The organism is Brevundimonas sp. GW821-FHT10A07, assembly GCF_059415785.1.
This window is the reverse complement of sequence record NZ_JBWKNX010000004.1, coordinates 168,701-213,362: the sequence shown is the minus strand read 5'-3', so window position 1 is coordinate 213,362 and position 44,662 is coordinate 168,701. Positions and strand designations below refer to the sequence as shown.

The following is a 44,662-nucleotide window of genomic DNA, read 5'->3' as shown; positions in this document are numbered from 1 at the left end:
ACACATGGCCGCTCCGACCAGGCTCAGCAGAACGTCAGATCAACCCTTGCCAACGGGGAGCCGTCCACACATGGCGCATAATGGACGCCCCTAGCGTCAGCCTTCGTTATGGCCCCTGTCTGGGGGTCAAGGGGTCGCAGGTTCGAATCCTGTCGCTCCGACCATCTAAATCTCTGATTTAGCTATGATCTTTTGAAGGGGTCGCTCTAAGGGCGACCCCTTTGTCCGTTCTGGGGTCCAAATGGGGTCCAATGTCGAGCTGAGGCGATTCTTCATGTTCGAGCCGGTGCAGATCGTTTCGCTACAGGTCGAGATACCTCCTTTTTCCCATCGTGCTCGATAAGGCTGAGGCGTTTGCGCTGACCCTCCAGAATCGCGCGCTTAGGGCGCTCATCTTCCGAGTTTGATCTCGCCCTCTAAAAAGCCGGAGACACAGCCTCTCGATTATGTTTTCGGTATCCAGCTGCCGAGTCGACGCGGTGTGCTGGACACGTGACATGGCGCCCAGAGCATCGACTTCCGTGCCGCTGCGACCTTCACACCTCTTGTAGCGAGGGGGAAAGGACGCGAGCTTTGCGGGGAACGCTGTTATGTGGTGGCCATGCCTCTCTACTTCCTGATGAACGTCCTGGCGCTTGGACTCGTGCCGGGGCAGAATTCCGTAGCCGCCGACTGCGCACGACCTGTTGACGGGTTCGAGGAGGCGATATGTTCGGAGCCGATGCTTGCTCGCCTCGAGCAAGATATGGCGGAGCGGTACGCCGCAGCTCGTGAGCCATTATCCCCTGCTGCTCGAGGATGGCTTCAGGCGGATCAGGCGCTGTTCTTCGAAGCCAGGAAGGGGTGGCGAGAAGCCCGCCACGTTCTGCGCGCCGAACCTCTTGGCCCAGGTTATTGGACGCGTCGACGTATCGCCCTTCTCGAACAGGTTCACCCGGCCCGTGACGCGGCGTTCAGCGGTTTCTGGCAAAATGTGTCCGGGGTTGTCGTCGTCTCGGACAACCTGGATGGAAGTTTCACCGTTGAAGTCGAGGCCAGCCAACCCGTCGGTCGACACTGGCAGTGCTCTCTCGATTTCACCGCACGGGTGGAAAGGGGTGTGCTGGAGACCGTTCTGGATGAGGAAGAGACGGGTCCCGAGCGTTGGCGCATCCGTGCCGTCGTCACCGATGGGGTCCTGAAGTTGACCGAAAGCCCCGTTGCGGGCCGAGGCGGCGAGCGGCCTCCGTACTGCGGGGCTGGGGGCCACATCGACGGGATTTACTTCAGGACTGGGGATTGAAACGCTGAACGCGCTGCCCATCGGAAAGGCTTTGCTTCATCCGACTTTTGCTCACCAGCCATGGACGTACGTGCGACGAGCGTGCGCCCGGTACACCGGTCGCGGCATCAGGGTCCGGCGCTTTGAAGGGCCGATATCAGTTGCCGAAAACGCGGCGAAGGAAACGCGACTGATGAGCGCACTGGCCCTAGATGTACGGGTAAGATCCGCTGTGGGTTGACCTAAGGTCAACGCCCCTGTCGAGGGGGACAGACGAAGGTCGTGTCCCACAGCGAATGTCATCCCTACTGCCCGTCATAGAGGCAGATTTATTTGGGGAGGATACACCATGCGAAAAGTTTCGCTTTCGGCGCTTTTCTGCGCGTCCACGGCCTTGATCGGCGTCAATAGCGCGATGGCGCAAACTCAGACGCAGACGGTGCAGGAAGAGCCTGTGGCCGTCGCTGTCGACGACATCGTCGTGACGGCTCAGCGTCGATCACAGAGTGTGGTCGATGTCCCGATGTCGATCACAGCCGTCTCGGGTGAGGAACTCGCCACCTTGGGCGTCACAGACGTCTCTGATCTTGTGAAGATTACGCCGGGTCTGAGCGCGGTCGAAAGCGGTGCGGCTGTCCCTGTCTATTCGCTGCGTGGCGTCGGCTTCTTCGATACCTCGATCGGCGCGCGCCCGACGGTGTCTGTCTACGTCGATGAAGTGCCGCTGCCCTTCTCCATCATGTCGTCGGGCGCATCGTTCGATCTGCAGCGTGTCGAGGTACTCAAGGGGCCGCAGGGGACGTTGTACGGTCAGAACTCGACGGGTGGGGCGATCAACTACATCGCCAACAAACCGACCGACTATTTCACGGGAGGGGCGACATTCGACTACTCGTCTTTCGAACGGATACAGGTCGACGGCTTCGTGTCCGGACCGCTCAATGATCAGGTTAGCATGCGCCTCGCCGTTCGCGCTGACAACAGCGGGCCCTGGCAAGAGAGTTACACTCGTAACGACGAGCACGGCGAACGGCACTTCCTGCAAGGCCGTTTCATCGCGGAGTGGACGCCTTCGGACCGGTTCGATCTGTCGCTGGCTTTGAGTGGCTTCAAGGACGAATCCGATGTTCAGGCGTCGCAACTGATCCAGGTGTTGGCACAAAGGCCTGTTTCAGCGGGGCAAGTCCCGCTCGTGATGAACTATCCGTTGGCGCCGGAGAATGCTCGGGCTGCAGATTGGAACGACAATGGGTTCCCGCTGCGCCGTGACAACAGCTTCTATCAAGCGGCTGTTCGCGCGAACTGGAACATCAACGACGCTCTCAGCTTGGTGTCGCTCACGTCCTATTCGGACTTCCAGCTGCACCAGCGTGTCGACCTCGACGGTACGGCCGTAAACGCCGTGTTCTCGGAAAATCGTGGTAGCGCTGAGTCGTTTAACCAGGAGCTCCGTCTGATCGGAGATTTTGGCCGGACGAACTTCGTCGTCGGCGCCAGCTACTCGAAGGACGAGACTGATCAGGTCGATGACTACAACATCCCCTACACCACGGGCACCTACAGCATTCCGACGGGCCTGTTTAACCACTTCCTTCTAGACTCGAAGCAGGAGTTCGAGACTACAGCGCTGTTCGGCAACATCGACTACAATCTGACCGACACGCTGACGGCCACTGCCGGTGCGCGTTATACTGAGACGGACCTTTCCTATGCGGCTTGTAGCCGGACAGGAAATGCGACGACGGCGGCGACCCTGACGGCCTTTTACAATCTGCTGCGCGGACCAGGCCGGCCGCTGCCTGCGCCCTTGGCGGTCGGTCAATGCCTGACTGTCGATTCAACCCTGACGCCTGGTCTGGTCCAGGGCGAGCTTAACGAAGACAGCCTGTCATGGCGTGCGGGGCTGGACTGGAAGCCGGCCCCTCGCACACTGGTCTACGCGAACATAAGTCAGGGCTATAAGGGCGGAAGCGGTCCTGTGCTTCCTGCCCTGGCGGCCAACCAGCTTTCGCCGGTGGTGCAGGAATCGGTCCTCGCTTACGAAGTCGGTTTCCGGGCTCCGATTGTCGGCGACACCCTCGACGTCAGCGGCGCTGTGTTCTTCTACGACTACCAAGACAAGCAGTTGAAGAGCCGCACTCTGGTCGAGCCGGCCGTTCTCGGTGCGCTCGAGGCGACGGTGAATGTGCCAGAGTCCGAAATCTACGGCGCGGAATTGCAGTTCAACGCTCGTCCATTCGACGGTTTGACGCTTTCGGTTGCAGGCACCTACATCGAATCCGAAGTAACGAGTCCTTTCAATGGCTACACGATTACCGGAACGCTGGCTGACTTCCAGGGCGAAGCCTTCCCGTATACGCCCAAATATCAGGTCGTCGCCGACGCCAAATATAGCTGGTCGGTTTCGGAACGCCTTGATGCCTTCGTCTCTGCGAACGTGAATTACCGTAGCAGCACGACGTCTGGCTTTGGGCAGATTCCGATCCTCGACATCGACGCCTACACGCTTGTCGACCTCCAAGGCGGTGTCAGCGCTCCGGACGGCGACTGGCAGGTCACCGCCTATGTTCGAAATCTGACGGACGAGTACTACTGGACCAATGTCGCGCGCCTGAACGATACGGTTCGCCGCTTTACGGGCATGCCCCGGACTGTCGGCATTCGTCTTTCGAAGACCTTCTGAGTTCCTCCCTCGGCGCCTCGCCCTCTCTTCGCTCCCTTGAGGGGTGGAGGGAGGGCCCTTTCTTTTAGGGTTCTTGCGATGACGACCTATCCCACCATCAAGGCCATGTTTGAGGCAGCCGTGCAGAGGCGCCCGGACGGGGTCTTCATTCGATACTTCGACGCAGGCCTTACCTATTCGGAAGTCGACCGCTTAAGCGACGCCTTTGCGGCTGGGTTGCAGGCCCATGGTTTTGCCCATGGAGATCGGCTGTGCGCCCAGATGCAGAGCGTACCGCAAGCCATCATCGCAATGGTCGCTGTGTGGAAGCTCGGCGGCGTGTTCGTGCCGATGAACCCGATGTACAAGGCGCGGGAGTCCGGTCTGATCTTGCGCGACGCTGAACCGAAAGTGTTCCTGGCTGAACCGCAGTTGCTGGTCGAAGTTTACTCGCAGCTCGACGAGGACGTACCGCGACCAGGTCTAGTTTTGTCTGCCCTCGCTTCGGAGTATGCGCACGTCGACCCACGAGTCGCCCCGACCGCAGCGCTTGAAGCGCCGTACGGCGACATGGCCGACTTCATCAGAACATATGACGGCCGGAAACCTGTGCCTGTGGAAGTGCTTCCCGATGATCTCGGCAGCTTGATCTATACGTCCGGCACGACGGGACTGCCGAAAGGAGCGATGGGGACTCAACGCGGCCTCGCGTTGGGCGGGGAACTCGCGCGAGTCTCGCACGATCTGGACGAATATGCCGCGGTGCTGACGCTGGCGCCTCTGTTCCATGTTTCTGGTGTCGTAATGAGCGTGGCCTTGGCCATGCATGCGGCGGCGACCGTCATCATCACCTACAGGTTCAATCCCGACGTCATCGTCGAGACGATCCGGGATCACACCCCCCAGGTGTCGGCCGGATCGATAACAGCGTTCATCGCGATCATGAATGCGCCAGACGCCACGCCGGAAACCATCGCAAAGCTCCGGACGCCGATGAGCGGAGGTGCGCCTGTACCTGCACCCGTCGCCGACGCCTACAAAGCCCGTTACGGCGTGGCGCTCCGAACGGGATATGGTCTGACCGAAACCACGGGTGCGGCCTTTATGGAACCGTTGAGCGAGCCGCGACGCGTGGACCCCGCAACGGGCTCCCTTTCGGTAGGAAAGGTCTTGCCGACGTTCGAGGTCGACATTGTCGACGATGAAGGACGTCTGCTGCCGGCAGGGCAGCCGGGAGAAGTCGTATTTCGAGGTCCGGCCGTGTCGCCGGGCTACTGGCGTAAGCCGGAAGAGACTGCAGAGGCCATGCGCTCAGACGGATTCTATAGCGGAGATGTGGGCTTCTTCGACCAGGACGGATGGCTCTATCTGATCGACCGGAAGAAGGACGTTATCATCGCTGGCGGCTACAAGGTCTGGCCTCGGGAAGTCGAGGACGTGATCTACGCTCACCCATCGGTTCGCGAGGTCGCCGTGATCGGCGCAGCGGACGCCTACCGTGGTGAAACCGTCAAGGCGGTCCTCAGCCTCAAGCCGAATTGCACCATCACGATCGACGAGATCTTGACGCATTGCCGGGATCGATTGGCCGCCTACAAGGTGCCCCGAGTGATCGATGTCATCGCCGATCTGCCTAAGAATCCGGGCGGCAAGATTCTCCGTCGCGCCCTTCGCGACTAATACCCGGTACGAGGGTGCAAGAAGGCCCGCCTGGCGGTTGCCGGACGGGCCTTCGTGGTTGGAACGCGCGTCGAGACGGCGTCCCCTGATCACGGATCAGGGAAGACGATCGCCACAAGGGAAGCGGTGAGGGCGGGGCGGGGCTGGCCCTCGATCTCCAGCTTGGAGTCGAAGACGATCCGGAAGCCCTGCGCTTTCACGGCCTCAACGATGGACACCTGCTGCACCAGGCGCAGGCGGGCCCCTTCCTCGACGGGCTGGGGATAACGCAGGCGGTCGAGGCCGTAGTTGACCACCCGATCTATGTTCTCGAAGCGCAGGAGTGTCTCCTGCAGCGCCGGGAGTAGGGAGAGGGTGAGAAATCCGTGGGCGATCGTCTTGCCGCCTGGCCGTTCTCGGGCTGCGCGGACAGGATCGACATGGATCCACTGGTGGTCACCTGTGAGAGCGGCGAAGCCGTCGATCATCTCCTGGTTGACCTGCATCCAGATCGAGGGGCCGAGGTGTGCGCCCGCCAAGTCGATCACGCCTTGGCGTCCATTGACGATCCTCATGGGCGTTTCTCAACCTGGCGAGCCAGTAGGACGGCAGCCACACCGCCGATCAGGGCGAAGGGTGAAAGAGCGGGCATGAGCGTGGCTGTCGTCGCGCCAAGACCGAGCAAGGCTCCCGCGAGCAGAGGGCCGCCGATCGCCCCGCCACGCCCCACCGCAGTCGCCGCGCCGACGCCGCTGCCCCGGATGCTGATCGGATAGAGGTCGGCTGCGAGGCCGTAAAGAAGCACTGTGGCGCTCAGGATGAACATGCCGGCAAGGCCGGAAACGAAGACCAGGGTCCAGAACGAGTGACCAGGCGCTCCAAAAGCGAGCAGGCTGACAACGGTGCCGAGGCTGACGGCGCCGACGGCCACCCACCGGCCGGCCCCTCCGACGAAGCGGGCGATGCCGATATTGCCCACCACAGCCGAGGCCATGAAGACCCCCATGGCGACAGAGGCCTGCCAGCGTTCCAGCCCCAGGTCGCGCAGGAGGATCGGCAGCCATGCGAACATCGTGTAGGTCAGCACCTGATTGGCGAGTAGACCAAGCCACAGCAAGCCGGTGAGAACCGCCAGGCCGTCTTGAAACATTCCGCGACGAGGGGATCGCGGCGGGACAGCGGCGTCTGGGGCGGCTGTTTCGGTTTCGGGGTGGACGCGGATGCCCTTGATGAGGAAAGGCGCCAGGAGAATGGGAGCAAGACCGCCTAAGACGAAGATCGCGCGCCAGTCAGCTCCCCATGCGGTTGCAACGAAGAGGCTGGCGATGATGCCGCCGAGTGGAGAGCCGCTGAGCATGACGCTGACGCGCGCCATCCGGCCGGCGGGTGGGCCTGACTCGGCCGCCAGAGCGATGAACATGGGCATGGCGGCGCCGAGTCCCACCCCGGTAAGGGTTCTATAGAGCAGCAATATCTCGAAGCTTCCTGCCGTGGCGGTTGCTAGCGAGAAGACGCCCATGCAGATCATCGCGGCGACCAGAACGTACTGGCGCGGCACCCGATCCGACGCGCGACCGGCGGCGAGGGCGCCGACGATGAACGCCGCCATATTGGCGCTGGCGGTTACGGCGATCTGGTCGGTGGAAAGCCCTAAGACGTTTCGGACCTCCGGCGCGGCCAATCCGAAGGCGATGATGTCTATGCCCTCGACGACCGCAGCCAGGAAGCAAAGGAGCAGACTGGTATTGAAACGGGCGGACATAGCGGCTCCTTGAATGTTCGGGACCATGCAGGCGGCGGGCGATACTCGCAGGCCGCCGATGCGTGGAAGCCAGGGCTAGCGGCCTTGGAACTGCGGAGGGCGCTTTTCCATGAAGGCCGCCAGGCCCTCCTTGAAGTCCTCGCTCGCAGCGGCTTGCCGCTGGGTGACGACTTCAAGGTCCAGGGCCTCTTCCAAGGAAGATGCGGTGGCGGCCCAGGCGAGCTGACGGATTTTGCCGAGGGCGAATGAAGCGCCCTGGGCCATCTCGGCCGCGAGAGCATCAACGGCGGCGTCAACTTCGTCGTCCGGCACCACCCGTGTCACGAGACCCCACTCCAGCGCCTTGGTCGCCAGTAGTTTATCGGCCAACAACATCATCTCGAGGGCCCGGACGCGGCCGACCGCCTGCGTCAGGATGAACGGAGCGCCACCGTCTGGCGCGAGGCCGATCCGTCGAAAGGCCTGAAGAAAATAGGCGCTCTCGCCGGCGACGATGAGATCTCCGCAGCAGGCGATCGCCGCACCAACACCGACTGCTGCGCCCTTGATCTTGGTGATCAGTGGAACAGGCAGGTTTCGGATCGCCCGTATCAGGGGATTGTAGTGTCGCTCCAGCATGACGCCGCCATCGGAGCGGGCGTCGGGATCGGCCAACACATCCGCCAGATTAGCCCCGGAGCTGAAATGCTTGCCCGCCCCGGAAAGAACGACGACTCGAACGTCAGGTTCAAGGGCTTCCAGGTGATCGCGAAGGTCATCGACCAACGCGGGCGTCAAGGCGTTCAGGCGGTCCGGGTCTGATATCGTCAGACGCAGAATTCCGCCGGCGAGTTCCTTTTCGATCGAGCCGGTCATTGTCCGTTCTCCCATCAAGCCGCTGATTGCAGGGGGGCGCCGGAAGCCTTTTCCAGCGTCTTGGAGAAGTCGGCCGGCGGATCGAATCGAGGGCCATAGATCTCAGCCAGAGCGGCGGCCCTGCCGAGGAAGGCGTCGATCCCATAGGACTTGATGAACTGATAGACGCCCCCGGTATGAACCGGGAAACCGAAGGCGAGGATGGAGCCGACGTTACCGTCGCGAACGTGGCTCAGAACGCCTTCGTCCAGACACCGAGCGGCTTCGATCACCATTCGGAACAGAAGGCGATCGCGGATGTCGTCCAGCGGTAGCTCGGTGTCCCCTCCGAAATGTTCCCTGAGACCCGGCCACAACTGTTTGGGGCCGTCTTGAGGATAGTCGTAGAAGCCTGCTCCGGCCGCGCGACCGGGGCGTCCGAGCGACGACATGAACTCGCAAAGCTCTCCGCAGACTTCGTAGGTGGAGGCGTAGGAGTCTCCCAGCTCGGCATCGAGCGCCTGGTTCGTCTTGAAGGACCGCAGGAGCATGTCCATCATCACCTCGTCCTGGACCGAGAGAGGTCCGACGGGCATGCCGATCTGGCGGGCGAGGTTTTCGATTACGACGGGATCGACGCCGTCCTTGAGCAGCCGATCCCCCTCATCGGTAAAGACACTGAAGACCCGTGAGGTGAAGAACCCGCGGCTGTCGTTGACGATGATCGGCGTCTTGCGGATTTGCTGGACGAAATCGAAGGCTGCGGCGAGCGTTTCTGAGCTGGTCTTCTTGCCCGTGATGATCTCGACGATGTGCATCTTGTCCACGGGCGAGAAGAAATGCAGACCAATGAAGCGGTCCGGACGAGCCGACGCGTCGGCCAGCATCGAAATCGGCAGGGTCGATGTGTTCGTGGCGACGATGGCGTCGGGCTTCAAGACCGCCTCCGCCTCGCGAACGATCGACTGTTTCAGTTCGACGTCTTCGAACACCGCTTCGACGATCAGGTCGCAATCCGCCAGAAGCGACATGTCGTCGGTCGGTGTAATGCGCGCCAGCACTTGTTCGCGGCTCTCCACCGTGCGTTTGCCGCGACCGACTTCCTTGTCCAGCACGGTCGCTGAATAGGACTTGCCCTTCTCGGCGGCCTCGATGGAAATGTCCTTCAGCACGACCTCGATACCGGCGGTTGCGGCCGAATAGGCGATGCCGCGTCCCATCATGCCGGCGCCGAGAACCCCGACCTTGCCAATCTTGCGCTTGATTGCGCCGCCGGGCCGACTTGCGCCCGCGGTGATTTCGTTCATCTGCAGGAACATGGTGCGGATCAAATTGTCCGATGCAGACGTCATGAGGAGGTCCGCAAAGCCGCGACTTTCGATCTCGCAGGCGGCATCGAAGCCGACCTGGGTGCTTTCGGCTGCGACGCCTAGAATCTTTTCCGCCGCCGGCAGGAGGCCACGGGTCTTCTTGAAGATCATGCTCGGGAACATGGCGATGGCGCCGGCGTTCGCGGGAGCGAACATATCGCCGCCGGGGAGGGTGAACCCCTTCTTCTCCCAAGCTTGACTGGGCGAGGGATTGGCCGCGATCCAGGCCTCGGCGCGGGCGATGAGATCCTCGCGGTTCTCGACGAGATCGTCGATCAGGCCCTGCTCTTTCGCCTGGGTCGGCGAGAGGCGACGACCTTCGGTGAGCAAGGGCAGCGCCGTCATGAGACCGAGCATGCGTACAGAGCGTACCACGCCGCCGCCTGCAGGCAGGATTCCCAAGCCTACTTCCGGGAATCCGAACTGGCTCTTGCCGTCATTGATCGCGATACGGTGATGGGCGGCGAGAGCCAGTTCCAGGCCGCCGCCGAGAGCGCTGCCGTTGAGCGCCGCGACGACAGGACGACCAAAGGCTTCGAGGCGCTTCAGCTGGGATTTGAGGGCTTCCACGAAAGCGAAGCCGGCTTCGGCGCCCTGTTCGCGCAGTTGCAGAATCTTGGCGACGTCTCCCCCCGCAACGAAGGTGGACTTGGCCGAGGTCAGAATGATGCCGGAAAGCTCGTCCTTGCGGGATTCAAGGTCGGCCAGGACCTCGTCCAGCATGGACGAGAAGGCGTCGTTCATTACGTTTACGGATCCACCCTCCATGTCGATGGTGACGAGGGCGATGCCGTTGGGGCGGATTTCGAGGGTCGCGTTTTTCATGTGGCGCCTCCTCAGACGCGTTCGATGAGGGTGGCGACGCCCATGCCGCCGCCGATGCAAAGGACACAGACGCCGCGCTTGAGGCCGCGCCGTTCGAGTTCGTCGAGAACCGTACCGACCAACATGCCGCCGGTGGCGCCGATGGGATGGCCGAGCGCGATCGCCCCGCCGTTCACATTGATCTTCTCTTCAGGAACCTTGAGCTCGTCCCGGAAGCGCAGAACCACGGACGCGAAGGCTTCATTGACCTCGAAGAGATCGATATCGTCGATGGTCAGGCCTGTGCGGTTCAGCAGTTTGGTCACGGCCGGCGCGGGCCCCGTCAGCATGATCGTCGGTTCGGTGCTGACGGTCGCCATCGAAACGATGCGGCCGCGAGGGGTGAGGCCCAGAGTCTTCGCGACGCTTTCCGAGCCGATCAAGACGGCGCTTGCGCCATCGACCACGCCTGACGAGTTGCCTGCCGTATGGACGTGATCAATGGTTGCGACCTGAGGGTATTTGGCCAGGCAGACGGCATCCATCCCCATTTCCCCCATCTTGGCGAAGGACGGTTTCAGGCTGGACAGCCCCTCGATGGTGGTGCCGGGTTTGATGAACTCGTCCTCGCCGAGAATGATCTGGCCAGCGCTGTCGCGGACGGGCACCACGCTCTTTGCGAAATAGCCGTTGGCTCGCGCTGCGGCGGCCTTTTTCTGGGACGATAGGGCGAAGGCGTCGACATCGTCCCGGCTGTATCCGCCGAGTGTAGCGATGAGGTCAGCCGAGACGCCCTGCGATACGAACCCGACCTTGCCCATGAGCTCGCTGTCGAAGAACAAGGCTCCGCCGCTGGCGCCCATGGGTATCCTCGACATGGATTCCACGCCGCCTGCGACCATCAGCTCTTCCATGCCGCTCATCACGCGAGTGGCTGCAATATTCACCGCTTCGAGGCCGGAACCGCAGAAGCGGTCGACCTGGGTCCCGGCGACGCCGTCGTCCCATCCCGCGAGAAGCGCGGCGGCCTTGCCGATCGCGCCGCCCTGTTCACCGATCGCCTGGCCGCAACCCAACACCACATCCGCGACCCGAGCGGTGTCGAGATCGTGTCGCTTCTGGAGTTCCGACAACAGATCTGCCGCCAGACGGACAGGTTTGACCTGGTGTAGGGAACCGTCAGCCTTGCCCTTTCCTCGCGGAGTTCGGACGGCGTCGAAGATGAAGGCGGCGTGCGGCATTCTGGGTTTCCCGAGATGAGGCGAGGAGGTCACGTCCACGGAGCCATAGAAGGAGCGATCCGAAACGGCTGTCCCCGCCAGCGGAACGTCAGGCGGTGAGGATGATCTTTCCGACCGCTCTGCGCTCAGAGAGATCGGCGATCGCTTCAGGCGCGCGGCTGAGGGGCAACGTGCGGCTTACGGTCGGCTTGAGAAGGCCGCGACGGTACATGTCCATCAGCTCCGAGACGTTCTCTGCGCTTTCATCCGGGGCCACGTTCATGAAGGTCCCGGCGATCACGCCGACGACCGAGGCGCCCTTGAGAAGGGGCAAATTCAGAGGCAGGCGGGGAATGCCTCCGCCTGCGAACCCGATGATCAGATAGCGGCCTTCCCAGGCGATGGTTCGGAAAGCAGGCTCGGCATAGTCGCCGCCGACAGGGTCGTAGATCACGTCAGGGCATTTACCGCCCGTCGCATCCAGGATTTGCGACTTGAGGGTCTCCGGCGAGCCGTATTGAAGCAGCCCGTGCGCGCCTCTCGATTTACAAATCTCGAGCTTATCCGGGGTCGAAGCGCATGCGATTACGGTGGCCCCCATCGCCACCCCGAGCTCAACCGCGGCCAGCCCCACGCCGCCTGCGGCGCCCAGCACGAGGAGGGTCTCCCCCGGCTGGAGCCGGCCTCTTTGCTTCAGGGCGTGATAGGCCGTGGCGTAGGCGAGAAGAAATCCTGCGGCGTCGGTGTCCGGCATGTCGTCTGGGATAGGAAAGACGCTAGCCTGGTCCACTGCGACCTCTTCGGCGAACGCGCCGAACGGTGCGGAAAATAAAACCCGCTGACCCACGGCAAGACGATCAACGCCGTCGCCCAGGCCCGACACGACCCCAGCGCCCTCGCAACCGGGGGAGAAGGGCAGGGGAGGCTGGTGTTGGTATCGCCCTGTGATCACCAGGGCGTCTGGAAAGTTCACTGCAGCCGCGCTCACCCGTATCCGCACCTGCCCGGTTTGAGGTTGCGGGGCCGGGACGTCGGTCCATTGCAGGGCTGAAGGATCGCCATGGGCGACGCAAAGAACGGCCTTCATCTTGGAACTCCCTTTGAAAGGGACTGTGAAGGTGCGGGATGCGCACGGCGCGCCCCTGCCGGGGGGACAGTGCGGGGATTGCGGTTCGCTGTGGTCGGCGTGTGCGACGGTTGGACCTATTTACTAACCAAGCGCTTGGTATATTGTCGGGACCAATGGGAGCGACGCAGAGCGGTCCCGACCGGTGAAAACACCGGCGCAAAAACAAGCCATGGGAGGCGAACATGCAGATTACAGAGGTCGATGGGCCGATATTCGGCCGCTCAAAGGCGCACCATGGTCTCGGCGCCGTGGTCGAAAGGATCGGCACCCACGGATTTGACCAAGCCTTCATGCACTATGCCGCTTCGCTCTGCGACGCAGAGCATTTCGCACTCTACGCCATCGGTGACGAAGACTGCAGAGTCGTCGGAAGCGGGGGGCCGACAGGCTGTGGCCAGGCCGAAGGTACGGCCAAGCGCCAAGCTTGCGTCTATTCGTCCGGACAGTTCTGGCGTGTGGATCCGGCGTTGACGCCGCTGTGGAACACGGAACCGGACTGCCGACCTATCCTGGCCTATATGGATATCGCAGAAATTCAGCATGCAGAGATGCGCCAGCGGGTCTACGGCTCCCATGGCGTGCGTGAACGCATGGTCTTGTCGGCGCGCGGCCCGCGCCAGACCGTCGTCATCAGTTTCATCAACACCTATCGGCGCGGGCCGTTCGGCATTGATCACCTGCGCGCCGTCGAGCGCATGGCCGACAACATGGTTGCGATGGCGATCAAACATGTCGACATGCGTCAGGCGGCCGATGCAGCAAGCTCAGCCCTTACGTCCTTGAATGTCATCGAAGGGTGCCTGGCCCTGAGTTCGCCACGCCTGGCCAGACGCGAAGCCGAAGTGTGCGCGCGGATTCTTTACGGCATGACGTCGCTGGGTATCGCCTTGGATCTCGGAATCGGCGAGGAGAGCGCCATGACCTATCGCAAGCGGGCCTACAACCGTTTGAATATCGGCAGCCAGCGTGAACTGCTGCTGTGGTATCTCGATCAATGGGCGAGCCAGAGGGCCGCAGGCATCTCCGCACTCCACTGAAATCAGACAGACGTGAACACCAATGATATCGCGCCTCTCCCGCACGGAGAGGGTGCTGCCCCTGTCCAGGCCAGACGGCGAGGTCGCAAAAGCAGACGGGCGGTGATCATCGAGCAAGCCGCCCAGAGTTTCTACGAACTCGGGTTCGATAGAACCACTGTGCGCGACATCGCGGCGGCAGCGGGAATGACGTCGGGCAGTATCTTCTATCACTTTCCTACAAAGGAAGACCTGCTGGCCTGGGTCATACGTGAAGGGTTGACGCTCGGTCACGAGACCGCTGAACGGGCCTTATCCGGGGCGACCACGCCCGTGCAGCGTTATCACGCTCTTTTCGTGGGCCATCTCAAGGCGCTCCATGATGACCGCCATATCCATAAGGTCTCGGTACAGGAATGGTCGCGGCTCGGGGATGAAGCTCGTGTTCATCTCAAGCAGATGAACGATCGTTATCGAGAGCGATGGTTAAATGTCCTCACGGATCTGAGCCTCCAGGGGGTGTTGAAGGCTGAGCCTGAGATGGTGCGCCGTACTCTCATCGCTTCCCTGAACTGGACGCTACACTACAAGATCGAGGATCTCGTCGACCTGCCTCGCCTGGCGATCAGAATGGCCGCCGCCGGCCTGAACCTGTCCTTGTCGGAATTCGAGATCTGTCTGCAGGAAGAACAAGCGTCGCCCTAGACCGAGGAGTTCGGTATTAGAGCGTTGTCGCATAGTCCTTGCGGAGCTCGGTCTTCATGACCTTCCCCACACCGCTGAGCGGGAAGGGCGTGGAGCGGAAGCTCACGCTCTTGGGGCATTTGTAGCCGCCCAGCCTTGCTCGACACCAGTCGATCAGGTCCGATTCCTCGACGACCGCACCCGGCCGCAAGCGAACCACGGCGTGGACGGCCTCGCCCCAGAGCGGATGAGGAACGCCTATAACCGCGCATCCTTCGACTTCCTGATGGTCTCCGATGACATTCTCGACTTCGCTCGAGAAGACGTTTTCTCCCCCCGATACGATCATGTCCTTCAAACGATCCACCACATAGAGAAACCCTTCCTCGTCGAAGCGACCGACATCTCCCGTTCGCACCCAACCGTCGCGGAAGAGGGCTGCGGTGAGATCCGGTTGACGCCAATACCCCATGGAGACCGCTTGGCCCCTAACCAGGATTTCGCCTGCGTCTCCGACAGGGAGTGGGCGTCCTTCTTCGTCGGCCACGACAATGTCGTAATGGGAGTGGGGGCGGCCGACAGAGGCCAGCCGGCCGGCCAGGGGGCCGTCGACGACATGTCGGTCGGGCAAGAGCGCGCTGACGGAACCGCAGGTTTCGGTTTGACCGAAGAATTGAATGAATCTGGTTTCGGGCATGGCCTCAATGGCGGTCCGCAAAAGGGCTTCACTGATCGGCGCCGCTCCGTACCCGAAGGCGCGCACGCCTCTCAACAGACGGCGCGCCTCGGTCGACGCTTCCAGCATCATTGCGATCGACGTCGGCGCGCCGCAGAGGGTATTGACCCCTAGGTCACGGATCGCACCGAAGGTCGGGCCTACGCCGCTGGTCGGTTCGAACACGCTGACGCCGCCGGCCAGGATCATGCCCAGGAACTGGGCGAGGCCGGCGACATGAAAGACCGGCATAGCGTGTAAGTAGACGGCGTCCGGTCCGTATCCCAGGCCGTCGGCCATGACACGGGCCTCAATCTCAAGGGATCGCCCCGACTGCATCACTCCCTTGGGGCGGCCCGTGGTGCCCCCCGTATAGATGAGCGCAGCCAGTGCTTCCGGATCATAGGGTGCGGCCTCGATGGGGGCGTGCGCCTCCATCGAGGCCCAGCCTAGGCTGTCGGGATCGACGCGATCGCCGATCTCGATCCGGACGCAGTTGGCGAACGACGCCGCAGCCGTCCTGCCAACAGCGGAATGCGCGTCATCGCTGGCGATCGCCCCTACGGCGGCGTCTTCGACGATTTCGACGAGCTCGGCGGGCGACAGGCGCGTGTTCAAGGGGGCGACGACGAGGCCTGCCCATGACGCGGCGATGGTGAAGATCGCCTGTCTGGCGGAAGCATCGGCCAGAATGGCCACCCGATCTCCAGGTTTGAGGCCGGAAGCTCTAAGTCCCGCCGCGATGCGGGCGGCTTGGGTGGTGAGCTCCGTCCAGGTGATCTCGCCTAGGCGGGTTTTCACCGCTGTCGCGTTCGGCCATCGTCCGGCGGCCTCGATCGCGAGTTTGGCGTAAGCCATGGCGTTCCCCTCGTCGAATATGGTTTTTCCTAAAGAAAACCGTATTCGCCCTGGACGCCCGTCCCCGCGACGGGGACTACGGCGCCGGCGGTCCGGCGACGATCCTCCACGCGGAGGTCCAAGCAATGATCGATTTCTATTTCGACGCCACGCCAAATGCCTGGAAGGTCTCCATCATGCTGGAGGAGTGCGGCCTGGCCTATCGGCTTGTCCGGGTGGATCTCCAGGCGGGCGAGCAGTTCACGGCGGCGTTCTCGGCGATCAGCCCGAACGCGCGCATCCCCGTCATCATCGATTCTGAAGTCGCGCCGGACTTCAGCCTCTCGGAAAGCGGCGCTATCCTTCTGCATCTGGCCGAACGATCCGGCCGCCTTCTTCCCATGGCTACCGCTGACAGATTGTCCGCGATCCAGTGGTTGATGTGGCAGATGTCCGGCCTGGGCCCCACCTTGGGGCAGAACGGGCATTTCCTCCTGTATGCGCCCGAACGCATCGACTATGCCGTCGGGCGTTTCGGCACGGAAACGCGACGCCTCTATGGGGTGATGGATCGACGGCTGGAGGCGACCGGAGCCTATCTGGCGGGCTCCGACTATTCGATCGCCGACATCGCCTGTTTCCCTTGGATCATGACCCACAAGAAGCAGGGCGTGTCGCTGTCGGCCTATCCCAATGTGGCGCGCTGGTTCGCAGATCTGCGTGCGCGGCCCGCCGTTCAGAAGGGGCTTGCGGCGGCCGGAGGACCTGGAAGCGGCCCGCAGACCGGGGCGATGACCGATGCATAGGGACGACGATCAAGCCGAGTTGGAGCTGTTTTTCGACTGCGCCAGCCCCTGGTCCTATATCGGCCTTGTCATGGCGCGCGTCTTGGCGAACCGTAGCGGCGCGCGGCTGAGACTGCGTCCGGTGGTCGTCGGCGGCGTGTTCCGGATCGCGAACCCGAACTATGCGGAGCGTCGGGCGACGACGCCTCCCGCCAAGTCGGCCTATCTGATCAAGGATCTGGCGGACTGGTCAGCCTTCGCAGGACTTCGCCTTGTCTTTCCGCCCCCGGTCTTTCCCGTGAACAGCGTCATGGCGATGCGAGCCTGTTTGGCGGCTGACACGCTTGGTTTCGGCGAAACCGTCGCCCTCTCTCTGTTCAAGGCCTATTTCGACGACGGGGTGGATCTCGGCGACGCCACTGCACTGGCAGCTGTGTTGAGTTCCCACGATGAGGGCGGTCGGCTTTCGGCCCTCTCGATACGACCCGACACCAAGGCGCGCCTGATCGCTAATGCCGATGAGCTTGCAGCTCGTGGGGGCTTCGGCGTCCCCACGAGCTTTATCGGTCAAGACATGTATTTTGGAGCCGATCGTCTGTGGCTGGCCGAGGCGGCCTTGCGCCGCAAGTCTATTCCCGCCGAGCCGCACGGCTGATCAGCTCGGGGCGGCCAGATCTTTCAGCGGCGTCGACGCATCCGCCAGTCGGGCGACGTCAAGCAACGCGCCACTCTCGAGGAGCTTGCGACCCTGCACATAGTCCTTGACGGCATTGACGCAGTCCAGGGCGATGACACGGCCTTCGCGTAGATACACGACCGAGAACGCTTCGGTGTCGGGATTTCCGCGTACGACCTCCCGATCGTACCCGCCGAACAGTCCGACCGTCTGAAGGCGAAGGTCGAACTGGTTGGACCAGAACCAGGGCGTCGCCTCGTGGGGGCGCGGCGCCCCCATGATCGAGGCGACGACGGTCGCCGCCAGATCGTTGGCGTTGGGCACGGATTCCAGGCGAACGCGCGCGCCGTTCGCAAAGCGAGAGACGTGGGAGGCGCAGTCGCCCGCCGCATAGACATGGGGCAGGGACGTCGCGCCGAAGGCGTCGATGCAGATCCCGTTTTCGATGGTCGCGCCAGCTTCGGCGAGCACCTCGACTTCCGGGGTGACGCCGATGCCGACGATGACGATGTCGACCGGAAAAAGGATCCCGCCGGCTCGCACGGCCCGGACGCGCCCCTCGGAGCCCTCGAGGGCCTCGATCGTCGTCTCCGTCACCACCTTGACCCCGCGTCGCTCGTGCGCGGCCTTGAAAAACCGTGAGATGGTCGGACCTGCCACGCGCGCCAGCGGCCGCTCGGAGGCTTCGAAGACGGTCACCTCCAGCCCGAATTTTCGGAGCCCAGCGGCGGCTTCCAGGCCGATATAGCCGCCCCCGATCACGGCCGCCCGACTTGCGGTCGGCAGGTCGGCCAACAGCCGGTCGACGTCGGACCGACTGCGGACATAATGGACGCCGGAGAGATCACCGCCCTCGCAGGTGAGTCTGCGCGTGCGCGCGCCCGCCGCCCAGACCAGGTCGCCGTAGTCGATAGACGAACCGTCATCGAGCTGTACGGACCGGGCCCCCACATCGATGCCCGTGACCGTCCGCCCCAAGCGCAAGGCGACCTCACGCTCGCCCCAGAAGGCGTCTGGCCGGATCAACAGCCTGTCGAAGGTCTTCTCGCCGAGGAAATAGTCCTTACTGAGCGGCGGACGCTCGTAAGGCGGCTCGTCTTCGGCGCCGATGAGAGCGATCGATCCCTCGAACTTCTGCTGACGCAGGGCGATGGCGGTCTGGGCCCCGGCATGACCGGCTCCGACGATGACCACATCATAAGCGGAAGAAGACGCCATTTCAGGCCTCCGGCGCGATGGTGACGTGAAGGCCGCTCATCGACGGTTCGCAGTGGATTTGGCACGAAAGGCGCGAGCGGGAGTCGCGAGCGTCGGCGGCGTCGAGCAAATCGTCCTCATCCGGCGACAGCGGTTCCAGGGCGGCTGCCGCGTCGCCTTCCACATAGACGTGGCAGGTCGCGCAGGCGCACCCACCGCCACAAAGGGCTTCGATCTCGTCGAAGCCGGCGTTCCGCAGCGTCTCCATCAGGGAAAGACCTTCGGCGACTTCGATGTCGCGGGTCTCGCCTTCGCGATTGGTGACAGTCAGGCTGATCATGTAGCGGTCTCCGGCGCGCCGAGACCGATGAAGTCCGGCGCGCGTCTTTCCATCTGCGCCGCGAGTCCCTCGCGGAACTCCGGGTGCAGAAGGCAGGCTGTCTGGTCCTCGACCTCGACGACGAGGTCGCCGTCGAGGTCGAGATCACCGAAGGCGCCTAGTCGGGCGCGGATGCGCCTGGACGCCTCGCGAGGCAAGGCGGCATAGGTCTGGGCGCGCTGCACCGCCGTTTTCGCAACGGCCTCGTCATCGACGACCTCATCAGCCAGGCCGATGTCCACCGCCGTCGGTCCATCAATGGAGGCCCCGGACAGAATGATCCGGCGCGCCCTGCTCAGGCCTACCCGCATGGGCAGGCTGCGCAACAGGCCCCAGTCGGGCACCAGGCCGAGCTTGATGAAGGGAAAGAGAATGCGACTCGAACGGCCCACGACGATGTAGTCGCCCAGAAGGGCGAGACCGACGCTGGCTCCGGCCGCCACGCCCTCCACCGCCGAGACGATGGGGGCGGGCGAGCCGGCGAACAGGCGACAGAGCGTATGGCCGTGGTTCAGCCGGTCTCGCGCCTGAACCTCGGTCAGGCCGGCCATACTGGGAAGGTCGCCCCCCGCCGAAAACACGCCGCCCATGCCGCCGAAGACAACGGCGCGATGGCGGGGGTCGCCGAAGGCTCCATCGGCTGCAGACATCAGGGCTTGGCGGGTCGCCTGATCGATCGCGTTGCGCTTTTCAGGCCGGTTCAGTCGCAGCCGAACGACACCCGCAGCGGGGTGATCCAACAGGACCAGGTCGGGATCGCTGTCAGCCGTCATAGCCGCCGACGATGGAAATCGAACACACGTTCTGTGACGGTTGACCGCCGAGGTTATGGGTCAAGCCGAATTTGGGGTTGCCCAGCTGTCGCTCGCCCGCGCGTCCCTTGAGCTGAAGATACATCTCGTAGAGCATGCGGATACCGCTGGCTCCGATGGGGTGGCCGAAGCACTTCAGGCCGCCGTCGATCTGACAGGGGACCTTTCCGTCAGCGTCGTAGAAGCCGTCGAGCACATCGCGGATGGCGCCGCCTTCCGGCGAGATGAACAAGTCTTCCGTCGTGACGAGTTCGGTGATCGAGAAGCAATCGTGCACTTCCATCATGCCGATCTCTTCGCGCGGCGTCCGGATTCCGGCCTCCTCATAGGCGCGGCGAGCGGCGATCCGGGCGGTATGCACATAGCTGCCGTCCCAGGCGTTGGAATGCATCTCCCAGCCATTCGACACGGCCACCTGAAGAGCCTTGAAAGTCACCAGGTCGGTCTTGCCCAGAGCCTTTGCGATCTCGGGCGTCGTCACCAGAGCCGCTGCTGCGCCGTCCGACACGCCGCAACAGTCGAACAGGCCCAGAGGCTCGGCGATGATCGGTGCGTTGAGAACCTGTTCCTCGGTGATCGGCTTGCGGAGGTGCGCCTTGGGATTGAGCGCGCCGTTGGCGTGGCTTTTCACCGAAACATGGGCGATGGCGCGCTTCAGGTCATGACGGTCGATCCCGTGCTTGGCTTGATAGGCGCTCGCGAGCTGGGCGAAATTAGCCGGCGCGACCGCGTTCGGATACCATTGAGGGATCAGGGTGCCCACGGAGGGAAGCGGAAGGCCGCCGTAGCCGGTGTCTTTCAACTTTTCGACTCCAAGAGCCAGGGCGATGTCGCACGCTCCGGACGCGACGGCGTAGACGGCGTTGCGGACCGCTTCGGAGCCGCCGGCGCAGAAATTTTCCACGCGCGTGACGCCGATGAAGGGCAGGCGAAGGGCGATGCCCATCGGCGTGCCGCCTCGCCCGACGCCGACATCGTCCATGTGGGTGGAAAACCAGGCCGCATCGATCTGGTCGGGACCGATACCCGCGTCAGCGAGCGCCTCCGTGTAAGCTTCGACCATGAGATCTTCGGGGCTGGCGTCCCACCGCTCGCCGAAGCGGCTGCAGCCCATGCCCAGAATGGCGACCTTGTCCTTAATTCCGCTGGCCATCAGTTTGTCCTCTCGGCAGCGCGTACCGGCGTCGCCTTCCAGAAATAGCGGGTGAAACGGCGGGTTTGGTCCCGGTCCTTGACCCGGAAGACCATCTCCATGGGGGTGCCCGCCTCGACGTCTCCGGGCGCGACATCGGTGAACTCCATCAGAATCCGACCACCGCCCGCAAAGTCGATCTGACCGTAGTGATGCGGCGGGGACGGATAGTAGGAGAGGTATTCGGCCGACCAGCTCAGGATATGCGCCGGACGATCCGCGAGCGGATAGGGAACCTGCGTGTCAAGCGCGGCGCCCTGCGGGTCGTAGCTCAGCCGGGACGGCGGAAAATGCACGCTGCCGGTCTGCGTGCAACGGCCGCCGACCAGGCCCATGATGGCCCGCCGATGCCGATGCAGGGTGGTTAGAGCGGTCTTCTTGTCCTGCTCGCCACGCATGCCCTTCTCGAGCTCCAGTTGTCCGCGATAGGCGAGCATGCGCGTGTAATTGTTCTCCGTGACCCCGCGCTCGAGCCACCCGGCCAGACCGCGCTGCGGGGTCCACTCGGCCAGCCTGTCGGTGGTGCGCCAGACCACGGCCTCCGCGCCGTTTCCGAACTCCAGCATCAGAATGACGGCGCCCGGACGGGCGGTCGGCAACAGGCCGGTCAGGAGCAGCAGTCCGTGTCCCACGCCTGTGTCGCCGAGGCGGTCCGCGAGGTCGTCGACGACCGCCTCGGGTTTGATCTCGAGCTGGCGCGCCACTTGTGCGGACATGCCCTTGAGGCTCGTGGGAAAGATGAAGTGATCGACCTCGGCGCCCGACAGCCCGGCCTTGCGCAGCGCTTCCGCCGCAGCCTTGGGCGCAATCTTGGACACGCCTTCGTCGCGGATCCAGCGCTCTTCCCAGACATAGTCGATGTCCTCGCCCGATTGCCGGAAGCGGTCGACGAAATCGACGGTCAGGGTCGAGGACGACAGCCGTTCCGCCAGCACGTTCTCGGAGCCGAGAAGCAGGGCGGCGGCCCCGTCTCCAAACTCCAGTTCGGACGCGCTCGCGGCGCGGGAAATCCTGAGATCCGACGCCGCGACCAGCACGGGCGCCTCGCCCTGGCGGACACGGTCGAGCGTGAGGTTGACGGCGGACAGACCCGCACGCCGGCTGCCTGCGACATCCAGGGCGGACACCGTCTCGTCCAGGTCGAGTGCGGCGGCGACGACGCCGGCGTTCAGTCGATCGGCGAACGGCAGGGTGGTGGACGCCAGCACCACGCCGCTAAGCGCACGGCTCTCATGCGAGGGAGGAAGGCAATCACGTGCGGCGGCCACCGCCATGGTGATCGTGTCCTCGTCCCAGTTGGCGAGGGACCGCTCGCCCTTCGCCTTGCCCTTGAGGCCCGGCGCGAACCACGCATTGGCTTGGTGAACGGCCTGGCGGCTCATCCGCAGCCGCGGCACATAGGCGCCGAATCCGACGATGCCTGATGTCATGCTCTCACTTCCTTGATGCGGCCCAGTCGGGGGGACAGGAACCTGCCGATTTCGGCCACGGCCTCTCGGGCCTCCGTCAGGTCTTCCGGAAACTGCTGGAAGACGTGGATCATTTCCGCCCAGACCTGCAGGCGGGCCTCCACGCCGGCGGAACGCGCCGCTGCCACGAGGTTGCGGGAATCGTCCAGCACCGTTTCCCTGTCTCCGACTTGAACCAGGATCGGCGGCAAGCCCGAGAGCTCCGCGTTCAGGGGGGAGGCCATCGGTTGCGCGGGATCGGCGCCCGCCAGATAGCGCCCCGCCATGGCCAGGATCATGCCGCGTTGATGGATGGGATCCGCTGCGGACCGGCTGACGTAGCTTTCCCCCTTGGCCTCCAGATCCGTCCAGGGCGAGAGCAGTACGACGGCGGCTGGCAGACGTTCGCCGGCGCCACGCAAGGCCAGGGTCGCGGCCAGGGCGAGATTGCCGCCTGCGGAATCCCCGACGAACGCGACCTTGTTCAGATCGACACCGCGCGCGGTCAGGGCGCGACAGGCGGCCAGAGCATCGTCGAGAGCGGCGGGAAAGACATGTTCGGGGGCCCGGCGATAGCCCAGACACAGGCCTGTCGCTCCTGTCGCGGCGGATATGCGGGCGATAAGGTCTGCATGGGATCGGGGCGAGCCGACGAGATAGCCGCCACCATGGAAATAGACGAACAGACGATCCGGGTCGGCGTCGCCGGCTGTGATCCTGACGGCGTCCACGCCGTCGAGCCGCTCGGCTTCGAGGCGCGCGTCGTCCGGCTGGCGCCCGAACAGATTGTCCCAGTCCTGGCGCATCGCCTCAGGCGGCGTATCCCGGCGCCACCCACCGTAGACGGCCAGCACCCGCGCGATCACCCGGTCGATCGGCGTCAACATCTCATACCTCCGGAAACCCCCAGGGTCTCGGCGGTGATGAAGCCCGCGGACTCGCTGGCCAGGAAGCCGACAGCGGCGGCGACTTCGGACGGATCCCCCAATCGTCGCAGAAGAGTGGCGTCTTCCATGGCTTTCAGCAGACGACCCCCGCCTGCATCGACCGCCTTTTCGAGCAACGGCGTACGAACCGGTCCAGGAGCGACGACATTGGCGGTAATGCCGAAGCGGGCGTTCTCGCGCGCCAGGGACTTGGTGAAGGCGATCACCCCTCCCTTGGCCGCCGCGTAGACCGCGCCCCCTTTGGAGCCCATACGGCCCGCCTCCGAGGCGACATTGATGATCCGACCGAAGCCGGCCGCCTGCATGGCTGGCAGAACGGCGTGAGTACAGGCCAGCACGGAAATGAGGTTCACGGCCAGAAGGTCCGACCAGACCGCTGGCGTGGTCTCCGTGAAGAAGGCGTGCTGGTCGCGGCCGGCGTTGTTGACCAGGATATCGAAATCGCCCAGGCGGCCGAGCGCCGTGGCGACGGCGGCGGGGTCGGACACGTCGAGCTCGACCGCGCGGGCGGCGCTGGCTTCCACCTCGGGCGACAGACCTGTCAGGTGCAGATCGGCATAGGTCACTGTGGCCCCACGACGGAGCAGTTCGAGGACGATGGCGGCTCCGATGCCGCGTCCGCCGCCGGTCACGAACGCATGACGCCCGGCCAGCGAGTCCGGAGACACGTCGATCCTCATTGGCCGACGAACTGCGGTTGGCGCTTTTCTATCACCGCGGCCAGCCCTTCCTTGGCGTCGGCGGTACGGGCCAGTTCGGCGACGGTGCGCGCTTCCTCGGGCAGTGCGGCTTCGAAACCGAGGCCCAGGCCGTTCCAGAGCAGTCGTTTGGTGGCGGCCAGGGCTTTGGGCGCGCCTCGGGAGAGCTCCCGGGCGAGATCCTCGATGTCCTGGTCCAGACGGTCGTCTTCCGAGACTGAGGTCACCAGCCCCATGTCCAGGGCCTGTGGTGCGGTGATGACCGGGTTGCGCAGAAGAATATTGGTCGCCTGCCGAAAGCCGACCAGCCGTTGCAACAGAACGGAGCTGCCGGCGTCGGGAGCCATGCCGACCCGGGTGGCCCCGGCAAGGAACTTGGCCGATGCACCTGCGAGGACGAAGTCGGAAGCGCAGACAAGGCCGAGACCGCCGCCGCCGGCGGCGAAACCCTGAACGCCGGTGACGACGGGCGCCTCGAGGCGCGCCAGGGCTCCGCTGACGACCTGAAGATAGGCCGTCGCTTCCCGCAGATAATCGGGCAGGGCGTCGCCACGGCTTGCGAAATCCTTCACATCGCCGCCGGCGCAGAAGTGAGGTCCCGCGCCACGAAGAACCAGCACCCTGAGATCGGCGCGTCCATGGCAGACCATCAGGGCTTCGTGGAAGGCCTTGAGAAGTTCCACGCTCAGGCCGTTGGCGGCGGCGGGGCGATTCAGCGTGAGACGGGCGATGCCGTCCGACAACGAGAGAAGTACAGGTCCGTCGGTGATCACGACACGGTCCTTGAAAGTAAGGAAAGAGGGGCGCGCGACCTAGATCAGGAAGGCGAGCGTGAAGAGCGCCTGCTCATTGTTGGTCAGGAAGACGTTCTTGCGCTCCATGCGCAGCTCGTCACCGTCGCGGCGCAGCCAGTACTCGTTGCGGACCGACCAAAGCGTGTCGGCGCGCAGCGTGGATTCGAACACGAGAGCGTTCGAGAAGACTTGAATCCGCTTCGAGTAGGCCTCGCCGATCTCGATGTTCGACACCACGCGACGCACCCGGGAGCGAGGCGCCTGGGCATGTCGCTTGCCGGTATGCAGCTGGCGGATACGCAGGGCGATGCGGGAGCGGTTGTCGTAGATGATCGACATCTCCTTTTCCGGATCGATGGCGTCGCCATTGGCTGGCACCCAGTAGACGCCGTCGTCCGTCCAGAGGGCTTCCCACTCGTCGTACTGATGTTCGTCCTGGAGGCGAGCCTCTCGGTAGATGAAGGCCGTGACCTCGGTCAGCAACTCCTGTCGCGCGCTCACGCTCCGGCCTCCATCACGGTCAGGTAGTGGCGCCAGATTCCCCGCGAGGGCACCTCGTCCGTCGAGTGGCCGACCGTATAGCCATCTTCATCCAGGCGTTCGCGTTGCGAGCCTCGTCCGAGGAAGAGCCAAGGCGGCGTCAGCTGTTCCGCGCCGCGTTGGTTGCGCTCGTACATCTCGGTGTCGTCGGCCAGGAGAAGGCCCGCCGGGCCAACGGATCCCATGGTCTGTTGCCGCATGCGCCGGTTCAGATCGGGTGCGCCCTTGAACTGGAGTGCGGTGACATGCTGGACCGTTTCGTTCACCGACAGGGGCTGGATGACGAAAATCTGGATTTCCGCAATGAAGAGGTTCGGGAAGATCATCACGTGGGGCGTGCCGTCGATCATGATCTCGCGCGCCTTGTCGGCGCCGTAGGCGGCCTGCATGCTGGCGACATAGTCGGGCAATCGCTCGGCCGTCGTGCCGAACCAGCGCATGGGAACGTCCGCCTTGCGGAATTCGGGCCGCAGATCGACTTCGCTGTGACCGCCGCCGAAATCACGAGTGAGGGCGGTGGAACGGTCGCCGTAATAGGTGCCGATGGCGCTGTCGGCGACTGAGAAGATCGAGCTGTGGACGAAGGCCGGATGGTAGCCGTCGCATTCGTTCTCGAGAATGAACTTCCAGTTGGTGCGGGCGCGGTGCTTGAGGAAGCCGGCGGTGATCTCGACCTGACCTTCGGGTGAGGTTTGAACGAGCCGGTCCAGCGTTTCCGCTGCGCCGCCCAGATGCTCCTTCAGGGTGATCCCTTCGGCTGCAAAGGAGCCGAAGACGAAGCCCTGGTAGGATTCCACACGAGGCAGGCTGCCCAGGCCGAGGCTCTTCTTGTCGGCGTCAGGATTGTCCCGGTACCCGTCAGGGAAGGCGAAGCCGATCAGGTCGCCGGTATTGGAGAAGGTCCAGGAATGATAGGGGCAGGTGAAGGCCCGGGCATTGCCCTTGTCCTTCAGGCAGACCTGATTGCCGCGGTGAGAGCACCGATTTTGCAGCAGATGGATCTGACCCTTGTTGTCTCTGGTCATGATCACGGGTTGGGGCCCGATCGACTTCATGACGAAGTCGTTGTTGGCGGGCACCTCGCTCTCGTGACCGACGTAGACCCAGCCCTTGTACCAGATCGCCTCCAGCTCGGCCTGGAAGAGGGCTTCGTCCGTATAGACCGAGCCGTGCACTCGGTTCGTCTCCACGAGCTGAGAGACGTCGGGGCGGGTTTTTTCAAGTGTGATGGACATTGTCGATCTCCTGCCGAGAGACGTAGCGACATTCCCGTTCCGCCAATGTCCCCGTTCTCGGGGTCAGGCGTTCGTGCGCGTGTCCAGAGCTCCGGCTAGGCCGCGGTCATGGAGATCTCCGACGGCCGCCGAACTCAGTCCCACGAGCTCGAGCAACACCTCGTCCGTATGTTCCCCGAGGCGGGGAGCGGGGGCGGCGGGCGTGCGGGGATCGTCCGAGAAGGCGAGCGGCAGTCCAGGCGTCAGCAAAGATCCGAGCCCTGGGTGCGCCACCCGCGAGAACATGGGATTGTCCAGGTTGCAGTTGGGGTGGCTGGCGACCATCTCCTGGACAGTGCGATAGGCGCCCCAGCAGACGCCGTGCCGATCGAAGGCTTCGGACACCTCGGCCAGCGAACGCGCCGCGATCCAGGGGGACACCAGATCAGCGATCTGTTGGCGAGCTTTGAAGCGGTCGCCTTCGCGCAAGAGATCCACACCGAGACCGGTCTCGATGACCGTCAGGTCTTCGGCGATGCCGGTCGCCTCGACGAGGGCGCGCCACTGTTTTCCGGTCAGACCGACCACCATCACCCGGCCCCCGTCCGCACAGGGGAAATCGCGTCCGAAGGCGCCGAACAGATCATTGCCTGCCGGCGTCCGCTCAAGACCCAGTTCGACTTCGCCGATAAAACCCAGATGCCCCATGGCTGCCAAGGCCACATCCTCGAGCGCGAGGGTGACGTGTTGACCTTCGCCCGTGAGCCGGCGCTTGCGTTCGGCCGCCAGAAGGCCGGTGGCCGCCATCTGACCCGTGATCAAGTCCCAAGCCGGCAGCACATGATTGACAGGCGCGTCCTGAGGACCGGTCAGAAACGGCAGGCCCGTGCCGGGATTCACGGTATAGTCGACCGCCGATCCGCCGTGGCGGTCCCCTAGGACTGTCAGTTGGATGAGGTCCTTGCGTCGGGCCCGCAAGGCGTCATGCGCCAGCCATCCACGCGGTGGAAAATTGGTCAGGAACATCCCGGCGTCCGGCCCTGGCGCGCAGATGATGGCCTGGGCCAGTTCGCGGCCTTCCTCGCGCGTCAGATCCAGGGCGACAGACTTCTTGCCCTTGTTGAGACCCGCCCAGAAGAGACTGGCCCCACTGGGGCCCACGGGCCACCGGTTATGGTCGAGCCCGCCCGACACGCCGTCGATACGAATGACCTCCGCCCCGAGTTGAGCCAGGGTCATTCCACCGAGAGGCGCCGCGACGAAGGCGGAGGCCTCCACCAACCTCAAGCCCGCGAGAACTTGCGTCATGCCGCCAGACCGCGCAGGGCGTCGTCGAGCAGACTGCGGGCGATCACCTTGAGCGCCAACGTCTCCTCGGCGCCCTCGAAGATCGAGAGCACGCGCGCGTCCACGAAGTAGCGGCTGACGGGGGTCTCCTCGGCGTATCCCATGCCGCCATGTATCTGCAGGGCTTCACGGGTCACGATCTCGGCGGACCGGCATGCGAAGAGCTTGGCGAGGCTGGCCTCCATCTGGGCCTCGCCCTCATCGAGGCGGCGGGCGACCTGATAGGCCAGTTGCCGGCTGGCGGCATATCGCGCCGCCATTCGCACCAATTTGGCGCGCGTGAGCTGATAGGTTCCGAGCGCGGCGCCAAAGACCTTGCGATCTGCGGCGTAGGAAAGCGCAACGTCTATGGCCGAACGCATGACGCCACAGGCGCGCGCGGCAGTCTGCATGCGGCCTCCGGTCATCCCGGCCATGGTGAAATAGAAGCCTCGGCCCAGACCCGCTTCCCCACCAAGCAGATTGGCGTCCGGCACGAAGAAGTTCTCGAACGCCAGATCAAACGAGTGCATGCCGCGATAGCCGATGGTCGGAATGGCCTTGCCCGAGAGGCGGCCGCCATCGTCCTGAACGAGCTCGAAGGCATGAGCGCTGGTCGAGGGCTTTTCGACCAGCAGGATGCTGAGCCCACGGTGACCGAGCGATCTGTCGGGATGGGTGCGGGCGACGACCATCAGCAATCCGGCCTTGCCGGCGAAGGTGCACCAGGTCTTTGCCCCGTCCAGTCTCCAGCCGCCGTCGACCTGTGTCGCCCTTAGGGAAAGTCCCGCCACGTCCGAACCATAGTCCGGTTCCGTGATCGCGATGCCGCAGAGCGGCTGGCCCACCGCCACCTTGGGCAACCAGTGCGCCTTCTGCGCCTCTGTGCCGCCGGCTAGAATGGCGCGGGTCATGATCTCGGGGCGCGTGATCAAGCTGCCTGCCGCAGCAAGAGACGCCTGAGACAGGGCCTCGGTGACCACCATCATGGACAGGGTGTCCTCCCGCTCGTCCGGCGCGCTGCCGCCGTACCGAGAGGGGACGGATAGGCCAAAGACGCCCATCTCGCGCATCGGCTCCAGAATTTCCTCCGGCACGGTCAGATCGTGGCGGTGGATTTCTTCCGCCCGGGGCGCGACGAGATCCTGGCCGAAGCGATAAAAGACGTCCCGCATCATCGTCCGATCCTCATCCAGATCCACGAGGCCGAATGCTGCGCCGTGCGAGATGAGGCGTTCGCCGAGATCGTCCAGCCTCGCGGCCGAGAGCCCCTCGTGCAGCACCTTCGCATACGCCGGCGTGGACTGGAGTCGTAGCAGCCCCTCACGCAGAGCTGGCTGATCGACGGCGAGAAGATCCAGTCGCTGGGCGAGGATGGCCACCGCTTCCCCGAGGAAGGCCGCCGCCAGTCCGACGCTCGTCGGATCGGCTGTGTCCGCGCCTGAGGCGACGGCTCGACCCGCCAGAAGGTCGGCGGTTGCGGACGCCAGTTCGAATGCGCGGGACTGGTTTCGGTCGAACCGTTCCGCGTTGATGCGTCCGTTCACAGCGCAGTCGGCGACGAGGCCGTCGGTCGCCTGGGACAGGAGCGCGGCGAAGCCGTCGAGAAGGGGGGCGGCCTCGTGGAGGGCCGAGGGGAACTGCGTCATTTGGAGTCTCCGCGGTCCGATGGCGCATCGATCTCGTCGAGCGCGTCCGGGCCGTGCAGGTGAATAGCTTTATTGAGAAGGGCCCGGGCGCGCGCCGCCACCGGCGCGTCGATCATTCGCCCATCGAGCCTGGCCGCCCCCTGACCCGCAGCCTCCGCGCTAGCGAGCGCTTCCACGATGCGACGTGCATCCTCGATCGCCGCCGCCGAGGGTGAGAAGGCCGCGTTCAGACACTCGACCTGCCGGGGGTGGATGCAGAAGGCGCCGACAAACCCCATCTCGGCACCGCGAACGGCGTTCCGACCGAAGGCGTCCAGATCGGAGAACTCCCCGATTGAACCGGGGAACCCGTAGGGGAGCAGACCGTGCCGGCGGCAGGCGAAGGCCACCTGTTGGTTGGGCCAGTAGAGGGTTTCCGGCGTCGGCGTCATGGCCGCCGACTTGGAGAAGTCCTCCGGTCCGAGCGAGAGGCCGATGAGACGGGGTCCCCTACAGATGTCGTCCAGCGCCGCCAGGGCCTCGACATCCTCAATCTGACCGATCACGCCGATGTCGCCTTGCGCCAGTCCGCGAGACGCCTCCAGCCTCCCCAGAAGACCGTCCAGCACCGCAAGGGCGTCAGAGGTCCCGATCTTGGGCGCGACAATCGCGCGTAATCCCGGCGTCACGGCCGCCTCGAGGTCGAGGACGGCCAGATCGGGCTCGGCGTTGATCCTGACGAGGACATCGATCGAACCGGACAGGGATGTGATCGTAGCGGCGAGGCCTTCACGCGCCGTCGACTTGCGGTCTGCCGGAACGCTGTCTTCCAGATCGAGGATGACGGCGTCCGCCCCGGATCGCGGCGCCGCGGCCACGAACTTCGGGGTATGGGCCGGCACGAAGAGCAAGGAACGCCAGGTCTCAGGCCCCGCCATGACTTACCTCCTTGGTCAGCGCCGCCTTGGCGCGCATTCCCAGCCCTCGCGGCGTCTCGCTCCAGAGATCCGCCGCCTCGCCGAGATCACGGCCGCACAGACCCAGCGGTTCGTCTGCGAAGGCGGGGCCGGTCGCGCGGAACTCAAAGGCGCTTATCGCGCGCCCGGATCGCCGTGCGGCCAGCTCCAGCAGAAGGATGGCCGAATAGGGCCCCTGCACGACGAGGCCGGGATAGTGCTCGACCGTTTCGGCATATGGACGGTCGTAATGGATCCGGTGCCCGTTGAAGGTCAGGGCGGAAAATCGGAACAGGGATACCGGATCGACAGCGCCTTCGGCACGCCAGTCCGCCTCCTGTGCGACCGAAGAGGGGCCGGGGGCCGGCGCGTCCGGTGCGGAGGGCATGGCGCGATAGACCAGCGTCTGCTCTTCGCGGATCCGCAGCCGTCCTTCCTGCTCCAGGTGATGCTCGAGAACCACGAACACCATCTCGCCGGACGCACCGGTCTTGGGGGTGATGGAGGCGATCCTGCTGGTTTTCTTCGCCAGAACGCCGAGCGTCAGAGGCTCGAGCATCTCGAAACGCCCGGCCGCCCACATCCGCCGCTCAAGCGCGATCGGTGGCAGGAAGCCGCCGCGACGGGGGTGGCCGTCGGGGCCGGTGGCGGCTGGCCCGGGAGTCTCGAGAAAATAGAGCCATTGCCATCCGGGGGGCAGGGCGTCGCCTTGCTCCGGCGCAGTGTCGCGCCCGAGCAAGGCGCTCAGGGCGACAGCCGGGAAGGGCGCGATGAGGTCGAGCCGTTCGGTGGTTCGCCCGATCCATTCGGAATAATCGATCCTGCTCATGCCGGGTTCCGGTGGAGCAGGGACAGGCCGAGAGCCGCGCGCTGACGAAGCCACGGCGACACACGATATCGGGGATCGCCCGTCGTCTCCCGGATCGCGTCCAGAATGGCCACGACCCGGTCCGGGCCGATTTCGTCGCCCCAGGCCAACGGCCCTTTGGGATAGCCGAGGCCCAGTTGGACGGCGTCGTCGATGTCATGGACATCCGCGATCCCGCGTTGTGCGATTTGACAGGCGATGTTGATGATGACCGACAGGACGCGCTGCGTGACGAAGCCCGGGCTGTCGGCGATGATGGTCGCCGGCGTTTCGCCGCCGCCAAGAAGCCAAAGGGCCCGTGATCTGGTGAGGGGAGAACAGGCAGGGGTGACCATGAGCGTTCGCCGCCGGTCCAGACCGGTGAGCGGGTCTACCGCGACGGCGCGCGTCGGGTCGTATCCCCGCTCCCGGCAGACGCTAGAGAGCTCTCGCCCCCAGGGCTGAACGAGAATGAGGACGTCGTCATCTTCGGCATCGGGCGCGGGCACGCCGTTCTGCTCCATCCCTGCCTTGATCAGACCCTCGTAGTGGGGGCTGTCCGGTGCGACCCAGAACCGACCTGCGCTCTCGACGGGGGGCGCCGGGGGCGCCGCCGACTCTGTCGGAGGAGCGCTGTAGTCGTACCATCCGCGACCTGATTTGCGGCCATAGAGGCCGGCGGCGATCCGTGGCGGGACCAGGGAGGAGGGCCTGAAGCGCGGCTCGAACTGAAACTGTTCGAAAATGCCGGTGAGCACGCGGCCCGAGACGTCGATCCCTGTCAGATCGAACAGTTCGAACGGGCCCATCCTGAAACCGGCGGCGTCCCGCAGCACCTGATCGATCTGCGCATGATCGGCAATGCGGTCTTCCAGGAGGGCCAGGCCCTCGGTGTAAAGGCCGCGACCGGCATGGTTCACCAGAAAGCCCGGCTGGTCGGAGGCCACTACGGCCCGGTGACCGGCCCCTTCTGTGATTGCCTTGAGGCGGGTGACCGTGTCCGCCGAGGTGCGTACGGCGGAGATGACCTCAGCCACCTTCATCAGGGGCACGGGATTGAAGAAATGCAGTCCGGCGATGCGTTCGGGCCTGCGAGCGCCCGCAGCGATTTCCGCGACCAGAAGGGAGGAGGTGTTCGACGCGATCAGGGCTTCATCGGACAGGATCGCTTCAAGCCGCTCGACGAGCTGTCTCTTGGCGCTGATTTCCTCGACGATGGCCTCGATGACGACGTCGCAGTTCGAAAGCGCCTTCAGATCGTCCACGGCGCTCAGCCGCTCCGAAGCGGCCGCCGCTGCCTCGGGCGTCATGCGCCCCTTGCCCGAAAGCTGGCCGAGCAGGGCCGTGATCTGGCCGAGCGACTGCGAAGCGGCCCCGGGATTGGCGTCGAAAAGCGCGACGCGGTGACCAGCGACGGCGAATAGCTGGGCGATCCCGCGCCCCATCACGCCGGCGCCCACGACGCCGATGAAAAGGGAATTGGTCGAGGTCGAGATCATTTCAGCGTCCGGAGAACTGGGGTTTGCGGCGTTCCAGGAAGGCGCGCATGCCCTCGGTCTTGTCCGCCGTGTCGAAGAGCAGGAGGAACTCCCGGTTCTCCAGGGCGAGGGCGGCCTCCAGGGGAAGGTCAGCGCCGGCGGCCAGGTTGCGCTTTATGGCGCCCATGGCCTTGGGCGGCATGGCGGCGATACGGTTTGCGAGCTCGAGGGCGCGGGGCAGGGCGTCTTCGCCGTCCGCCAACGCACTGACCAGGCCGAGCGCATGGGCGCGGGGGGCGTCGAGGGGGTCGCCGGAGAGCAACATCAGGCTCGCCGCCTTGGGGCCGATCAGCCGCGTCAGCCGCTGAACACCGCCGGCGCCGGGCATGATCCCGACCGCGGCCTCCGGTTGACCGAACCGTGCTGCCGGCGACGCCACGATGATGTCGGTCATCATCGCCAGTTCGCATCCCGCGCCGAAAGCGACGCCGTTGACCGCAGCGATCACGGGCTTGGGGCAATCCCGGACCGGTCGCCAGTAACCGGGCAGGTCCAGGTCCGCCGCTTCCTGCGCACCCAGATCAACGAGCATGTTCAGGTCGGCGCCGGCCGCGAAGACGCTCTCGCCTCCGGTCAGCACAATGCAACGCGTCTGGGTATCCACGGCCAGATCCCTGAAGGCTTCCGCAATGGCGGCGCGCATAGGAATGTCGAGGGCGTTGCGCTTGTCGGGGCGATTGAGGACGACCAGGGCGACGCCGGTCGCCGGACGGTCGATACGGACGCGCGGGGAGGAGGGCGCGTCAGTCATGGATGCAGCAGCGAGGTTGGACAGTCATTCGCGCAAACTGTCCGAAGAGGCGCCGGCCGACACGTCCCGGCGCCGGGGACGGGCTAGAGACGTTTCGCCACTTCGTCGTACATCACTTCGGTGGCTCCGCCCCCTATCGACAGGAGGCGCATGTCTCGACTGATGCGTTCGACGGGAACCCCGCGAATGTAGCCGCTTCCGCCGTGATACTGCACGCATTTGTAGAGGATGCGATTGCCGAGATCCGGCACATAGGCCTTCAACATGGCGCCCTCCATTTGGATCGCCTCGCCGCGCCCGGCCTTGAGGGCGACCATATAGGTCATCGCTCTCGCGGCCAGAAGTTCCGTGACGAGCTTGGCCATCTCCTGCCGGATGGCCTGAAGATCCCACAGGGTGCGCCCGTAGGCTTGCCGTTCCCGGACCCAGGCCATGGTGGCGTCAATAGCCGCCTGGGCCAGGCCGAGAACCTGCCCTGCAGCGCACAACCGCTCATGATCGAGCCCCTTCATCATGTAATAGAAGCCCTTGCCCTCCTCGCCGAGTAGGTTGGCCGCCGGAACCCTCGCATTGTCGAAAAAGAGTTCGCCTGTGTCGGAGCTCAGCCAACCCGTCTTGTTGAACGCGGTTCCGTTGGTGAAGCCGGGGGTATTGCGTTCGACGACGAACAGGGAGAACCCGCTTCCGCCCTTGGCGTCTTCCGAGGTTCGGGCCACGACGAAGAAGACGTCCGCCGTATTGGCGTTGGTGATGTAGATCTTGGATCCATTCAGTACATAGTCGTCGCCGTCGCGCCGCGCGAAGGTGGCGATGCGCGTCAGGTCCGAACCTCCGCGCGGCTCCGTCACGCCCAGGGCGCAAATCCGGTCACCCGACAGAATCCCGGGCAGGAATCTGGCCTTCTGTTCGGCCGTCCCCACACGGGCCAGATGCAGGGCGGACATGTCGCTGTGCACGGTCAGGGCGGCGGTGGGGCCGCCGAAGCCTGAACGGCCCAATTCCTCGTTCAGGATCACCGACGCCGCAGCATCCATTCCAGATCCGCCGTCAGCTTCGGGAAAGGCCAGACCAAGAAGGCCGAGTTCGCCAAACCGTCGGAACGTCTCCGCAGGCGTGCGTCCCTCCACTTCCCAAGCTTCCGCGTGCGGCACGATTTCCTCGCGCACCAAGCGCGCGATCTGATCGCGCAGCAAGCGATGATCCTCGGTCAGAAAGGCGCCGTCGATATTCAGGGTGTCCGTCATCAAGATTGTCCAGATCAGCGGCCGATGAAGTTCGGCGATTTGCGTGCGAGGAGCGCCCCGATCGCCTGCCCGGCGTCTTCGGTGTCAGCCAGAACCGCCAGGGCGCGCGACTCCGCATCGAGGTGCGCCGCAAGAGACTGGGTGAGGCCCTCGGCCGCCAGTCGTTTGACCGCTCCAAAGGCCAGGGTTGGGCCAGCGGCGATTTCGGAGGCGAAGGCAAGGGCCCGATCGTCGAGCGTCTCGTCCGGGACGACTTCGCTGACAATGCCGAGTGCCAGGGCCTCGGTGGCCTTCACACGACGCCCCGTCAGATAGAGAGCCTGGAAACTGCGAAGCCCGATCAAGCGCGGCAGTGTCCACGTCAGGCCGCCGTCAGCGCTGAATCCGACGCCCGTATAGGCATAGGAGAACTGCGCTTCGCTCGAGGCGATGACATAGTCCGAGATCGCCGCAAGCGACAGTCCGGCCCCCGAGGCCGCTCCGCGAACGGCGCAGATCACCGGTGCGTTCATCTGGCCTAGCAGTGCGATGGCCGCGTGGAAGTCTATGGTCATATCGCGAACGCTTGACCCGCGGTCCTTCTGGCGCGCGATATGGGCCAGATCTCCTCCAAAGCAGAAGTTGCGACCTTCCGCCTTTAGCAAAACAGCCCGCACCTCGGATCCGGAACAGGCCAAGGCCGCTTGCCTCAATTCGAGCCCCGCTTGGCCGTCGAGCGCATTGCCGGCTTCAGGCCGGGTCAGGGTGATCACGGCCAGGCCGTTCGAAATGGACAGGGTCACCCTGGGGCTTTCGGCAGGCGCGCTCACGCCGCGCGCTCCAGCCATGCGAGCGCCTCGACACTGACCAAGCGGGCCGTTTCGGCGCAGGCCTCGGTGCCGCCGGCCCCGTAGGTCTTGACCCCGTCGCCGACGTTCCACAGGTTCCGGATCGGTGTCGATTGTTCGATGTCATAGCCTGCGCAGGTCCGTTGTGCCGGCCATTCGTCGCGCATCACCTTGATGTTCAGCAGACGCGCCTGCCGGAATCCGGGATACTCCTTGCGGAGTTCTTCCAGGGAGGCCTCGATTTCGCTTTCGTCGTCGAAATCCGATGTTGCGGGTTTCGGAACCGCGTAGGCCTTGTAGAGACGCCAGCCTTCCGGAGCCATTTCCGGACAGGTCGCGGTCATGTCTGCAATATTGCAGAGTCTGTCCGTGTCACCGAATGTGACCAGGCCCGGCGCATCTACCAAGGCGTCCCGGCTGGCGAAATCGATCACGATATTTGCCGCCGGCCTGAGAACCTTTCTGGCGCGCGACACATAGTCGGACGTCAAGACGTCTTCGCCGGTCAGTCCGATCGTAGCGATCGGACCGGCGTTGCTGATGATCAGGTCGGCGTCGATGCGTTCGACGGATCCGCCCCGGCGAAGAGTGATCCCCGTGGCGAGGCCGTTCTCGACATGGATTTTTTCGACGGTGGCGTTCAACCGGATTTCTGCGCCCGCCTTCTGGACGGCGTCCCCGAGATCGTTCCACAGACCGATGGTGCCCCGCGGGCAAAAGCCGAAGCGTTTGAACGCACCCTTGGTGCCGAAATAGACCAGGAACGCTCGTGCGGGCAGCTCGTCGGCATTGGCGGCGAAGATGGCGGCGCAGAGATTGCGGAACAGACGGTGGACGGTCTTGTTGTTGGTGATGCCTGCCAGCCATTCTGCAGTGCTCAGACGGGCTTCAGGCAGATCGCCCGCGCGGGCGTCGGCGAATTTGGCGCCGATCTTGGCCGCCTGTTTCGTCAGCCCGCCGAGCAGCATCGCCCACCCGCCCTTGGAAACATTGACGGTCTTGCCGTCTATGCGGAAGACCGTCGCCGGACTCGGCTCTCGAATGTCGAGGTCCAGACCCATGAGCTGGAAAGTTTCGTCGAACACGCCGCCACGTTCGATCGCGATGGCGCCGACGTTGAGGATGAACCCCTCCTTCTCAAAGGAAGTGGCCCGCCCGCCGAGCCGGTCCTGAGCCTCGACCAAGAGCACGCTCTTGCCGGCCTTAACCAGGCGAGCTGCGGCGCTGAGGCCGCCCGCACCTGCGCCGATTATGATCGCATCGTAGTTGCTGGGCATCGTCGTCTCCGTTTGGGGTCGGGAGAGTGATGGCTGTAGCGACCGCGCGAACGTCCCTGCGTCGGGGACGACGTCAGCTCAATCCGCAACCGAACAGGACGAGGGCCTGTGTGACCAGACGGTCGTCGACGTCCTGATACGCCGAGGTGCGAATGCGCAATGTCGTCCGCCCGCTCGATACGATCTCCGAGGCGTACCGGATCGGACGCGTGGCGTGGGCGGCCCGCAGGTAGTCAACGCTGCAGTTCGCCATCACCGCCGCCTCGCCGCGTTCCGACGCGGCCAGGGCTCCGGCCGAGCTCATCAGACCAGCAGCGACAACCCCGCCATGAAAGGCCGGGACTGCGCGTGCGCCGATTGTTCGCTCCAGCGGGGCGAGGATCAGGGACGGCGCCGCCTTGACCGGCAGTCCGGCGAAACTGGCGAAATCAACGACGTCGTCGTCGCGCTTCTCATGCGGAATGGGGGGAGGGAAGGGCATGGCCCCCCCGCCTGGCCAGGCGCCGACGATGAAGCGCGCGCTGACCTGACCGACAGGTCGTTCGGGGACTCCCTGATCGAGGCTTGCCGCAACAAAGGCAAGGCGGCTGTCGATGCTGGCGCGCCCGACCCTGAGAAAGACATCGCCGGGTTCGAGAGGGCGAAACTTCTCGAACTTCAGATCGACTGTGGCCAGCGGACCTTTGTCCGCAAGAGCGGCATGGACGGCCACGCCCATGCAGTGGTCCGCCGTGGCGATGAGCGCCCGGTCATCGACACGACCTGATCCGGGCGCATCCAGGGCGGCACGGCTGGGAGGCAGCCTGACCACCGCTCCATCGGCCTCCAGTCGCTCGAAGGTGAAATCGAGATGGCGCGCGAGTTCGGAATCGGCATGGCCGGGAGACACGATCTCCAGCTTGAGATGACTCACTTGAGACCCGCCTGACGCGCCTGATCCCAGGCCAGATCGACATAGGTCTCCAAAGCGGCGCCGACTTCGTCAGCGCGTGTCGAGGAAGCGTTGCCGCGCATCGCGCGTCCTTTGATGCCGTGAATGATGGCTGCAAATCGGAAGAGATTGAAGGCGACGTGAAACTGCAGGTTCGGGAGCGTCGTCCGCCCGACACGTTCGCAATAGGCGTCGATATAGTCCGCTTCGGACGGTAGGCCGAGCGCATCGAGGTCCAGGCCGGCGAGCCCGCCGCCCTGAATGTCATGAGGAACCCGATAGGCCATCAGATGATAGGCGAAATCGGTGACCGGGTCGCCGATCGTGGAAAGCTCCCAGTCGAGGACGGCCACAGTTTGCGCCTGACCAGGCGCGAACATGACGTTGTTGATGCGGAAGTCGCCATGGACGATGCTTCTGCCGCCGGGCTGTGGAACATTCTCGGCCAGCCAAGCCGCAAGACGATCCATACGATCGATTCTACCCGCTTCATGGCCTGCCCGGTATTGCTGCGTCCATCTTTCGATCTGTCGGCGGAGATAGTCGCCGTCCTTCCCGAATGCGGACAGGCCGACCGATGCAGGGTCGATTCTGTGGAGCGAAGCCAGCGTCCGGTTGAGGGCGTCGAAATAGTCGGCGCGGCGCTCGCGGACGATCTCGGGCAAGTCCGGGCGCCAGAAGATGTCGCCCTGGACGAAGTCCATGATGTAGAAGCTTCGGCCGATCACGCTCGGGTCTTCGCAGAGCGCGCGGACCCTGGGCACAGGCACCGTGGAATCTTGCAGGGCGCCCATGACGCGGTACTCCCGGTCCACCGCGTGAGCGCTGCTCAGCGTCTCGCCGGGCGGCTTGGTTCGCATCACATAGTCGCCGCCTGGGCTGCGCAGTCGATAGGTCGGATTTGACTGGCCCCCGGCGAACCGCTCGACTTCGATCGGACCCGTAAACCCGTCGACAGATCCGGCGATCCAGTCGGCAAGTCGCGCGAGATCGAAGCCGTCCGGGGAAGCAAGGGCGGCGTCAGCCATCGAACCGGCTCCCTTCCACGCGCGAGACGGCGATTCCGTCGCGCATCAGGTCCAGATACTCGGCCATGCCGAGAGCTTCGCGTCCTTCGGATTGGAAGCGGGTGACGGATTTGATGATGCGAACCCGGACTTCCTGTCCGTCCGGCGCGGTTCTGCGATGTTGCAGCGGCGTATAAGAGAGACACTCGCCAACCAGCGAAGTCACGCCCTGGTCGGTCGTGAGTTCAAGGGTCAGCGCGCGTTGTATGCCGGCCGCGTCGTATTCGGTATGAAGGCGCGCGTCCCTTAAGGGCTGGAGCTGGTCTCCGCGCCAGACGTGGCCGACGACCTGCGGAGGCTGATCGGGACGTCCCATAAGGGCGAGCATGACCCCGAAGTCGGGGCCGAATGTGACGGGAATCCATTTGTGCCAGAACAGGTTGCCCCAATGTCGGGGGCCCCATGACTTGTCTCGGAAGCCGTAGCCTTCGAACGCGAAGGCGTCGTCTCCGATAATGATTCGGCCGGTTGCGGCGATGTGCTGTTCGGTGTGCCCCCTGTAGGCTGCAGTCTCTGGGTCGAGATCCCAGCGTGAACCGTCCGCATTGACGATCTCTCCGCCGTGCATGGGGGACACGCCTTCCAGACTTAACCGGAAACTGGCCTCTGTACGGGGGGTGTCCCGAAAGGCGGATCGTGCGTCCGTCAGCCGTGCGGGGTCGTCGAGCAGAAGGACAGGGCCGTCGTAAGACAAGGCGAGACGCCGAAAAGGCTCGATCACCTCGACCTTGAAGCCGCCGGCGTCCAGCGCAGCATTGTCGGTGATTTCAGGGCGGGAGAACCAGAAGGCGACACGACCGTCCGGAAGATGAATGCAGACCGTCATTTCAGCGTGGCCTTCATTCGGCCGATTGCCGATCCGGAACCACGCGCCGATGCCGCGCGCCGCGTCGAACATGTCGAAATACATGCTCTCATTGTAGTTTGAGGCCGCCTCAGGTTCGTGCTGGTACTCGTCTCTGGCGTCCAGTCTCAAGGTCATGCCCTCGGGGATGATCATTGCGCCGTCTCCTTTTCTTTCGGACCTTGCCGACCGTCGACCGTCCTCCTGAGTCCCCTTGCCGGGGACGAGGGCCGGGGACCGCGCGATGACGCAGTCACTGCGGCGTGGCTTCGAGAGGCGGCTCAGGCGGGCCGTTCGCGCCGGTAGGCCTCATAGGTGGGTTGCTCGATGGCCAGACGGTCCAGGACCGTTTCACGCAGGTGACGCATCAGCTCCGGCGAACGTTCGTCCAGAACCCCGCTCTCGATCAATCGACACAGTTCGACGTTGACGTCCTCTTCGTGAGGCACGCCCAGCAGGGCCTCGAGACGTGATGCGGCGTCAAGCTCCGCAGTTCCACCGGTCGCGACATCCCGGGCCAGGCCGTCGAGAAGGTTGGCGGCCACGAGCGTCAGGAAGGCCTGCCGACCTTGCAGTTCCGGACGTAGTTCCTCTCTGAGGTGTCGGGCGGTCAGCCGGATAAGCCGGGCGATATCGTCGTTGCGGTCAGTCATGGGGCGTCATCAGTCGCAGCAGATCGATTTCAGTCTCTGAGGTTCGACGCCCTATCGCGGCGGTCTCGAGTGCGCCGGTTTCTTCGGCTTCCCTGGCCAGTTCCACGGTCGTCACCCCCCAGTCCAGCGACCCGAAGGCTTCCCAGAATCGAACACGGTCGATCTCGAATTCCCCGCCGTGAGCGCGGTAGGCGGCGGCGAAGCTCTCCAGATCGCCGAAACCGCCGATCGGATTATCGATCAGGCCGAAACGCCAGGAGCCCACGCACAGCCAGCCGATGTCGAACATGGGGTCGCCGACGAAGGCGCGTTCCCAGTCCAGTACTGCAGCGAGCCCCGTCTCATCGACCATGAGGTTACCGTTTCGGAAGTCGCCGTGAACGAGGCCGGGACGCGGGGTGGGAGGCGGTAGACGGCGCTGCAGCCAGGCGAAGGCCAGTTCAAAGACCGGGCGCGGTCTCGCGAGTTGACGATATTGTTCGTGAAGCGCCTCGAGACGATCGGCGGGCGAGAGTTGAGGAAGAGGCGGAAGGGCCTCCGTGGGGATGGCGTGCAGTCTCGCCAGAACGTCCGCGCACTGATCGGTCAAGCGGTTGCGAGCGAATTCCAGCTGAGGCTGGCGGAGAATACGCTGTGGAACGGTTTCTCCCGCGACGAACCCCATGATGAAGCCTTCGCCGAGTCCGTCCGTATCGTCGAAGACCGCTAGGACTGCAGGCCCGGGAACGCCGACCTTTTCGGCAAGAGCGGTCAGCCGCGCCTGGAGGCTCAGGCTGATCGTGCCGAGACGCGGCGCCTGTCTCTGTGGAGCGCGGCGCAGAACGATACGGTCGAGGGGGGCAGGGGCCGACGTGTGCAGCAGCCAGGTCTCCTGCATCGCCCCGCCGGTCAACCGGCGCATCTCGAGCAGTCCATCAACTCGCATGCCCCTGCGGCCGAGGGCGGCGAGAGTCAGATCCGCCAGATCGCGAGTTGAACCCGAACTCACGCAGGTACCTGTTGAGCGTAGGTCTCGCGCAGCACGCGCTTCAGCACCTTGCCCGTGGCGTTTCTAGGAAGAGCATCGACGAACTCGACCGTGCGAGGGCATTTGTAGCGGGCCAATCGGCCTTGCAGATAGGCGATCAGGGCGTCCGGGTCGTACTGCGCATCCGGAGCGAGAACAACGATCGCCTTCACCGTTTCACCCCAACGTGCGTCGGGCACCCCGATCACTGCGCAGTCGGCGACATCTGGATGGCGGCTGAGGACGCTCTCGATTTCAGCCGGATAGATGTTCTCTCCTCCGGAAATAACCATGTCTCGCAGGCGATCGCGGATCGTCAGGAAGCCGTCCGCGTCCAGTGAACCGACGTCGCCGGTTCGGTACCAGCCGTCTGTGAGGACTTCGGCCGTCTGGTCCGCTCTGCCCCAGTACCCCTTCATCACAGTAGGAGACCGGATGACGACTTCTCCCGGTTCGTCCCTGTCGGCCTCGCTTCCGTCGAGGCGAACGATCCGAATGTCGATGCCGTGCATGACCTGGCCGCAACTGGCTCTCTTAGACCGATCATGGTGGGCGCTTCCGGTAAGCACTGTGCCCGCCGTGAAGGTTTCGGAGGAACCGAAGAGCTGAACCAGCGCGGTTCCGAACCGCTCGACGGCCCGATCCAGCAGGTCCGCGGAAATGGCCGAGCCGCCGTAGATGACGGTATCGACGTCGTCCAGACTTTCGGGCCCGAACTCCGGATGCTCGAGAACCGCCTGCATTAGCGCAGGCACGAACCCGACCTTGGTCGCCCGATGGTCCTTGGCTACACGAAGCAGCGTCCCTACCTCGGCGTCCCGTAGGACGACGGCGGCCGCACCGGCCAAAAGCGCATAGCTGGCCGTCAACAGGGCGCCGGCATGGAACAGCGGGAGGACGACGAGGAGCCGATCTCGCTCCGACCAACTACCGACCAGACCGTGGCGAATCTGATCAGCTGCGGCCAGGAAATTGGCCTGTGTCAGTTCGACCCCTTTGGGTGCGCCAGTGGTGCCCGACGAGTAGATCTGCAGCAGCACATCGTCAGGTCTGCATGGCGCTGCGGCCACCGGCTGGGCATCGTCACGCCAGGCTCTGTAGTCTTTCACACCGTCCACCGGAGCCCCATCGAGGAGATAGAGCCGGTCGGCGAGACCGAGCGCCGCCATGATGGGCTTGGCGGTCGCCAGGTATTCTTGCGAAACGAAAAGCGTCTCCACCTTTGCGTCGCCGAGGATGAATTCGATTTCCTGGGGCGCCAGGCGCCAATTGACCGGCGTCAATACGGTGCGGCTGGCGCTGCAGCCGGCAAGAAGTTCGTAATAGGCGTCGCAATTCTTGGAGAGCAGGCCGACGCGAGCACCAGGCCGCAAACCACACGAAACGAGGCCGCCTGCGATCCGTCGTCCCGTCTCCTCAAGATCGTAATAGGTCAGTCGGCGTGCGCCGAATAGCACTGCGGCGCGGTCCGCCCGGTCCTCGGCATGCTTTTTAAGCAGGGCGCTGAGTGTCCCGAGTTGCGTGGGCTCATTCAAATGATTCATGTTTTCTCCCCGTTTCTTGCATGGCCTTGGTTGTGTTGACCCGTGCGGCTTCATCCCGTTCGAGCGTCAACGCTGCGTCGAGGACCAGATCGCTCCCCACGTCGATCAACCGCCGGGAAAAGGCGGTGACGGACGGATCGCCGGCGGCGATGGCTCGGGCCATGTCCAACGCCCGCGTTACGACCTGATCAGGTTCAGCCAATTCGTCGACGAGACCCCAGGCGAGGGCTTGTTCGGCGCTTACCCAGAATCCCGACAGGCTCATCAGCTTGGCTCGCCCCGCTCCGATGCGTCGAGGCAACCTCTGGGTCATGCCCCACATCGGCGCAACGCCGACCCTGGCATGGGTATCTGCGAAACGGGCCGTGCGTGACGCGACGATGATGTCGGAGCCCAACATCAACTCCAGTCCGCCGGTCATTGCCGTACCGTTCACGGCGGCGATGACGGGCTTTCCATGTCGGGCGAGACGGGCAGCCAAGTCGACATCGAAGGCCTCAAGGCCTGCCGCCAGACGGTTTAGGAGGTCCGGGAGGTCGTCGCGATCCAACCCACTGCAGAAGGCACGATCACCGGAGCCTGTGACGACGATCACACGAATCTCGGTTCGGTCGTTCAGCGCCGTTAGGGTCTGGTCGAGTGCTCGTCGAAGGCTCTGCGACAGCGCATTGCTGGAGGCCGGGCGATTGAGGGTCAGTAGTGCGACGCCGTCCTCAATCGAGACGAGCAACTCCTTCGTCACTGCAGCGCCCTCTCAGCGCTGACACGGCGGTAACGTTGAAGATGGTAGGCCGAGGAACCGTACTGGGCCTCAATGGCGACAGCGCGTTTGAACAGGTGCCCGATGACCAGTTCGTCTGTCATCCCCATCCCGCCGTGGAGCTGGACTGCGGCCTGGCCCATGCGGTGGGCGGCCTTGCCGACGAACAGTTTGGCCGCCGAGACGGCTGTGGATCGCTCTGCGCTGGGAGCGTCCAGCAGGTTGGCGGCGTGATAGGCATGGCCGGAACTCAGTTCGAGAGCGACCAGCATGTCGGCCATTCTGTGCTGCAGCGCCTGAAAGGTGGCGAGGGGAGCGCCGAACTGTCGCCTCTCCGAGGTGTAGGCGTGGGTCTCGCCCAACAGTCGGCGCATGATCCCGACCGCTTCGGCGCAAGTCGCCGCGGTGGCGCGGTCGAGAGCGAAGTCGAGGGCCTCCTGCACCCCTTGGTCGAGAAGCAGCGCCGTGGCGGGCAGGCGAACGTCGAAGGTCAGGTCGCACGCGCGCCGTCCGTCCAGCGTGGGATAGACGATCATGTCCAATCCGACCTGGCCTTGTTCAACGACGAACAGGCCCAGGTCGTCGCCGTCGCCCAGCCGAGCGACCACCAGAATATGGGTCGCCCAGGCGCCGCCGGCGACGACCGACTTTGCGCCGGTGATCCGCCAGGCCTCGCCTGTACGCGTTGCGGTCGTGCTGATCCGACCCCGTTTAAACGCCGGCGTTTCTTGATAGGCCAGAGCAAGACGCGCTTCTCCGGCGATGACGGCTGCGGCAAGCTCTTGCGACTGCGCCGTGCCCGCGATCTGAAGAAGGCTGCCGCAGAGA

The 44,662-nt window shown here is 64.3% G+C and carries 41 protein-coding genes (1 of these 41 only partly in view); 7 read left to right on the top strand and 34 right to left on the bottom strand.

The window, feature by feature from the left end:
* Positions 1-601: 601 nt before the first annotated feature.
* The 3 genes from AC07NC_RS05035 (at position 602) to AC07NC_RS05025 (ending at position 5,603) form a co-directional block, all read left to right on the top strand.
* A complete protein-coding gene (locus tag AC07NC_RS05035) occupies positions 602-1,282 on the top strand; it encodes a lysozyme inhibitor LprI family protein (protein ID WP_494568784.1) in 681 nt (226 codons plus the stop codon).
* Between the two features lie 328 nt (positions 1,283-1,610).
* Positions 1,611-3,944: a TonB-dependent receptor gene (locus AC07NC_RS05030; protein ID WP_490244662.1), complete on the top strand. Its 2,334-nt coding sequence runs from the start codon at positions 1,611-1,613 to the stop codon at positions 3,942-3,944.
* A 78-nt stretch (positions 3,945-4,022) separates the two neighbouring features.
* On the top strand, positions 4,023-5,603 hold the full coding sequence (locus AC07NC_RS05025) for a class I adenylate-forming enzyme family protein (protein WP_494568783.1): 1,581 nt from the start codon (positions 4,023-4,025) through the stop codon (positions 5,601-5,603).
* A gap of 89 nt (positions 5,604-5,692) precedes the next feature.
* Here the strand turns inward: AC07NC_RS05025 and AC07NC_RS05020 are convergent, their stop codons facing one another.
* From AC07NC_RS05020 to AC07NC_RS04995, 6 genes are all read right to left on the bottom strand, one after another.
* Positions 5,693-6,130 (bottom strand): MaoC family dehydratase, encoded by a 438-nt coding sequence (locus AC07NC_RS05020; protein WP_494568782.1) that lies wholly within the window; start codon positions 6,128-6,130, stop codon positions 5,693-5,695.
* 23 nt (positions 6,131-6,153) lie between these two features.
* Entirely contained in the window at positions 6,154-7,344 is a 1,191-nt protein-coding gene (locus AC07NC_RS05015; protein WP_494568781.1) for an MFS transporter, read from the bottom strand.
* Positions 7,345-7,419: 75 nt separating this feature from the next.
* Positions 7,420-8,199 (bottom strand): enoyl-CoA hydratase-related protein, encoded by a 780-nt coding sequence (locus tag AC07NC_RS05010; protein WP_490244658.1) that lies wholly within the window; start codon positions 8,197-8,199, stop codon positions 7,420-7,422.
* A gap of 14 nt (positions 8,200-8,213) precedes the next feature.
* The gene (locus AC07NC_RS05005; RefSeq protein ID WP_494568786.1) at positions 8,214-10,373 is read right to left on the bottom strand and encodes a 3-hydroxyacyl-CoA dehydrogenase NAD-binding domain-containing protein; all 2,160 of its coding nucleotides are present in this window, start codon (positions 10,371-10,373) and stop codon (positions 8,214-8,216) included.
* Positions 10,374-10,384: 11 nt separating this feature from the next.
* A complete protein-coding gene (locus tag AC07NC_RS05000) occupies positions 10,385-11,593 on the bottom strand; it encodes an acetyl-CoA C-acetyltransferase (RefSeq protein WP_490244656.1) in 1,209 nt (402 codons plus the stop codon).
* An 88-nt stretch (positions 11,594-11,681) separates the two neighbouring features.
* Positions 11,682-12,659, bottom strand: coding sequence for an NADPH:quinone oxidoreductase family protein (locus tag AC07NC_RS04995; RefSeq protein WP_490244655.1), 978 nt, complete (start codon positions 12,657-12,659; stop codon positions 11,682-11,684).
* A gap of 224 nt (positions 12,660-12,883) precedes the next feature.
* Here AC07NC_RS04995 and AC07NC_RS04990 point away from each other — a divergent pair, with 224 nt between their 5' ends.
* Both AC07NC_RS04990 and AC07NC_RS04985 read left to right on the top strand, forming a co-directional pair.
* Positions 12,884-13,738 (top strand): helix-turn-helix transcriptional regulator, encoded by an 855-nt coding sequence (locus AC07NC_RS04990; protein ID WP_490244654.1) that lies wholly within the window; start codon positions 12,884-12,886, stop codon positions 13,736-13,738.
* A 102-nt stretch (positions 13,739-13,840) separates the two neighbouring features.
* Positions 13,841-14,422, top strand: a complete 582-nt coding sequence (locus AC07NC_RS04985; protein WP_490244653.1) for a TetR/AcrR family transcriptional regulator — start codon at positions 13,841-13,843, stop codon at positions 14,420-14,422.
* Positions 14,423-14,438: 16 nt separating this feature from the next.
* On the opposite strand, the gene AC07NC_RS04980 is transcribed toward AC07NC_RS04985, so the two are convergent.
* Positions 14,439-15,974 (bottom strand): AMP-binding protein, encoded by a 1,536-nt coding sequence (locus AC07NC_RS04980; protein ID WP_494568780.1) that lies wholly within the window; start codon positions 15,972-15,974, stop codon positions 14,439-14,441.
* A gap of 125 nt (positions 15,975-16,099) precedes the next feature.
* On the opposite strand from AC07NC_RS04980, the gene AC07NC_RS04975 reads away from it, so the two are divergent.
* Together AC07NC_RS04975 and AC07NC_RS04970 are read left to right on the top strand one after the other, a co-directional pair.
* Positions 16,100-16,759 carry a glutathione S-transferase N-terminal domain-containing protein gene (locus AC07NC_RS04975; protein ID WP_494568779.1) on the top strand — a complete coding sequence of 220 codons (660 nt, stop codon included), beginning with the start codon at positions 16,100-16,102 and terminating at the stop codon, positions 16,757-16,759.
* Positions 16,752-17,393 carry a 2-hydroxychromene-2-carboxylate isomerase gene (locus tag AC07NC_RS04970; protein ID WP_494568778.1) on the top strand — a complete coding sequence of 214 codons (642 nt, stop codon included), beginning with the start codon at positions 16,752-16,754 and terminating at the stop codon, positions 17,391-17,393. Before AC07NC_RS04975 ends, AC07NC_RS04970 begins: the two co-directional genes overlap by 8 nt.
* On the opposite strand, the gene AC07NC_RS04965 is transcribed toward AC07NC_RS04970, so the two are convergent.
* From AC07NC_RS04965 to AC07NC_RS04835, 27 genes are all read right to left on the bottom strand, one after another.
* Positions 17,394-18,632 (bottom strand): NAD(P)/FAD-dependent oxidoreductase, encoded by a 1,239-nt coding sequence (locus tag AC07NC_RS04965; protein ID WP_494568777.1) that lies wholly within the window; start codon positions 18,630-18,632, stop codon positions 17,394-17,396.
* Between the two features lies 1 nt (position 18,633).
* Positions 18,634-18,951, bottom strand: a complete 318-nt coding sequence (locus tag AC07NC_RS04960) for a 2Fe-2S iron-sulfur cluster-binding protein (protein ID WP_490243890.1) — start codon at positions 18,949-18,951, stop codon at positions 18,634-18,636.
* Positions 18,948-19,763, bottom strand: a complete 816-nt coding sequence (locus AC07NC_RS04955) for an enoyl-CoA hydratase/isomerase family protein (protein WP_494568776.1) — start codon at positions 19,761-19,763, stop codon at positions 18,948-18,950. Before AC07NC_RS04955 ends, AC07NC_RS04960 begins: the two co-directional genes overlap by 4 nt.
* Entirely contained in the window at positions 19,753-20,955 is a 1,203-nt protein-coding gene (locus tag AC07NC_RS04950; RefSeq protein WP_490243892.1) for an acetyl-CoA acetyltransferase, read from the bottom strand. Before AC07NC_RS04950 ends, AC07NC_RS04955 begins: the two co-directional genes overlap by 11 nt.
* A complete protein-coding gene (locus AC07NC_RS04945) occupies positions 20,955-22,424 on the bottom strand; it encodes an OB-fold domain-containing protein (RefSeq protein WP_494568775.1) in 1,470 nt (489 codons plus the stop codon). The genes AC07NC_RS04950 and AC07NC_RS04945 overlap by 1 nt, the downstream gene beginning before the upstream one ends.
* Positions 22,421-23,329, bottom strand: coding sequence for an alpha/beta hydrolase (locus AC07NC_RS04940; RefSeq protein WP_490243894.1), 909 nt, complete (start codon positions 23,327-23,329; stop codon positions 22,421-22,423). Before AC07NC_RS04940 ends, AC07NC_RS04945 begins: the two co-directional genes overlap by 4 nt.
* Positions 23,323-24,057: an SDR family NAD(P)-dependent oxidoreductase gene (locus AC07NC_RS04935; RefSeq protein WP_494568774.1), complete on the bottom strand. Its 735-nt coding sequence runs from the start codon at positions 24,055-24,057 to the stop codon at positions 23,323-23,325. The genes AC07NC_RS04940 and AC07NC_RS04935 overlap by 7 nt, the downstream gene beginning before the upstream one ends.
* Before the next feature lie 8 nt (positions 24,058-24,065).
* On the bottom strand, positions 24,066-24,860 hold the full coding sequence (locus AC07NC_RS04930; protein ID WP_494568773.1) for an enoyl-CoA hydratase/isomerase family protein: 795 nt from the start codon (positions 24,858-24,860) through the stop codon (positions 24,066-24,068).
* A 39-nt stretch (positions 24,861-24,899) separates the two neighbouring features.
* On the bottom strand, positions 24,900-25,382 hold the full coding sequence (locus AC07NC_RS04925; RefSeq protein ID WP_490243897.1) for an aromatic-ring-hydroxylating dioxygenase subunit beta: 483 nt from the start codon (positions 25,380-25,382) through the stop codon (positions 24,900-24,902).
* Positions 25,379-26,656 carry an aromatic ring-hydroxylating oxygenase subunit alpha gene (locus tag AC07NC_RS04920; RefSeq protein ID WP_494568772.1) on the bottom strand — a complete coding sequence of 426 codons (1,278 nt, stop codon included), beginning with the start codon at positions 26,654-26,656 and terminating at the stop codon, positions 25,379-25,381. The genes AC07NC_RS04925 and AC07NC_RS04920 overlap by 4 nt, the downstream gene beginning before the upstream one ends.
* 63 nt (positions 26,657-26,719) lie before the next feature.
* Positions 26,720-27,943 carry a CoA transferase gene (locus tag AC07NC_RS04915; protein ID WP_490243899.1) on the bottom strand — a complete coding sequence of 408 codons (1,224 nt, stop codon included), beginning with the start codon at positions 27,941-27,943 and terminating at the stop codon, positions 26,720-26,722.
* On the bottom strand, positions 27,940-29,610 hold the full coding sequence (locus AC07NC_RS04910; RefSeq protein ID WP_494568771.1) for an acyl-CoA dehydrogenase family protein: 1,671 nt from the start codon (positions 29,608-29,610) through the stop codon (positions 27,940-27,942). The genes AC07NC_RS04915 and AC07NC_RS04910 overlap by 4 nt, the downstream gene beginning before the upstream one ends.
* Entirely contained in the window at positions 29,607-30,527 is a 921-nt protein-coding gene (locus AC07NC_RS04905; RefSeq protein ID WP_494568770.1) for an HpcH/HpaI aldolase/citrate lyase family protein, read from the bottom strand. Before AC07NC_RS04905 ends, AC07NC_RS04910 begins: the two co-directional genes overlap by 4 nt.
* Positions 30,514-31,374 carry an HTD2 family dehydratase gene (locus tag AC07NC_RS04900; RefSeq protein WP_490243902.1) on the bottom strand — a complete coding sequence of 287 codons (861 nt, stop codon included), beginning with the start codon at positions 31,372-31,374 and terminating at the stop codon, positions 30,514-30,516. The genes AC07NC_RS04905 and AC07NC_RS04900 overlap by 14 nt, the downstream gene beginning before the upstream one ends.
* On the bottom strand, positions 31,371-32,891 hold the full coding sequence (locus tag AC07NC_RS04895; RefSeq protein ID WP_494568769.1) for a 3-hydroxyacyl-CoA dehydrogenase: 1,521 nt from the start codon (positions 32,889-32,891) through the stop codon (positions 31,371-31,373). The genes AC07NC_RS04900 and AC07NC_RS04895 overlap by 4 nt, the downstream gene beginning before the upstream one ends.
* Before the next feature lies 1 nt (position 32,892).
* Positions 32,893-33,681 carry an enoyl-CoA hydratase-related protein gene (locus tag AC07NC_RS04890; RefSeq protein WP_490243904.1) on the bottom strand — a complete coding sequence of 263 codons (789 nt, stop codon included), beginning with the start codon at positions 33,679-33,681 and terminating at the stop codon, positions 32,893-32,895.
* Between the two features lie 83 nt (positions 33,682-33,764).
* Positions 33,765-34,925 carry an acyl-CoA dehydrogenase family protein gene (locus AC07NC_RS04885; RefSeq protein ID WP_494568768.1) on the bottom strand — a complete coding sequence of 387 codons (1,161 nt, stop codon included), beginning with the start codon at positions 34,923-34,925 and terminating at the stop codon, positions 33,765-33,767.
* 14 nt (positions 34,926-34,939) lie between these two features.
* Positions 34,940-35,734, bottom strand: a complete 795-nt coding sequence (locus AC07NC_RS04880) for an enoyl-CoA hydratase/isomerase family protein (RefSeq protein WP_494568767.1) — start codon at positions 35,732-35,734, stop codon at positions 34,940-34,942.
* Positions 35,731-37,029 carry a phytoene desaturase family protein gene (locus tag AC07NC_RS04875; RefSeq protein WP_494568766.1) on the bottom strand — a complete coding sequence of 433 codons (1,299 nt, stop codon included), beginning with the start codon at positions 37,027-37,029 and terminating at the stop codon, positions 35,731-35,733. Before AC07NC_RS04875 ends, AC07NC_RS04880 begins: the two co-directional genes overlap by 4 nt.
* A gap of 73 nt (positions 37,030-37,102) precedes the next feature.
* On the bottom strand, positions 37,103-37,942 hold the full coding sequence (locus AC07NC_RS04870; protein WP_494568765.1) for a PaaI family thioesterase: 840 nt from the start codon (positions 37,940-37,942) through the stop codon (positions 37,103-37,105).
* Positions 37,939-38,988: a phosphotransferase family protein gene (locus AC07NC_RS04865; protein ID WP_490243909.1), complete on the bottom strand. Its 1,050-nt coding sequence runs from the start codon at positions 38,986-38,988 to the stop codon at positions 37,939-37,941. Before AC07NC_RS04865 ends, AC07NC_RS04870 begins: the two co-directional genes overlap by 4 nt.
* On the bottom strand, positions 38,981-40,027 hold the full coding sequence (locus AC07NC_RS04860; protein ID WP_490243910.1) for a DUF7064 domain-containing protein: 1,047 nt from the start codon (positions 40,025-40,027) through the stop codon (positions 38,981-38,983). The genes AC07NC_RS04865 and AC07NC_RS04860 overlap by 8 nt, the downstream gene beginning before the upstream one ends.
* 125 nt (positions 40,028-40,152) lie before the next feature.
* Positions 40,153-40,524, bottom strand: a complete 372-nt coding sequence (locus tag AC07NC_RS04855; protein WP_490243911.1) for a DUF6285 domain-containing protein — start codon at positions 40,522-40,524, stop codon at positions 40,153-40,155.
* Positions 40,517-41,425, bottom strand: coding sequence for a phosphotransferase family protein (locus AC07NC_RS04850; protein WP_494568764.1), 909 nt, complete (start codon positions 41,423-41,425; stop codon positions 40,517-40,519). The genes AC07NC_RS04855 and AC07NC_RS04850 overlap by 8 nt, the downstream gene beginning before the upstream one ends.
* 83 nt (positions 41,426-41,508) lie before the next feature.
* Positions 41,509-43,074, bottom strand: coding sequence for a long-chain-fatty-acid--CoA ligase (locus tag AC07NC_RS04845; protein WP_494568763.1), 1,566 nt, complete (start codon positions 43,072-43,074; stop codon positions 41,509-41,511).
* Positions 43,058-43,816, bottom strand: coding sequence for an enoyl-CoA hydratase-related protein (locus AC07NC_RS04840; RefSeq protein WP_494568762.1), 759 nt, complete (start codon positions 43,814-43,816; stop codon positions 43,058-43,060). The genes AC07NC_RS04845 and AC07NC_RS04840 overlap by 17 nt, the downstream gene beginning before the upstream one ends.
* Positions 43,813-44,662, bottom strand: partial view of an acyl-CoA dehydrogenase family protein gene (locus tag AC07NC_RS04835; RefSeq protein ID WP_494568761.1) — the 3' portion only. Its footprint extends 278 nt past the window's final position; only the last 850 of its 1,128 coding nucleotides appear in the window; its start codon lies off the right edge, out of view; it ends in the stop codon at positions 43,813-43,815. The genes AC07NC_RS04840 and AC07NC_RS04835 overlap by 4 nt, the downstream gene beginning before the upstream one ends.

Bases quoted from the DNA above. Each gene is read 5' to 3' on its own strand.
- AC07NC_RS04980 (WP_494568780.1), bottom strand. From the start codon at position 15,974: ATGGCTTACGCCAAACTCGCGATCGAGGCCGCCGGACGATGGCCGAAC.
- AC07NC_RS04915 (WP_490243899.1), bottom strand. From the start codon at position 27,943: ATGACGCAAGTTCTCGCGGGCTTGAGGTTGGTGGAGGCCTCCGCCTTC.
- AC07NC_RS04920 (WP_494568772.1), bottom strand. From the start codon at position 26,656: ATGTCCATCACACTTGAAAAAACCCGCCCCGACGTCTCTCAGCTCGTG.
- AC07NC_RS05015 (WP_494568781.1), bottom strand. From the start codon at position 7,344: ATGTCCGCCCGTTTCAATACCAGTCTGCTCCTTTGCTTCCTGGCTGCG.
- AC07NC_RS04890 (WP_490243904.1), bottom strand. From the start codon at position 33,681: ATGACTGACGCGCCCTCCTCCCCGCGCGTCCGTATCGACCGTCCGGCG.
- AC07NC_RS04955 (WP_494568776.1), bottom strand. From the start codon at position 19,763: ATGACGGCTGACAGCGATCCCGACCTGGTCCTGTTGGATCACCCCGCT.
- AC07NC_RS04895 (WP_494568769.1), bottom strand. From the start codon at position 32,891: ATGATCTCGACCTCGACCAATTCCCTTTTCATCGGCGTCGTGGGCGCC.
- AC07NC_RS04960 (WP_490243890.1), bottom strand. From the start codon at position 18,951: ATGATCAGCCTGACTGTCACCAATCGCGAAGGCGAGACCCGCGACATC.
- AC07NC_RS04950 (WP_490243892.1), bottom strand. From the start codon at position 20,955: ATGGCCAGCGGAATTAAGGACAAGGTCGCCATTCTGGGCATGGGCTGC.
- AC07NC_RS04885 (WP_494568768.1), bottom strand. From the start codon at position 34,925: ATGACGGACACCCTGAATATCGACGGCGCCTTTCTGACCGAGGATCAT.
- AC07NC_RS04965 (WP_494568777.1), bottom strand. From the start codon at position 18,632: ATGGCGTCTTCTTCCGCTTATGATGTGGTCATCGTCGGAGCCGGTCAT.
- AC07NC_RS04860 (WP_490243910.1), bottom strand. From the start codon at position 40,027: ATGATCATCCCCGAGGGCATGACCTTGAGACTGGACGCCAGAGACGAG.
- AC07NC_RS04875 (WP_494568766.1), bottom strand. From the start codon at position 37,029: ATGCCCAGCAACTACGATGCGATCATAATCGGCGCAGGTGCGGGCGGC.
- AC07NC_RS04855 (WP_490243911.1), bottom strand. From the start codon at position 40,524: ATGACTGACCGCAACGACGATATCGCCCGGCTTATCCGGCTGACCGCC.
- AC07NC_RS05000 (WP_490244656.1), bottom strand. From the start codon at position 11,593: ATGCCGCACGCCGCCTTCATCTTCGACGCCGTCCGAACTCCGCGAGGA.
- AC07NC_RS05025 (WP_494568783.1), top strand. From the start codon at position 4,023: ATGACGACCTATCCCACCATCAAGGCCATGTTTGAGGCAGCCGTGCAG.
- AC07NC_RS04940 (WP_490243894.1), bottom strand. From the start codon at position 23,329: ATGTTGACGCCGATCGACCGGGTGATCGCGCGGGTGCTGGCCGTCTAC.
- AC07NC_RS04905 (WP_494568770.1), bottom strand. From the start codon at position 30,527: ATGGCGGGGCCTGAGACCTGGCGTTCCTTGCTCTTCGTGCCGGCCCAT.
- AC07NC_RS04975 (WP_494568779.1), top strand. From the start codon at position 16,100: ATGATCGATTTCTATTTCGACGCCACGCCAAATGCCTGGAAGGTCTCC.
- AC07NC_RS05030 (WP_490244662.1), top strand. From the start codon at position 1,611: ATGCGAAAAGTTTCGCTTTCGGCGCTTTTCTGCGCGTCCACGGCCTTG.
- AC07NC_RS04995 (WP_490244655.1), bottom strand. From the start codon at position 12,659: ATGAAGGCCGTTCTTTGCGTCGCCCATGGCGATCCTTCAGCCCTGCAA.
- AC07NC_RS05035 (WP_494568784.1), top strand. From the start codon at position 602: ATGCCTCTCTACTTCCTGATGAACGTCCTGGCGCTTGGACTCGTGCCG.
- AC07NC_RS04845 (WP_494568763.1), bottom strand. From the start codon at position 43,074: ATGAATCATTTGAATGAGCCCACGCAACTCGGGACACTCAGCGCCCTG.
- AC07NC_RS04990 (WP_490244654.1), top strand. From the start codon at position 12,884: ATGCAGATTACAGAGGTCGATGGGCCGATATTCGGCCGCTCAAAGGCG.
- AC07NC_RS05010 (WP_490244658.1), bottom strand. From the start codon at position 8,199: ATGACCGGCTCGATCGAAAAGGAACTCGCCGGCGGAATTCTGCGTCTG.
- AC07NC_RS04900 (WP_490243902.1), bottom strand. From the start codon at position 31,374: ATGAGCAGGATCGATTATTCCGAATGGATCGGGCGAACCACCGAACGG.
- AC07NC_RS04850 (WP_494568764.1), bottom strand. From the start codon at position 41,425: ATGCGCCGGTTGACCGGCGGGGCGATGCAGGAGACCTGGCTGCTGCAC.
- AC07NC_RS04865 (WP_490243909.1), bottom strand. From the start codon at position 38,988: ATGGCTGACGCCGCCCTTGCTTCCCCGGACGGCTTCGATCTCGCGCGA.
- AC07NC_RS05005 (WP_494568786.1), bottom strand. From the start codon at position 10,373: ATGAAAAACGCGACCCTCGAAATCCGCCCCAACGGCATCGCCCTCGTC.
- AC07NC_RS04910 (WP_494568771.1), bottom strand. From the start codon at position 29,610: ATGACGCAGTTCCCCTCGGCCCTCCACGAGGCCGCCCCCCTTCTCGAC.
- AC07NC_RS04970 (WP_494568778.1), top strand. From the start codon at position 16,752: ATGCATAGGGACGACGATCAAGCCGAGTTGGAGCTGTTTTTCGACTGC.
- AC07NC_RS04945 (WP_494568775.1), bottom strand. From the start codon at position 22,424: ATGACATCAGGCATCGTCGGATTCGGCGCCTATGTGCCGCGGCTGCGG.